The organism is Wenzhouxiangella psychrophila (genome assembly GCF_042310375.1).
Classification (GTDB): Bacteria; Pseudomonadota; Gammaproteobacteria; order Xanthomonadales; family Wenzhouxiangellaceae; genus Wenzhouxiangella.
In genome coordinates this window covers 229,141-282,800 of record NZ_JBHJMQ010000004.1, presented here as the reverse complement: position 1 = coordinate 282,800, position 53,660 = coordinate 229,141, and the positions used below count along the sequence as shown (strand labels likewise).

General features: G+C 62.7%; 49 protein-coding genes (1 of these 49 running past the window's edge). 27 read left to right on the top strand and 22 right to left on the bottom strand.

Translation table 11 applies throughout. From position 1 onward, the window contains the following. Nucleotides 1–203 precede the first annotated feature (203 nt). From hutH to ACDC66_RS07860, 3 genes are all read right to left on the bottom strand, one after another. Entirely contained in the window at nt 204–1,733 is a 1,530-nt protein-coding gene (hutH, locus tag ACDC66_RS07870) for a histidine ammonia-lyase (protein WP_376696147.1), read from the bottom strand. Between the two features lie 48 nt (nt 1,734–1,781). Beyond that, a complete protein-coding gene (hutU, locus tag ACDC66_RS07865; RefSeq protein WP_376696146.1) occupies nt 1,782–3,446 on the bottom strand; it encodes a urocanate hydratase in 1,665 nt (554 codons plus the stop codon). Between the two features lie 101 nt (nt 3,447–3,547). After that, complete coding sequence (locus ACDC66_RS07860; protein ID WP_376696145.1) at nt 3,548–3,859, bottom strand: hypothetical protein; 312 nt, start codon at nt 3,857–3,859, stop codon at nt 3,548–3,550. A 217-nt stretch (nt 3,860–4,076) separates the two neighbouring features. Here ACDC66_RS07860 and ACDC66_RS07855 point away from each other — a divergent pair, with 217 nt between their 5' ends. The 3 genes from ACDC66_RS07855 (at nt 4,077) to ACDC66_RS07845 (ending at nt 7,291) form a co-directional block, all read left to right on the top strand. After that, nucleotides 4,077–5,306, top strand: a complete 1,230-nt coding sequence (locus ACDC66_RS07855) for an esterase/lipase family protein (protein ID WP_376696144.1) — start codon at nt 4,077–4,079, stop codon at nt 5,304–5,306. Nucleotides 5,307–5,402: 96 nt separating this feature from the next. Then, nucleotides 5,403–5,924, top strand: coding sequence for a disulfide bond formation protein B (locus ACDC66_RS07850; protein WP_376696143.1), 522 nt, complete (start codon nt 5,403–5,405; stop codon nt 5,922–5,924). After that, nucleotides 5,921–7,291, top strand: a complete 1,371-nt coding sequence (locus ACDC66_RS07845; protein ID WP_376696142.1) for a class II 3-deoxy-7-phosphoheptulonate synthase — start codon at nt 5,921–5,923, stop codon at nt 7,289–7,291. The genes ACDC66_RS07850 and ACDC66_RS07845 overlap by 4 nt, the downstream gene beginning before the upstream one ends. 77 nt (nt 7,292–7,368) lie before the next feature. On the opposite strand, the gene ACDC66_RS07840 is transcribed toward ACDC66_RS07845, so the two are convergent. The 3 genes from ACDC66_RS07840 to ACDC66_RS07830 are packed head-to-tail and all read right to left on the bottom strand — an operon-like array spanning nt 7,369 to nt 11,343. Then, nucleotides 7,369–7,803: a DUF4399 domain-containing protein gene (locus ACDC66_RS07840; RefSeq protein ID WP_376696141.1), complete on the bottom strand. Its 435-nt coding sequence runs from the start codon at nt 7,801–7,803 to the stop codon at nt 7,369–7,371. 20 nt (nt 7,804–7,823) lie between these two features. Beyond that, a complete protein-coding gene (locus ACDC66_RS07835; RefSeq protein WP_376696140.1) occupies nt 7,824–8,801 on the bottom strand; it encodes a malate dehydrogenase in 978 nt (325 codons plus the stop codon). Nucleotides 8,802–8,838: 37 nt separating this feature from the next. Then, entirely contained in the window at nt 8,839–11,343 is a 2,505-nt protein-coding gene (locus tag ACDC66_RS07830) for an SUMF1/EgtB/PvdO family nonheme iron enzyme (protein WP_376696139.1), read from the bottom strand. Nucleotides 11,344–11,382: 39 nt separating this feature from the next. Here ACDC66_RS07830 and ACDC66_RS07825 point away from each other — a divergent pair, with 39 nt between their 5' ends. Continuing rightward, a complete protein-coding gene (locus ACDC66_RS07825) occupies nt 11,383–11,946 on the top strand; it encodes a hypothetical protein (protein ID WP_376696138.1) in 564 nt (187 codons plus the stop codon). Between the two features lie 7 nt (nt 11,947–11,953). Continuing rightward, on the top strand, nt 11,954–12,835 hold the full coding sequence (locus tag ACDC66_RS07820) for an acyl-CoA thioesterase (RefSeq protein ID WP_376696137.1): 882 nt from the start codon (nt 11,954–11,956) through the stop codon (nt 12,833–12,835). Nucleotides 12,836–12,876: 41 nt separating this feature from the next. Here ACDC66_RS07820 and ACDC66_RS07815 read toward each other — a convergent pair whose 3' ends face one another. The 3 genes from ACDC66_RS07815 to ACDC66_RS07805 form a co-directional block, all read right to left on the bottom strand. Continuing rightward, nucleotides 12,877–13,188, bottom strand: coding sequence for a hypothetical protein (locus tag ACDC66_RS07815; RefSeq protein ID WP_376696136.1), 312 nt, complete (start codon nt 13,186–13,188; stop codon nt 12,877–12,879). An 80-nt stretch (nt 13,189–13,268) separates the two neighbouring features. Next, nucleotides 13,269–14,312 carry a succinylglutamate desuccinylase/aspartoacylase family protein gene (locus ACDC66_RS07810; RefSeq protein ID WP_376696135.1) on the bottom strand — a complete coding sequence of 348 codons (1,044 nt, stop codon included), beginning with the start codon at nt 14,310–14,312 and terminating at the stop codon, nt 13,269–13,271. Beyond that, nucleotides 14,309–15,592: an MgtC/SapB family protein gene (locus tag ACDC66_RS07805; protein ID WP_376696134.1), complete on the bottom strand. Its 1,284-nt coding sequence runs from the start codon at nt 15,590–15,592 to the stop codon at nt 14,309–14,311. The genes ACDC66_RS07810 and ACDC66_RS07805 overlap by 4 nt, the downstream gene beginning before the upstream one ends. A gap of 195 nt (nt 15,593–15,787) precedes the next feature. Between ACDC66_RS07805 and typA the strand changes: the two genes are divergently transcribed. From typA to ACDC66_RS07790, 3 genes are all read left to right on the top strand, one after another. Next, nucleotides 15,788–17,599: a translational GTPase TypA gene (typA, locus tag ACDC66_RS07800; RefSeq protein WP_376696133.1), complete on the top strand. Its 1,812-nt coding sequence runs from the start codon at nt 15,788–15,790 to the stop codon at nt 17,597–17,599. 20 nt (nt 17,600–17,619) lie between these two features. Beyond that, nucleotides 17,620–18,729: a CapA family protein gene (locus tag ACDC66_RS07795; RefSeq protein WP_376696132.1), complete on the top strand. Its 1,110-nt coding sequence runs from the start codon at nt 17,620–17,622 to the stop codon at nt 18,727–18,729. Between the two features lie 199 nt (nt 18,730–18,928). Next, nucleotides 18,929–20,140 carry an acyl-CoA dehydrogenase family protein gene (locus ACDC66_RS07790; RefSeq protein WP_376696131.1) on the top strand — a complete coding sequence of 404 codons (1,212 nt, stop codon included), beginning with the start codon at nt 18,929–18,931 and terminating at the stop codon, nt 20,138–20,140. Between the two features lie 98 nt (nt 20,141–20,238). Here ACDC66_RS07790 and ACDC66_RS07785 read toward each other — a convergent pair whose 3' ends face one another. Then, on the bottom strand, nt 20,239–22,359 hold the full coding sequence (locus ACDC66_RS07785; protein WP_376696130.1) for a carboxypeptidase regulatory-like domain-containing protein: 2,121 nt from the start codon (nt 22,357–22,359) through the stop codon (nt 20,239–20,241). Between the two features lie 264 nt (nt 22,360–22,623). Here ACDC66_RS07785 and ACDC66_RS07780 point away from each other — a divergent pair, with 264 nt between their 5' ends. After that, complete coding sequence (locus tag ACDC66_RS07780; protein ID WP_376696129.1) at nt 22,624–25,305, top strand: tetratricopeptide repeat protein; 2,682 nt, start codon at nt 22,624–22,626, stop codon at nt 25,303–25,305. Between the two features lie 64 nt (nt 25,306–25,369). Continuing rightward, nucleotides 25,370–25,975, top strand: coding sequence for an ECF-type sigma factor (locus ACDC66_RS07775; RefSeq protein WP_376696128.1), 606 nt, complete (start codon nt 25,370–25,372; stop codon nt 25,973–25,975). A gap of 3 nt (nt 25,976–25,978) precedes the next feature. On the opposite strand, the gene ACDC66_RS07770 is transcribed toward ACDC66_RS07775, so the two are convergent. The 3 genes from ACDC66_RS07770 to ACDC66_RS07760 form a co-directional block, all read right to left on the bottom strand. Next, nucleotides 25,979–26,206: a hypothetical protein gene (locus tag ACDC66_RS07770; protein WP_376696127.1), complete on the bottom strand. Its 228-nt coding sequence runs from the start codon at nt 26,204–26,206 to the stop codon at nt 25,979–25,981. Nucleotides 26,207–26,499: 293 nt separating this feature from the next. Next, on the bottom strand, nt 26,500–28,221 hold the full coding sequence (locus ACDC66_RS07765) for a tail fiber domain-containing protein (protein WP_376696126.1): 1,722 nt from the start codon (nt 28,219–28,221) through the stop codon (nt 26,500–26,502). Nucleotides 28,222–28,356: 135 nt separating this feature from the next. Beyond that, the gene (locus tag ACDC66_RS07760) at nt 28,357–30,663 is read right to left on the bottom strand and encodes a right-handed parallel beta-helix repeat-containing protein (protein WP_376696125.1); all 2,307 of its coding nucleotides are present in this window, start codon (nt 30,661–30,663) and stop codon (nt 28,357–28,359) included. A 129-nt stretch (nt 30,664–30,792) separates the two neighbouring features. Here ACDC66_RS07760 and ACDC66_RS07755 point away from each other — a divergent pair, with 129 nt between their 5' ends. The 5 genes from ACDC66_RS07755 to prpC all read left to right on the top strand — a co-directional run bounded on the left by ACDC66_RS07755 (nt 30,793) and on the right by prpC (nt 36,250). Next, entirely contained in the window at nt 30,793–31,863 is a 1,071-nt protein-coding gene (locus ACDC66_RS07755; protein ID WP_376696124.1) for a phosphotransferase family protein, read from the top strand. 205 nt (nt 31,864–32,068) lie between these two features. Beyond that, nucleotides 32,069–32,656, top strand: coding sequence for a PH domain-containing protein (locus ACDC66_RS07750; protein ID WP_376696123.1), 588 nt, complete (start codon nt 32,069–32,071; stop codon nt 32,654–32,656). Then, on the top strand, nt 32,643–34,166 hold the full coding sequence (locus ACDC66_RS07745) for a PH domain-containing protein (protein WP_376696122.1): 1,524 nt from the start codon (nt 32,643–32,645) through the stop codon (nt 34,164–34,166). Before ACDC66_RS07750 ends, ACDC66_RS07745 begins: the two co-directional genes overlap by 14 nt. 81 nt (nt 34,167–34,247) lie before the next feature. After that, a complete protein-coding gene (gene prpB / locus ACDC66_RS07740; RefSeq protein ID WP_376696121.1) occupies nt 34,248–35,132 on the top strand; it encodes a methylisocitrate lyase in 885 nt (294 codons plus the stop codon). After that, complete coding sequence (prpC, locus tag ACDC66_RS07735; RefSeq protein WP_376696120.1) at nt 35,129–36,250, top strand: bifunctional 2-methylcitrate synthase/citrate synthase; 1,122 nt, start codon at nt 35,129–35,131, stop codon at nt 36,248–36,250. Before prpB ends, prpC begins: the two co-directional genes overlap by 4 nt. Before the next feature lie 39 nt (nt 36,251–36,289). Here prpC and ACDC66_RS07730 read toward each other — a convergent pair whose 3' ends face one another. Beyond that, nucleotides 36,290–36,907 (bottom strand): DUF502 domain-containing protein, encoded by a 618-nt coding sequence (locus tag ACDC66_RS07730; protein ID WP_376696119.1) that lies wholly within the window; start codon nt 36,905–36,907, stop codon nt 36,290–36,292. 229 nt (nt 36,908–37,136) lie between these two features. Continuing rightward, nucleotides 37,137–38,201: a M14 family metallopeptidase gene (locus ACDC66_RS07725; RefSeq protein WP_376696118.1), complete on the bottom strand. Its 1,065-nt coding sequence runs from the start codon at nt 38,199–38,201 to the stop codon at nt 37,137–37,139. Between the two features lie 178 nt (nt 38,202–38,379). Between ACDC66_RS07725 and ACDC66_RS07720 the strand changes: the two genes are divergently transcribed. The 4 genes from ACDC66_RS07720 to ACDC66_RS07705 are packed head-to-tail and all read left to right on the top strand — an operon-like array spanning nt 38,380 to nt 42,955. After that, nucleotides 38,380–39,300, top strand: a complete 921-nt coding sequence (locus ACDC66_RS07720) for an ABC transporter ATP-binding protein (RefSeq protein ID WP_376696117.1) — start codon at nt 38,380–38,382, stop codon at nt 39,298–39,300. After that, nucleotides 39,297–40,037: an ABC transporter permease subunit gene (locus ACDC66_RS07715; RefSeq protein ID WP_376696116.1), complete on the top strand. Its 741-nt coding sequence runs from the start codon at nt 39,297–39,299 to the stop codon at nt 40,035–40,037. Before ACDC66_RS07720 ends, ACDC66_RS07715 begins: the two co-directional genes overlap by 4 nt. 3 nt (nt 40,038–40,040) lie before the next feature. Then, nucleotides 40,041–41,888, top strand: coding sequence for a GldG family protein (locus ACDC66_RS07710; RefSeq protein WP_376696115.1), 1,848 nt, complete (start codon nt 40,041–40,043; stop codon nt 41,886–41,888). Beyond that, nucleotides 41,885–42,955, top strand: coding sequence for a DUF4340 domain-containing protein (locus ACDC66_RS07705; RefSeq protein ID WP_376696114.1), 1,071 nt, complete (start codon nt 41,885–41,887; stop codon nt 42,953–42,955). Before ACDC66_RS07710 ends, ACDC66_RS07705 begins: the two co-directional genes overlap by 4 nt. 6 nt (nt 42,956–42,961) lie before the next feature. Here the strand turns inward: ACDC66_RS07705 and ACDC66_RS07700 are convergent, their stop codons facing one another. Beyond that, complete coding sequence (locus tag ACDC66_RS07700; protein WP_376696113.1) at nt 42,962–43,885, bottom strand: LysR substrate-binding domain-containing protein; 924 nt, start codon at nt 43,883–43,885, stop codon at nt 42,962–42,964. Between the two features lie 84 nt (nt 43,886–43,969). Between ACDC66_RS07700 and ACDC66_RS07695 the strand changes: the two genes are divergently transcribed. Further along, a complete protein-coding gene (locus ACDC66_RS07695; protein WP_376696112.1) occupies nt 43,970–44,374 on the top strand; it encodes an acyl-CoA thioesterase in 405 nt (134 codons plus the stop codon). 6 nt (nt 44,375–44,380) lie between these two features. Here the strand turns inward: ACDC66_RS07695 and ACDC66_RS07690 are convergent, their stop codons facing one another. After that, nucleotides 44,381–45,484 carry a RuBisCO large subunit C-terminal-like domain-containing protein gene (locus ACDC66_RS07690; RefSeq protein ID WP_376696111.1) on the bottom strand — a complete coding sequence of 368 codons (1,104 nt, stop codon included), beginning with the start codon at nt 45,482–45,484 and terminating at the stop codon, nt 44,381–44,383. A 69-nt stretch (nt 45,485–45,553) separates the two neighbouring features. Between ACDC66_RS07690 and ACDC66_RS07685 the strand changes: the two genes are divergently transcribed. Genes ACDC66_RS07685 through ACDC66_RS07655 form a run of 7 tightly spaced genes read left to right on the top strand, consistent with a single transcriptional unit; the run spans nt 45,554 to nt 49,522 of the window. Next, nucleotides 45,554–46,564 carry a tryptophan--tRNA ligase gene (locus ACDC66_RS07685; protein WP_376696110.1) on the top strand — a complete coding sequence of 337 codons (1,011 nt, stop codon included), beginning with the start codon at nt 45,554–45,556 and terminating at the stop codon, nt 46,562–46,564. After that, entirely contained in the window at nt 46,561–47,247 is a 687-nt protein-coding gene (locus ACDC66_RS07680) for a fumarylacetoacetate hydrolase family protein (RefSeq protein ID WP_376696109.1), read from the top strand. The genes ACDC66_RS07685 and ACDC66_RS07680 overlap by 4 nt, the downstream gene beginning before the upstream one ends. Before the next feature lie 2 nt (nt 47,248–47,249). After that, nucleotides 47,250–47,627, top strand: a complete 378-nt coding sequence (locus ACDC66_RS07675; protein ID WP_376696108.1) for a fluoride efflux transporter FluC — start codon at nt 47,250–47,252, stop codon at nt 47,625–47,627. After that, complete coding sequence (locus ACDC66_RS07670; protein WP_376696107.1) at nt 47,624–48,031, top strand: fluoride efflux transporter FluC; 408 nt, start codon at nt 47,624–47,626, stop codon at nt 48,029–48,031. The genes ACDC66_RS07675 and ACDC66_RS07670 overlap by 4 nt, the downstream gene beginning before the upstream one ends. A 21-nt stretch (nt 48,032–48,052) precedes the next feature. Then, on the top strand, nt 48,053–48,340 hold the full coding sequence (locus ACDC66_RS07665; protein ID WP_376696106.1) for a hypothetical protein: 288 nt from the start codon (nt 48,053–48,055) through the stop codon (nt 48,338–48,340). A gap of 34 nt (nt 48,341–48,374) precedes the next feature. Continuing rightward, nucleotides 48,375–48,935 carry a hypothetical protein gene (locus ACDC66_RS07660; protein WP_376696105.1) on the top strand — a complete coding sequence of 187 codons (561 nt, stop codon included), beginning with the start codon at nt 48,375–48,377 and terminating at the stop codon, nt 48,933–48,935. Beyond that, nucleotides 48,932–49,522 (top strand): hypothetical protein, encoded by a 591-nt coding sequence (locus tag ACDC66_RS07655; protein ID WP_376696104.1) that lies wholly within the window; start codon nt 48,932–48,934, stop codon nt 49,520–49,522. The genes ACDC66_RS07660 and ACDC66_RS07655 overlap by 4 nt, the downstream gene beginning before the upstream one ends. 97 nt (nt 49,523–49,619) lie before the next feature. Here the strand turns inward: ACDC66_RS07655 and rimK are convergent, their stop codons facing one another. The 5 genes from rimK to pdhA all read right to left on the bottom strand — a co-directional run. Beyond that, a complete protein-coding gene (gene rimK / locus ACDC66_RS07650; RefSeq protein WP_376696103.1) occupies nt 49,620–50,525 on the bottom strand; it encodes a 30S ribosomal protein S6--L-glutamate ligase in 906 nt (301 codons plus the stop codon). A gap of 32 nt (nt 50,526–50,557) precedes the next feature. Continuing rightward, nucleotides 50,558–51,007: an ATP-dependent zinc protease family protein gene (locus ACDC66_RS07645; protein ID WP_376696102.1), complete on the bottom strand. Its 450-nt coding sequence runs from the start codon at nt 51,005–51,007 to the stop codon at nt 50,558–50,560. Nucleotides 51,008–51,131: 124 nt separating this feature from the next. Continuing rightward, entirely contained in the window at nt 51,132–52,475 is a 1,344-nt protein-coding gene (locus ACDC66_RS07640) for a dihydrolipoamide acetyltransferase family protein (RefSeq protein ID WP_376696101.1), read from the bottom strand. Further along, nucleotides 52,472–53,452 (bottom strand): alpha-ketoacid dehydrogenase subunit beta, encoded by a 981-nt coding sequence (locus ACDC66_RS07635; protein ID WP_376696100.1) that lies wholly within the window; start codon nt 53,450–53,452, stop codon nt 52,472–52,474. Before ACDC66_RS07635 ends, ACDC66_RS07640 begins: the two co-directional genes overlap by 4 nt. Beyond that, nucleotides 53,452–53,660, bottom strand: the end of a protein-coding gene (pdhA, locus tag ACDC66_RS07630) for a pyruvate dehydrogenase (acetyl-transferring) E1 component subunit alpha (protein WP_376696099.1). The gene runs 892 nt beyond the window's last position; only the last 209 of its 1,101 coding nucleotides appear in the window; its start codon lies beyond the right edge, outside the window — the gene reads right to left on this strand; its stop codon occupies nt 53,452–53,454. The genes ACDC66_RS07635 and pdhA overlap by 1 nt, the downstream gene beginning before the upstream one ends.

Genomic DNA, 53,660 nt, shown 5'->3' with positions numbered 1-53,660 from the left:
GCTCCTTCAGCTTTTTCTCATCCACTACTGCGTCCATTGATAAACTCCTGATTTACAGTACGTATCAATGGGCAGTTACACAAATCTCAGGACAGCCCCGCAACGCCGGTGTCGGCTGCATCCACACACTCATTGAAGGGTATTGGTGTTCTTTTCCATCTGTGTTTATCTGTGTTCATCTGTGGACAATTAAAAAGCTGAAGTCATCGAAGCCCCGAAATTTCTGCCTGCACGGAGCCCACCAGGTCGCCCGAGCGCAGCAGGCGGGTGCAGGTGTCGATGTCGGCGCCGACTTCGTAGTCTTCTTCGGCATGGTTGACGTGATTGCGAACGAATTGATGGGCAGCCAGTACGCCACGGCCGGGTTTGAGTGGCTTGCGGAAGTCCAGCGCCTGGGCGGCGGTGAGCATTTCCACGGCCAGGACGCGTTCGACGTTGTGCAACACGCTGAGCAATTTGAGCGCGCTGATCGAGCCCATCGAAACATGGTCTTCCTGACCGAGGCTGGTCGGGATCGAGTCGACGCTGGCTGGGTGGCAAAGCACCTTGTTTTCGCTGACAAGGGCGGCGGCGGTGTACTGCGGGATCATGAAGCCCGAATTGATTCCGGTGTCGCTCATCAGCAGCTTGGGCAATCCGTCATGGCCTTCGAGCAGCAGGTAAGTGCGCCGCTCGGAGATGCTGGCCAACTCCGACAGGGCCATGGCGGCGTAGTCGAGCGACAGCGCCAGCGGCTGGCCGTGGAAGTTGCCGGCGGAGATGATGTCGCCATTCCCGGATCCTTGTCCGGGACAGGCGTCGAATACCAGCGGGTTGTCGGTAACCGAGTTGATCTCGCGTTCGACCACTTCGATGGCATGGCCGAGCGCATCGCGGCTCGCGCCGTGAACCTGGGGAATGCAGCGCAGGCAGTAGGGATCCTGCACCTTGCCGCAATGGCGGTGCGATTCGAGAATTTCGGAATCGGTCAGTAAACGCCGAACGTTGGCTGCAACCGTTACCTGGCCGGGATGCGGGCGAATGCTGTGCACGCGGTCGTCGAAAGGACGTGCGGAACCCTGAAGCGCCTCCAGGCTCATCGTGCCCAAAACGTCGGCAGCGGTCATCAGGTGCACGGCGCGATTGAGAATGAATGCTCCATAGGCCGACATCAGCTGCGTGCCGTTGATCAGGCCGATGCCGTCCTTGGCCGCGGGTTCGACCGGTTCGACCCCGTGGCGCGCGAGCGTTTCGCGCGCGGGTTCCGGACCCGATCGTTCCTGGTTCCAGCACTGCCCGAGTCCGATCAGCGGCAGGCTCATGTGCGCCAGCGGCGCCAGGTCACCCGACGCTCCCACGCTGCCGCGGCTGGGGATCCAGGGCAGGATGTCGAGTTCGCAGAACTTGAGAAGCTGCCTGAAGATCGGCAGAGAAATGCCTGAATTTCCTAAACCAAGCGCGTGGGCCTTGAGCTGCATCATCAGCCGGGTAATTTCGATCGGCACCGGGTCGCCCGTACCGCAGGCGTGCGACAGCAGCAGGTTGCGCTGCAGCTTGCCGAGTTGATCGTCATCGATGCGCTTGCTTGCCAGGGCGCCGAATCCCGTATTGACGCCGTAAATCGCCTCATCGCCTTCGAGTGCTCGCTCGACGATCTGGCGTGAGCGTTGTACGGCGCTGTCATCGGAGCGCAAGGCATCCAGTCGCCGGTCCAGGTCGGTAAAAAGATTCTCTATGGTGACAGTCGAGTTCATTGGAATTCGCGCCCATTGCGCTCTTCGCGGTTAATGAGGTTTTCTCTCTCAGGTATCCAGCATCGGGATATCGACACCGCGCTCGCGGGCGGTCTCGACGGCTTCCTCGTAGCCGGCGTCGGCATGGCGCATGACGCCCAGGCCCGGGTCGGCGGTGAGTACGCGCTGGAGACGTTCGTAGCCTGATTTCGTGCCGTCGGCCAGTGACACCATGCCGGCGTGCAGGGAATAGCCGATACCGACCCCGCCGCCGTGGTGGAACGATACCCACGAAGCGCCACAGGCAGTGTTCGCCAGGGCATTGAGGATGGGCCAGTCGGCGATGGCGTCCGAGCCGTCTTTCATCGCTTCGGTCTCGCGATTGGGCGAGGCCACCGAGCCACAGTCGAGATGATCACGGCCAATAACGATCGGCGCCTCGACCTTGCCTTTCTCGACCAGCCAGTTGAACTTCTCGCCGGCCTCGGCACGCTCGCCGTATTCCAGCCAGCAGATGCGCGCTGGCAGTCCCTGGAAGTGGATCTTTTCCTGTGCCTTCTCGATCCAGCGCCTGAGATGCGCCTTTTCCGGGAACAGCTCGAGGAGCGCTTCGTCGGTCGCGGCGATATCCGCCGGATTGCCCGACAGGGCGGCCCAGCGGAACGGGCCGGCGCCGCGGCAGAACAGCGGCCGGATGAAGGCCGGTACAAAGCCGGGAAAGTCGAAGGCGTTGCTCATGCCGCGCAGGTCGGCCACCTGGCCTCTGAGGTTGTTGCCGTAATCGAAAGTCACGGCGCCGCGCTCCTGCATCTTCAGCATGGTCTCGACGTGGATTTCCATCGAGTCGAGCACCTTCTCGTCGTAGCCTTTGGGATCATCCCGCCGCATGGCTTCGGCTTCGTCCAGGGATAGTCCGGCCGGGATGTAGCCTTGCCTGAGGTCGTGGGCCGAGGTCTGGTCGGTCAATGCATCGGGAATGATGCCGCGCTCGAGCATTTCGGGCAGCACTTCGGCGATATTGCCCAGCAGGCCGATGGAAACGGGTTCCGCGGCTTGTTCGATGATCTTCAAGGCCTCATCCAGGCTGGTTGCCTTTCGATCGCAGTAGCCGGTTTCCACGCGCCGGTCGATACGCGTCTCATCGACTTCCACGGCCAGGCAATGACCCTCGTTCATGGTCACCGCCAGGGGCTGGGCCCCGCCCATGCCGCCGAGACCGGCGGTGACCGTGAGTTTGCCCTTCATCGATCCGCCGAAGTGCTGGCGGGCCAGTTCGGCGAAAGTCTCGTAGGTGCCCTGGACGATGCCCTGGGAACCGATGTAAATCCAGGAGCCGGCCGTCATCTGGCCGTACATGGTCAGGCCGCGGTCTTCGAGGTCGCGAAACACGTCCCAGTTCGCCCAGCGCCCGACCAGGTTGGAATTGGCGATCAGTACCCTGGGGGCCTGGTCGTGGGTGCGGATCACTCCGACCGGCTTGCCCGACTGCACCAGCAGCGTTTCGTCGTCCTTGAGCCGCTTGAGGGTCGAAATGATGGCGTGGTAGCAGTCCCAGCTGCGGGCGGCCCGGCCCGTTCCGCCGTAGACGATCAGCTTGTCCGGGTGCTCGGCCACGGCCGGGTCGAGATTGTTCATGAGCATGCGCATGGCCGCTTCCTGGTGCCAGCCACGGCAACTGATGGATGGGCCGTGCGGGGCGCGAACAACCGGCGGCGACGGATCCTGCTGGGTCATCGTTTTAATATCTGTCTGGGGATTTGCGCAGTATAGCAATCCCGCAGGGAGCCTCTGAGCAACCCTGCTCGGGCGCGACGTTGTTCAGAGGCTCCCTTGCTTCAGCGGTTGCGCAGGTTGCGCCAGACGATATCGGCGAGGAGATAGGGGATCAGGCCGAGGACGATATTCATGCCAGTGCCCAGCCAGCCGGTCATTCCGGGCATGAGCTGCTGCGCCCACCCGCTCGTGAGATTGAAGCCAACCCCGAGAACCTGCCACATCCACTCGAAAAAACCCGGCGAGCCGACGTCGGATTCCAGCGCGGCCAGTGATAGTCCGGAAAGAAAGGCCGCGAACAGAAAAGGATTATCGCGGATCAATTCGGTGATGCTGCGGGAACTCTGCTTACGCGAACGCAGCATGGCGATCATCTCCGGGTGTGAACTTCGGGTGCCATTTCAACCCATTATGCCGCCTGTATACTACTTTAGCCGGCTCGCGACAAGCGCGGCCGGCCTCGCAAATCCGACGACTAGCCGGGGGAAGACAAGCGTGAACAGGCGAACATCCGGAATGATGCGGGCGCCATGGGGCGGCCGCTGGCTCGCTGCAATCACTCTCGTGGGTGCTCTGCTCTCGAGCGGATGCATGCTGAGGGACTTGAATGAACAAGTGCGCATGATGGATCGGGCGTGCGTTATCGAGGGCCGGGTTCAGCAAGGCGAAGATAGCGGTCAGGCCGTGGTGGTCGTGCTGGCCATGGGGGAGCCGGAAAGCGAAGCGCCCCCCAGGCCGATCGATTTCACTTTGCCCGATCCGGCGGGCGGGTTCAGTTTTGCCGTCGCACCCGGGCAGTATCGTCTGTTGGCATTCGAAGACACCGACGGCGACCTGGAGCTCGATGACGATGAGCCGGCCAGTCGTGCCGACAGTGAAGGTACGCTTGCCTGCGGCGCCGGCGGCCGGCTGCGGGGGAATCCAATCAGCCTGAAATCTGGCGACCGCCTGGAGGGAGGCCGCACGTTTTTCATTCAGGAAGGTCGCAACCTGGTCGCCGGCGCAATGGATTCAGCCGCCAGCCTGGGGCAATTGACGGTGTTCGGCGACGTGGTTCCGCTCAGTGATCCGCGCTTCGATCTCGATCGCGCTCGCGACAGCCTGTGGCGACCGCTGGATTTCATTCGCCAGGGCCATGTAGGCGTCTACCTGAACGAACCCCTCGATCCTGAACGCACGCCGGTGTTGTTCATCCACGGCATCAACGGTTCCCCCAGAGTGCTCGAGCCCCTCATCCAGCACCTCGACGGTGAGCGGTTCCAGCCCATGTACTTTTACTACGCTTCCGGACTGCGAATCGGGCAGATTGCCTGGCACCTCGACCGGATCATGCGTGAGCTGGAGCATCGGCGGGATATCGATCGTTATCACGTCGTCGCGCACAGCATGGGCGGCCTGGTCGCGCGCGCCTGGCTGCTGGAGCGTTCCAGGCAGGGCCCGGGTGCTGAGATCGCTTCATTCGTGAGTGTTTCCACGCCGTGGTCGGGCTACCCCTCGGCGCGCCAGGGCGTCGATCACTCGCCGGTCGTCGTACCGGTATGGCGCGATATGGCGACCGGCAGTGAGTTCCTGAACGGACTTTTCGGGCATGATGATCCGCCCGAAGACCTGCCGCCGCACCACCTGCTGTTCAGTTTTCGCCAGTCGGGCTGGCTGGCCGGATCCTCGGGCGACGACGTAGCCGCGCTTGCGAGCATGCTGCCGCCGCAGGTCCAGAGGCAGGCCGCGTCATTGTTCGGAGTGGACTCCGGGCATGTCGAAATTCTCTCGGACGAATCCGCCCAGGAGCGCGTGGCGTCACTGCTGATGCGGGCGGAATAGTCGGCCGGGGGGAATTCCGACCCTTCGGTGAACCGTGCGAAAACAATGGTGTCGGTTTATCTGTGTGCCTTCAGCTGATTGACTACAATTGATCCCATGATGAATCCAATCCGGGGACGAACTCCCTTTGTGCTGGTCTTCGCGGCCAGCGCCGGCCTGCTGGCCTACGCCTACTACGCCCAGTTCCAGCTCGGGCTGGAGCCGTGCCCGCTGTGCATCCTGCAGCGGCTGGGTTTCATGATCATGGGTGGTTTTGCACTGCTCGGCGCCATCCACGGACCGACATCGTGGGGGCGCTGGGTCTACGGTGTGCCGATCCTGGCCGGAGCCGGATGGGGCATTACGACGGCCTCGCGGCACGTCTGGCTGCAGAACCTGCCGGCCGACCAGGTCCCGGACTGCGGGCCGGGTATGTATTTCATGCTCGAGTACGACTTTCCCATGATGGAAATTCTGCGCGAGGCCTTTACCGGCGCCGGCGAGTGCGCCGAGGTGGACTGGCATTTTCTGGGTCTGTCGATGCCCATGTGGACCCTGATCTGGTATGTTGCACTTGCAGCGTTCACTCTGTGGGCACTGCTGGTGAACAAGCCCGGGTCGAGGACACAGGAGCAATGAGCGAGAAGTTCAGGACAATCACGCCCGCCAAGGGCTGGCGCCCGGATTCATGGCAGCAGCATGAAGCGGGTCAGCAAGCGACTTATCCCGACGATATCGCGTTCCACCACGCGCTGGGGCGTCTTTCGTCCATGCCGCCGTTGGTGACCTCCTGGGAAATCCTTTCACTGAAGGAGCAGATCGCCGAGGCCCAGGCGGGCAAGCGATTCGTGCTGCAGGGCGGTGACTGCGCCGAGTTGTTCGACGACTGCGAGCCGACGATCATCGCCAACCGCCTCAAGGTACTGCTGCAGATGTCGCTGGTCATGCTGCACGGCATGGAAAAGCCCGTGGTACGTATCGGTCGCTTCGCCGGTCAGTACGCCAAGCCGCGTTCGGCCGACACCGAGACGCGCGACGGCGTGACCTTGCCGAGCTACCGCGGCGACCTGGTCAACGCACCCGAATTCAACGAGACAGCGCGCACGCCCGACCCTGAGCGCATGCTTCGCGCCCACGCCAGCTCGGCAATGACCATGAATTTCGTGCGCGCCCTGGTCGATGGCGGCTTCGCCGACCTGCATCACCCCGAGTACTGGAACCTCGGCTGGCTCGAGCATTCCCCGCTGGCGGCAGAGTTCGAGCGGATCGCCGACAGCATCGGCCACTCGGTCCGCTTCATGGAAACCATTACCGGCCAGCAGCCGGGAAGTCTTCGACGAGTTGACTTCTTCACCTCCCATGAAGCGTTGCACCTGAACTACGAGCAGGCTCTGACACGGCGGGTTCCACGCCAGTGGGGCTGGTTCAACCTGTCCACTCACTTCCCTTGGATCGGCATGCGCACGGCTGATCTCGGAGGCGCGCACGTGGAACTGTTCCGCGGCGTGCGCAATCCCATGGGCATCAAGGTCGGCCCGGGCATGTCTGCCGATTGGCTCAAGGGCCTGATCCAGACGCTCAACCCGGACAACGAACCCGGTCGCCTGGTGCTGATTCATCGCATGGGAGCCGACCAGGTCGCCGACAAGCTGCCGCCGCTGATCGAAGCAGCGCGCTCGACGGGCTCGCCAGTCCTCTGGATTTGCGATCCGATGCACGGCAATACCGAGAAGACCGAGAACGGCTACAAGACCCGGCGTTTCGCCAACATCGTCTCGGAAGTCGAGCAGAGTTTCGACATCCACGCCGCCTGCGGTTCCAGGCTCGGCGGCGTACATCTGGAGTTGACGGGCGAGAACGTAACCGAGTGCATCGGTGGCGCCCGAGACCTTGCCGAGCATGATCTATCGCGCGCCTACAAGACCACTGTCGATCCGAGACTCAACTACGAGCAGGCGCTGGAACTGTCGATGCGGATCGTCGGCAAGCACCGCAGCCTCGCCTGAGCAGCTCCTGAGTACGACTGGACATGAAAAAGCCCGGCGCGTGCCGGGCTTTTTCTTTTCCATCTTCTGAAGCTGGATTACTCGACCGTGATGGTGATCTTCTCCGACTTGACGGCCGGGTCGTGCGGCACGTGACGGTGGTCGCCGAGCAGTAGCTGCAGCGTGTGCTCGCCGGGTTCCAGATCGATGCTGACCTCGGTCTGACCGCCGCCGAAGTGAACGACGTGATCGGTGGTCGGAAGGGGTCTGTCCATGGCCGGCATGTTCGACTCGTCGACATCGATCAGCAGATGATGGTGTCCCGTCTGGTCCTGGTCGATGCCGGCCGGCGCCACCCCCATGCCATCCAGGCCGAAGCGAACCGTCACCGGGCTGCTTACCGTTTCGCCGTCGTCGGGCGTTATGAAATAGACCCGAGCCTCTTCGGGAGCGCTCGTGCGGTCGAGCCCGTCTGCCAGCGAAAGCGCCGGCAGGAGCAACAGGGGCAGGGCGAGGAGCTTGAATGCTTTCATGGCGACCTCCTGGAGTCGATTCAGAGCAGTGATTCCACGGCCTGGCGTTCTTCGCGGAGTTCCTTGTCGGTCGCGTCGAGACGCGCCTGCGAAAACTCGTTGATCTTCAGACCCTGGACGATCTTCCACTCCCCATTCTCACACGTGCAGGGGAAAGAAAAGATCACGCCCGGCTCGATGCCGTAACTGCCGTCGGCGGGAACGGCCATCGAGACCCAGTCGTCGCCGTCGCTGCCCCGCACCCAGTCGCGGATATGGTCGATAGCGCTCGAAGCCGCCGATGCCGCGCTGGAAGCGCCGCGGGCCTTGATGATCGCCGCGCCGCGTTGCTGAACGGTGGGGATGAAATCGTTTTCGTACCAGTCCTTGCCCACGAGATCCGTGGCCGTCTTGCCGTCGACATTGACGTGGTGCAGGTCGGGATACTGGGTCGCGGAGTGATTGCCCCAGATGGTCATCTGCTTGATGCGGGTGTGATGCACGCCGGTCTTGCCGGCGAGCTGCGCCAGGGCGCGATTGTGGTCGAGGCGCGTCATGGCGGTGAAATTCTCCGCCGGCAGGTCGGGGGCGTTGGCCTGCGCGATGAGGGCATTGGTGTTGGCCGGATTGCCGACGACCAGTACCTTGACGTCCCGGCTGGCGACGGCATTTAGGCTCTTGCCCTGCGGCCCGAAGATCTTGCCGTTCTCGGCCAGCAGGTCGGCCCGCTCCATACCTTCGCCGCGCGGTTTGGCGCCGACCAGCAGGGCGATGTCGGTGTCCTTGAACCCTTCGTCGAGCTCGGTGGTGGTGATGATGCCGTGCAGCAGGGGCAGGGCGGCGTCCTCGAGTTCCATGGCCACGCCCTTGAGCGCGTCGAGGGCCGGCGGAATTTCGATCAACTGAAGAATGACGGGCTGATTGGGGCCCAGCATGTCGCCAGCGGCGATGCGGAAGCAGAGTTGATAGCCAATCTGGCCGGCGGCGCCGGTAATCGCGACGCGAACGGGTTCTTTCATGGAGTGCTCCTGAAATTCAGTGGTTCGGGGACGAGGCTTATTCTAACGCAACGCCGTCCGTCGCTTGTCGGGAAGTGCTTTTGAGCCAACGCTCCGTCCAGTCGATGTAGGCACGGATGACGTCGGTGTAGTGCGGTGGCAGGTGGCCCCAGTCGAGTATGACGTGACGTTTGTCTTCCGGTGCCGTCCCCAGCAGGTCAAAGAGTGGTTTCTGCGAGGTTTCGTGCGGGAAATTGAAGTCGTTGCGGCCGTTGATCAGCAGCACCGGAATGTCAACACGCGGCAGGTAGTCCTGCAGCTGGACTTCGGGCGGTATGTTGTCGACGGGAATGACGCCGGCTGATACCAGTATGGCGGTGCGAAAGCGCCGATCCACGGCCAGCGCGTAGGGCGCCCGGTAGCCGCCGTAGCTGACGGCATGCAGGGCCAGGCGTTGGAGGTCGATGTCATCACGAGTTTCGAGGTAGTCGACGGTCCGCCGCAGGTCGCGCACCTGATCGATCAGAAGCATGCGCCAGGTATTCGGCCCGGACGGCGAGCCGACGTTGCGTTCGAAAGTCCCCTTGTAGACCGGATAGACAACGGCATGGCCCGAGCGCAGGAAGGGCTCGACGTGGTGCAACCCCGCCTTTTCGCTGGAATCGAGCATCAACGCATCCCCGCCGGGGAAATGCACCACGGTCGGGTAGGGCGGGCGAGCGTTCCGGGGCAGGTAAACCCAGGCGGTGACGCGCTCTCCCGGGTAGGCGGTGGTGAAGCTCACGCGCTCCCGGTACCAGTCCGAATGCGAACTGTCACCGGTTTCAACTCGGGCATCGAGTGGCAGCGGATCGTAATCGAACTGCCGGGCGTAGATGGCGAAAGTGTCGTCGTCGACCGGCTCGGGAACGGTGAAGCTGCTGGCGTCGACATCGGTGGCCAGTGTCTCGTCGAGCGGCTCGTCCTGGCGCATCAGGCGGAAACCGGTGCCCGGGCCGCGCGCATAGGGATCACGGGCTTCGGGGTCGCGAAAGCGGTAGCCCTGCTCCATCCACGACCCGCCGGCCAGGTGCCGCAGCGATTCCGCGGGATTCAGGCACCATTCGGCCACGTTGCCCGCCATGTCGAGCGTGCCATAGGGGCCGAGGCCGTCGAGCTCGCCGCTGGCCACCGTGCCCCTGCCATTGAAGTTGCTCGAGAGCAGGATGTCGGAAAAGTTGGAGATCTGTGCGGTACCCAGCCCGGCCGCACGCCGCCAGTGAAAGATCGTGGGCAGTTGCTTGCCGGCCCAGCGGGCGTAGGCCATGGCCTCGAACCAGCTCACGCCCTCGACCGGGTGATTGGCCTTGCCGTCAGGCCAGGTGCCCATGGCCCAGGTGGCCGGGCCCGGCATGCCCGTGCTATCGACGAAATCCGCAACCTGCTGCACGAAAGGTGATTGGTGTTCGCCGGCTTCCATCAGCTCCGTCCAAAGGTCCTGATCCCGGTAGCCGCCGGCTTCGATGAACTCGCGGTAGGCGCGATTGGTGACCTCGTGCCGGTCGATCCAGAAGGACGGCAGGGATACGCGCTGGTCCCGGTAAGTCAGCTGCCCGGCAGGAACATGCACCATGTCCTCGGGCGCTTCGTCGATCCGGTGCAGGTGGAAGGGCTCAGCGGCAGGAAGCACGCTGGGCGCGACCTCGATGGTCCGATGCCCCGGAAGACTGATGCGATATCGCATCTGGGCCAGCGGCAGATAGACGTCCTCGAGCGGCGTCGTGCCGAGCTCGATCCAGTCGCTGCTGGATGCTCCGTAGCCGCGCACGCTGATGGTTGCGCCCTCGGGTACGCTGGTGAGCGAGACCGGCAGGCTGATATCGCGCCATAACTGGTCGAGCTGGATATCGTTCGGGGCATGGGCGCGGGCTTCACGAGCCAGCATCCAGGCCGCCGCCAGGTCGGTTTTCAGGAGTTCCCGTATCTCGGGTACCACGGTGCCGTGGAGCCAGTCGCGTTGGGTGGACTGATGCCACCACATCAACGACAGGCCGATCAGGGCGACAACGCTCAACCCCAGCGCAATCTTGGTCGAGCGGGCCGGTCCGTCCTGCGCAGGGAAGATGTGCCCGTCCACTGTGATCGCATCGTTACCGGGCTCCGGAACCGGCCTGGCAGCGATGTCGGCTTCGCAATCGTCGACGCGTTGCACCGTGCAGGCGAGGCGGTAGCCCCGGCGATGGAGTGTTTCGATGTAGCGCGGTTCTTTCGCGTTGTCGCCCAGCGCCTGGCGCAGCTCGCTGACGGCCTGCGGCAGCACATTGGGCGAGAGTGCCGTACGGCCCCAGGCCTCGTCGAGCAGGGTGTCGCGGTCGAGCAGTTCGGGCGCGTGCTCGAGCAGTACTTCAAGCAGGCGGAAGGTCTGCCGACGCAGGGTCACCGGCCCGTCCGGACCGACCACCGTTCCGGTCAGGGAATCGAGAACGAAGCTGCCAAAGCGATAACGCATGATCAATATATATAGCGAACTGCGCAGCACCGGGCAAGCGAGCGGCTCGCGGTGCCGCACATCGAAGCCCGGCATTGCTATAGTGCTTGCTGATCATGCCCAATGGAAACCATCATGAAGAAACGCTTTTTGATCCTGGCCGGCGCGCTCCTGCCGCTTCTCGTCCAGGCCGGTCCCGTCGACGAATACTGGTCCAGCCTCGAGGATCTGTGCGGTCAGGCATTCGAAGGCCGCCTGGTCGAATCGCCGGAGGGCGAGGATGGTTTTGTGGGGCAGCGCCTGGTCATGCATGTACGCGAGTGCAGTGACGAGGTTATCCGGATTCCCTTCATGGTCGGCGAGGATCGCTCGCGCACCTGGGTGCTGACCCGAAAGGGTGATCGCATCGAACTCAAGCACGATCATCGCCATGAAGACGGGTCGGAAGACGAGGTGACGATGTACGGGGGCAGCGCGACCAATGCCGGCCGAGCCACTGAACAGTATTTTCCGGCCGACGAGGCGACGCGCCAGACCATCGAAGAAGCATTTTCCAACGTCTGGGTCATGCGCGTTCATCCCGGCGAGACCTTCACCTATGGCCTCTGGCGCCTGGGTACGCCCCGGGTGTTCCGGATCGACTTCGACCTGAGCGAGCCCGTCGAGCCGCCGCCGGCGCCGTGGGGCTGGGAGGACTGACAGGCCCATGAACGAAGCGCTCTCGGAAGTCATCGGCCTGCTCGACCTCGAGCGGCTCGAGGACAACCTGTTCCGCGGTGAAAGCCGCGACATCGGCGCGCCGCAAGTCTTCGGCGGGCAGATCCTGGGCCAGGCGCTGTCGGCGGCACACTGCACTGTCGAGGGCCGCTCGCCGCATTCGTTGCACGCTTATTTCCTGCGGCCGGGCGATTTCAATCAGCCGGTGGTCTACCAGGTCGAGCGTTCGCGCGACGGCGGCAGCTATTCCAATCGTCGCGTCGTGGCGGTTCAGCACGGACGGCCGATTCTCAACCTGGCCGCCTCGTTTCACGCCGACGAGGAGGGCTTCGATCACCAGGTCGATATGCCCGAAGTGGCCGGTCCGGAAGGGCTTTCAAAAAGTATCGATATCCACGACTCGATCATCGACAAGGTGCCCGAGAAAATGCGCCGGCTGCTGGCGCACCGGCCACCGCTGGAGTTCCGCCCGGTTGAGCCGCCCAAGTTCATCGACCCGCAGCCGCGGCCGCCGCGCAAGCACGTCTGGATGCGCGCCTGGGATCCATTGCCGGACGATCCGGAGCTGCACCGCAACCTGCTGACCTACGTGTCGGACTACGAACTGCTGGGCACGGCCACGCTGCCGCACGACCTGGACTTCAGTACCCGGCCGGTGCAGATGGCCAGCATCGACCACGCGCTGTGGTTCCATCGTGCTTTCCGTGTCGACGAGTGGCTTCTGTACGCCTGCGACAGCCCGACCAGCCACGGCGGGCGCGGCTTTACGCGCGGCCAGTTCTTCAGCCAGTCGGGCGAGTTGGTGGCCTCGACCGCCCAGGAGGGCGTAATCCGCCCGTGGGATCCGTCAAAGCGTCGGAAGGGGGGATGATCCGGGCGGCGAAAGTGTCTGCGCCGCCCACAGCCCCGGATTCAGGAGGATTCTTCCTCGAATCGATCCCGGAACAGAAAGTCGCTCAGTTCCTGCAGGGTATCGGCCCAGAAGCCGCCGGTGAGTTTCCACTGACCGCCGCTGAGTTCCCGCGGCTCGGTGGCCTCCCACTGGCCGATGGTGCCTTTCAGTTTCCATTCGGGGCTGTCATTGCAGTCATTGCCGCTGCAGCTTTCCATCGTGCCGCCGGAAGCAATGGTCCACTTGCTAATGCAGTAGCCAGTATCGCAATCCTGTGCGACTGCTGGTGCAGCCAGAGCGGCCAGAATCAGGATCATCGCAAGCTGTTTCATCGTATTGGCTCCGCGCGTGTTCATTTATCTCTATACCCTACTACGAAAGTCCGGCCCTTTTCGCGTCAAAAATTTCGTTTTCAGGTCTGCTCTCCGTAGGGGAAATCGTCGGCCTCGAGTGTCTCGGTGTAGTCGCCGACGCGCTCGTGGGCGATGTCGGTTCTGTAAAAGCGGGCGATATGGCAGATGGCGTCACCTTCGTTCACCAGCGGCAGGTTGAGGCGGCCGATCACGATGCCGCTGAACGGCGCGACGATTTCCTGCTCTTCCTCGCCGAAAGGATCCGAAACCGCGCCGAGGACGGTTTCGTCCTTGACCACCCGGTCTCCCAGTCTCACCCAGGCGCGGAAGAGACCGCTCTGTGGCGCGCGTACCCAACTGCTCGAGCGCGCGACAACTGGCGTCGGTGGCGGCTTCTTGCGCGTTCTCGGTAACATCCCGAGTTCCCGCATGACCCGCAGCACGCCTTCGACGCCGCCCCGAATGGCAACCTCGTCGAAACGCAGGGCTTCGCCGGCTTCGTAGACCAGAATGGGGATGTCGTGGTCCATGCCCGCCATGCGGAGCGAGCCGTCACGAAGGGCCGAATTGAGGATCACCGGGGTACCGAAGGCCTGCGCCAGGCGCAGCGTTTCCTCGTCGTCCAGGTTGGCCCGGATTTGCGGCAGGTTGCCGCGATTGATCGCGCCGGTGTGCAGGTCGATGCCGTGAGTAGTCTGGCTGACAATCTCGGTCATGAACAGGTTGGCAACCCGTCCGGCCAGTGAGCCCTTTTCAGAACCCGGGAAACTGCGATTGAGGTCGCGCCGGTCGGGAAAATAGCGCGACAGATTGATGAAGCCGTGCAGGTTGACGATAGGCACCGCAATCAGTGTGCCCCGCAGGCGCTTCAGTGCCGGTACCTTCATCAGCCGGCGAATGATTTCGACGCCGTTGAGTTCATCGCCGTGAATAGCGGCCGAGACGAACAGTACCGGCCCGGCCTTGCGGCCGCAGACGACCTGCACGGGCATGGTCGTGGGCGAATGCGTGTAGAGCCGGCCGACTTCCAGATCGATACTGCGACGCTCGCCGGGCTCGACGGTGATGTTGTCGATGGTCAGGGACTGGTTTCGTTTGCTCATGCGCTGCTCCCGGTCAGGTACAGGATGCCCGCCGCAAGAATTGCAAGGAGCGAGCCCGTCGCCAGGGGTAGGAGGACGCGCAAGCCGAGCGCGCGCCCTCCGATGCTCAGAGCCATGCCGCCCTTCAGCAGAGAGTTCGCGCCGGCGGCGATAACAATGCCCACGGTCGCTACCTGCAGGCCGATTTCCCGCTCGCTCATCTGCGCCAGAGACAGCGTGATGGCGTCGACGTCGGCCAACCCGGATGCCGCAGCCAGCACCCATAGCCCGGCATCGCCGGCCCACTCTGACAACGCCTTCCCCAGCAGCATGATGATGGCCAGGAGGGCGCCGAACAGCAGGGCGGATTTCAGTTCCATGGGGTTTCTCAACAGCGTCTGCTCGCCTTCCGTGGGGTGGTCCGGTTTGCTGTGGGCGAGCAGGAAGGGCACGGGCGCCAGGGTACACCCGAGCAGTATCGAGGCCGGCAACCAGAGCGTCGAGAAAAGCGGGGCGTGGATGAGTGTGGCCAGCAGCATCATGCGCCCGATCATGGCCCCGCAGGCCAGCAGAATACCTGCTGCGAGCACGGACGCCAGTGCCGACTCGCGAGCGCCGATGCGCGAAAAGGCCAGGGTGGTGGCCGTCGAAGAGGCCATGCCGCCGAACAATCCGCCGAAAACGATGCCGCGGCTTGGGCCGAACACGCGGATCGCGATGTAGCCGAAGAACGAGATGGCGGCGATCAGCACCACCATCAGCCAGATCACGTAGGGGTTCAGGGCGTCCCACGGGCCGTAGCCCTGGTTGGGGAGCATGGGGAGCAGCACGACGGAAATGAGCAACAGCTTCAGTCCGGCGGTCAGCTCCTGCCGCCGCAGTACGTCCAGCAGGCCGTGCAGGCTCTCCTTGTACCCGAGCAGCAGGGCCATGACGATGGCCGCCGCAGAGGCCAGGGCGATCTCGCCCACACCGGCCAGGACGGCCAGCAGGTAGGTGGCCAGGGCCGCCGTTTCGCTGGTGATGCCAAAATCGTGCCCGGCCCGGGTCGTGACCAGATAGGCAGTGGCCGAGGCGACGGCCAGGCCGATGAAAACCAGCCCGATCAGGAGATAGCCGCCGTCCTGGCTCATGATGCCGACCACGCCCCCGAGCAGCCCGATCAGGCTGTAGGTGCGCAGACCGGCAACCCGCTGGCCTTCCTCGGTTTCACGCCGCTGCCAGCCGCGCTCGATACCAACCAGCAGACCGATGGCCAGGGCGACGGCCAGGCGGATGAACGGTTCGAGTTCGGGGCTCATTCTCCTATCTTAGCCTTATGCGTTGCGGCATCAGATTGCGCAGATTAACGCAGATTCGACTGAGTGAATTCAACAGGCGCCCATTGCCGAACCGTGCCGGTCGACGGGGTCAGCACATCGCAGGCGGTAAAAGAGCGTCGAGGACGCGATCAGCGTTATAATGGTCGGCTAACTTTTCCAACTACGGCCCGCCCAATGAAGCTGCGTAACATCGCCATCATCGCCCACGTCGACCACGGCAAGACCACGCTGGTTGACCAGCTGCTGCGCCAGTCCGGCGAATTTGCCGCGCACGAGCGCCTCGAAGAGCGGATGATGGATTCCGAGGACCAGGAGCGCGAGCGCGGCATCACGATCCTCTCGAAGAATACCGCCATCGACTGGCAGGGCTGGCGTATCAACATCGTCGACACTCCGGGTCACGCCGATTTCGGTGGCGAGGTCGAGCGGGTGCTGTCCATGGTCGATTCCGTGCTGCTGCTGGTCGATGCCGTCGACGGGCCGATGCCGCAGACGCGATTCGTGACCCAGAAGGCGTTCGACATGGGGTTCCGGCCGATTGTGGTGGTCAACAAGGTCGACCGCCCCGGGGCACGACCCGACTGGGTGATCAACCAGACCTTTGATCTGTTCGACAAGCTGGGCGCGACCGACGAGCAGCTCGATTTCCCGATCGTCTACGCCTCGGCGCTCAACGGCTACGCCTCGCTGGAATCCGACGTCACCGAGGGCGACCTCACACCCCTGTACAAAACGCTGATCGAACACGTTCCGGCGCCCGCGGTCGATCCGGAAGGGCCGTTCCAGATGCAGATCTCGAGCCTGTCGTACTCGTCCTACGTCGGCCTGATCGGCGTCGGTCGCATCAAGCGAGGCCGGGTTCGCCCCAACCAGGCAGTGACCGTTATCGACCGCGAGGGCAAGAAGCGCTCGGGGCGTGTACTCCAGGTGCTGGGCTTCAAGGGCCTCAAGCGCGAGGAGGTCGAGGAGGCTTCCGCGGGCGACATCATCGCCGTCTCCGGCGTCGACCACATCGCGATTTCCGACACGCTCTGCGATCCGGCCAATGTCGAGGCCATGCCGGCTCTGACCGTCGACGAGCCGACCATCCACATGACCTTCCAGGTCAACAGCTCGCCCTTCGCCGGACGCGAGGGCAAGTACCTGACGAGCCGTCAGCTCCGGGCCCGTCTGCACCAGGAGGCAACCCACAACGTGGCGCTCCAGGTCGCCGATACCAGTGATCCCGAGCAGTTCGACGTTGCCGGCCGCGGCGAACTGCACCTGGCCGTGCTGATCGAGACCATGCGCCGCGAGGGCTACGAACTGGCCGTGTCGCGACCGCGCGTGCGCAAGCGCGAAGCCGAAAACGGCGATATCCAGGAACCCTGGGAGCAGGTCGTGCTCGACATGGAGGAGGCCTACCAGGGTGCGGTCATGCAGGCCATGGGTGAACGCAAGGGTCAGCTGGAGAACATGCAGCCCGACGGAAGAGGACGGGTCCGTCTCGACTACATGGCGCCGGCGCGCGGCCTGATCGGCTTCCAGAGCGCCTACCGAACGATGACTTCGGGTACCGGCCTGTTTTTCCGCGTCTTCGACCACTGGGGTCCGGCCACCGAGCGCGTGGCCGAGCGCCAGAACGGCACCATGATCAGCATGGAAAACGGCACGACCGTGGCCTTCGCACTCTTCAATCTGCAGGATCGCGGCAAGTTGTTCGTCGGCCCCGGGGAAGATGTTTACGAAGGCCAGATCATCGGCCTGCATGCACGTGAGAACGACCTGGTCGTCAATCCCATGAAGGGCAAGAAGCTCACCAACGTCCGCGCCGCCGGCAAGGACGACGCCGTGCAGCTGACCCCGCACGTGCGCATGACGCTCGAGCAGGCGATGGAATTCATCAATGACGACGAACTCGTCGAGGTCACGCCCGAGCACATCCGCCTGCGAAAGCGTCACCTGAAGGAACACGAGCGCAAGCGGGCGGAGCGCACGGCCGGGTAGCACAAGCAGTCGACCGGGCCATGCTATCTCGCGGCATTGGTGTTGGAGTCATCCTCGGGGCGCTGGTGCTCGTTGCTGCTCTCTGGTTTCTACACTCTTCCGCAGATGACCCGGTGCTCATCGCCGCCGTCGGTGACACCAGCGGTTACCGGGTTCTCGACGAGGCCGGCGCTCCAGCCGACCCGCTGGAAGCAGTCCGGCCGTTGCTCAATGAATCCGATGTGTTCGTGTTCAACTACGAGGGCGTAATCCTGTCGGAGTTGCCGGAGCCCGGCGATTGCCCGGCCCGTCCCGACCAGTCGACCTTCCACACATCTACGCCGATCGCCGATCATCTGCGGCTTGCTCCGGTGGCCGTGGCGACGCTGGCCAACAACCACGTACTCGATTGCGGTGAGCGTGGCATCGGCGACACCTTGCGTGAATTCGACGCCAGCGGGATCCATGCGGTGGGTGCAGGCGCTTCAATCGAATTAGCCTGTCGGCCACTGGTTTTGGAACAGGGAGGGCGGAAACTTGCTTTCCTTGCATACCTTGCCTGGCCAGGCAATGAGATGTGCGCCTCTGGCGATTCTGCCGGTGCGGCATGTTTCGAGACGTGCAGCGGTGAACAGCGGATTGCCAGCTTGGCAGAGAGCGGTCACAGCGTCATCGTTTCATTGCACCTGCACCTGGCCGAAAGCTGGACCCAGCGCGCTCACGAGCTTCACATTGGACTGGTTCGGGATGTGCTGGAGGCCGGTGCGGACATCGTTATCGGCCACGGCCCACACATGCCCCAGGGGGTATTCGAGCATGAGCATGGAATCGGGCTTCCAAGCCTCGGCAATTTCCTGTTCAGTACCGACTATCAAATGCCGCGTTCGGCCCACAGGAGTGTTGTTGCCCAAGTGGCAATTGGGGACGGCTTCCAGAGTATGAGCCTATACCCGATCGAAATCGGCGGAGACGGTATCCCCTATCCGGCTCCGCCTCATGCCGCCGCAGGTATCCTCAACAATATCATTTGGCTTTCCGAGCCATTCGAGACCCGATTCAGAATCATCCGGACGGACGAGAGCGTGCGTGCCGAACTCAGGCGGCAGGATGGGGTGTATTCCTCGCCGATGACGAGATACCCGAAACCCTGATTCCGCGTCTTAGACGCCCGGCCGCCGAGCAAGTGCCCGTGCTGATCGACACTGCCTGCCGGTTGGCGCATTGGCCTTCGGAGAATCCGGACACGGCGAAAGAATCGGTTCGTAGTGGCGGAATAACGGACCGGAAAAGCCGCGTTGTACGGGGGATCGGGTAGGATTGTGGGCTGGTTCTGCTGCACAGGGCATTTCGATGGATTTCACGGTATCCGACAAGGCAAGGGATATTGGCCGCCGTCTTGATCGCTTCATGCGCGACGAAGTCGAGCCGGTCGAGGCGGATTTTCATCGGCAGATGGCCGCGCTCGACAATCCCTGGCAGGTGCTGCCGGTCATCGAGGAATTGAAAGCGAAGGCGAAAGAGCAGGGACTGTGGAACCTGTTTCTGCCGGACGAAAAGATGGGGCAGGGGCTTTCCAATCTCGACTACGCGCCGCTGGCCGAGTGCATGGGGCGTTCGCTGATCGCCCCGGAGATCTTCAACTGCAATGCACCCGATACCGGCAATATGGAGGTGCTCTACCACTACGGCTCCGACGAGCAGAAAGAGCAGTGGCTGAAGCCGCTTCTGGCCGGCGAGATTCGCTCGGCTTTTTGCATGACCGAGCCGGAGGTGGCCTCCTCGGATGCCACCAATATGGAAGCGACCGCCGTCGTCGAGGGCGATGATGTGGTGCTCAACGGCCGCAAGTGGTGGTCGACCGGGTTGGGTCACCCCAATTGCCGGGTGGTGATCTTCATGGGGCTGACCGATCCCGAAGCGGAGCGCCACTATCGGCATTCCATGGTGCTGGTTCCGCTCGATACGCCGGGCGTCCGAATCGAGCGCATGCTCAACGCCATGGGGTTTCACGATGCGCCGTTGGGCCATGGCGAGGTCAGTTTCACCGACGTGCGCCTGCCGAAGTCGGCCATTATTGCGGGGCCCGGCAAGGGTTTCGAGATTGCCCAGGGCCGGCTCGGGCCGGGCCGTATTCATCACTGCATGCGCCTGATCGGACTTTCCGAGCATGCCCTGGAACTGGCCTGCAAGCGGGCCGTGTCTCGTGAGGCCTTCGGCCGGCCGCTGGCCAAGCTGGGCGGTAACGCCGAGCGCATCGCCGATGCCCGGATTGCCATCGAGCAGGCCCGCCTGTTGGTGCTCAAGGCCGCCTGGAGCCTGGATCAACGGGGCATCGCGCGCTCGATGAGTGAGGTCAGCCAGATCAAGGTCGCGGTGCCTTCAATGGCACAGCGGGTCATCGATATGGCCATGCAACTCCACGGCGGTGCCGGAATGAGCGATGAGCTTCCGCTGGCGGCCGCATGGACAGGTGCGCGCGCGCTGCGCATTGCCGACGGGCCCGATGAGGTGCATCGCGCCTTGGTCGCCCGGTTGGAATTGGCGAAATACAAGCCGGGCTGAACTTTCACGCATGTTGCTGCCGCTGCGCACCCAGGGCGCCTTCGATCGAGCGTACGATCAGCAACAGGCTCAGGCTATGGTGTCGGTGAAATGCTTGATTACTCTGCTCCAGAGAATGCGTCATTGAATAGTCGGTCGATAGCCTGGTCGATGACTTGCAAGTTGGCCTCCACGCTCTCCTCTCCCATGGTCACCGTGATGCCGTCTCTCGTCGGGGTCTGACCTCGCAGCGTGGTCGAGGTGCCGCCGGTCGAGACATCGCTGAAGACTGGCGACACCCGGGGGACCAGTTTGTAGTCGCCGGGGGGCAGGGCCGTGGTCTGGTAGCGGGCCTGGACACTATCGAGCTTGTAGCTGCCCACGAACTTGCCGATGTCGGTATAGACCTCGACCTGACCGCGGGTTATGGGGAAACCGGTTTCCACGTTGATGATTAATCCCGAGATGACGGGCCCGACGGAAACCTCGAAGTCGCCCAGATCAACATCGGCGCTGCCGTCGAGCGACACGGACGTGCCGTTGGCCGGGTTGCACAACGACTCGGAGCAATGCTCGGAAGCGCCGTGCATTGTATCGAAGTAGTCGTGCTGGACACCGACATGCCCGGGGCCCACATGGCCGCTCATGCTGGTCCGGACGTAGTAGTCCCCGGCGGGAAAGGCGCCCAGCAGGTAGTCGCCGTCGATATCAGTCAGCGCTCGGGCTACGGTATTGCCCGCGGCATCCAGTACGCGGACAATGGTTCGTTCCATCGGGGAACCCGTAGCTTCATCGACCACCCGGCCGCTGATGCTGCTGCCGATCTCGATCTGGATCTCGATACTGGTCACGCTGCCGACGGTGACCGAGACCGGTTCGGCCGCCGCAAGGTCACAATCGACTCCCGTGCAGGCCACATCCGGAAAGATCGCGTCCATGTAGCCTTCGATGGCTTGACCGGACCCCATGGACACATAACCGATTCCATCGGACTGGAAGTGGTTGTGGGTGCGAACGAAGTAGTCACCGGCGGGAACCGCCGTGGACGTCTGCATGACGATGCTGCCGTCGACCTCCCGGATGGCCCCGCCGCCAGCCACCGCACCGTCGGCATCGACAATGTCGTACTGGCCCAGTCGCGCATCGGCCGGCACTCCGGCGGGCGGCAGGCCGGTTGCGCCATTGACGATTGTGCCCTCGATCTGGCCGCCTTCGTCAAGGGTAAACGGCGAAAGGGAGAGGCTGGAGCCGGCCGGGAGGCTCAGCGGCGTTCCGCGCGCTCGTTCGCAACCGGACCAGGGACACAGAAGCCCGTTGTGCAGGACACGAATGTGGTTGCTGGAGGCGAAATACGGCCCGAGTTGGATGTAGTAGCTGCCGCCGGCCAGGCCTTCGAATGACCACTCGCTGCCCGGGGGATCTTCCCAGGCGAATAGTTTGACCTCCAGCAGTCGGCCCGCCCCGTTGAAAAGATAGACCATCTTGTCGATATCCTCGGGGAGCAATTCGCCGCTCAGGGTGGCACCGGGTTGGAGTGCAAAGTCGAAGCCGGCAGCGACGGCGCCGGCCGTGACCGTGACGGGATCCGAATTGACGATCGGGCACTCGGCCAGTTCGCAGGGGAAGCCGCCCCAGGCTTGGCTGACGTAGTTGGCGCCATTGTCACCGTGGCCGCCTCGCAGGTAGTAGGTGTCAGCTGCAACGGCCAGGCCGCTGGTGTAGCTGCCGTCCGGTTGTGCGATGCCGCCAAAATCGGGTGAATAGTCCGCCACTGAATTGTTCTGTGCATCAAATGCAACGAGTGTGGCCGTGGCGTCGGCTAGCGGATCGCCGGTTGCGGCGTCCGTGATCATGCCGGAAATACGGCCACCCGCGTCCAGTGCGATATCGATCTCGCTCACTGTGGTGCCCTCATCGACGTCGATCTCTCCACCCCAGCCGCAGCCGAAGAAGCACCGCAGGGTAAGTGAATAGCCGTAGCGAGCCGGTGCATGTTCCGGGCCGGCGGCTTCTACGGTCACGGGCCGTGTTTCACCGGTCGCCACGGGGATGCTGATCGAATACTGGCCCGACGCGTTGGTCGTGCCCGTGGCCAGTAGATCATGCTGCACGCCGCCTGGAGAAGAGATGGCCACGGTCGCACCGCCGATCGGCGTGCCGCCGGCACTTTCGGTGATCGTGCCCTCGATGGTGGCCGACTGCGCCAGCGCCATGCCCGAGTAACCGGCAAGAACTGCCATGACGGCAAACGGATACGAAAGTGAAATCAAACGTGGCAAATGCATGAAACCTCCAAAGAAGGAATGGGTGCGAGGAGCTTGGGAAATTAGGTGCCTGTATTGGGTACTACGCGAAGACCGCCGCAAGCGAGACACGGCGAAGCCGATGGCGGGATGCCGGCCTGGCTGGAAATCAGGCAATCGGGCGCCTATACTTGCTCGATATCGGGGAATGATGTTCACAAGGGGGACGAGTTTCCTCCTTTAATTCGGAGGGCCATGCGGGTGCCAATCGATTCCGAATGGTCACGTCTGACTTTGGCCCGCCGCCGGCTTCTTGATCGACTCCTGGACCGGTTACTCGAGTGCGATGAGCTCCAGCGTGCGCACGAGCTTTCCTCCATTGCCATGCGGGCGCCACGGGTTCACCGGTGGCTGGTCGAATTGTTGGCAGCCAGCACGGAGCCGACTAATTTCCTTGACACCATGTTCGAGCGCGTCGGGCAGGCCGCCAGGCAGGAGGTTCTGGTCCGTGACGAAGTGAAGCTTTCAAGGGGCACTTGTCTGGGTCCGTGGCGAATCGAGGAAGCCGTTGGCAGCGGCGGTATGGGTACGGTATACAGGGCGCTTCGGGCCGATGGCGCTTTCGAGATGGAGGCCGCGGTCAAGCTCATCCGGATTCGCCGGGAGGGCCTGAATCAGCGTCTCACCATCGAACGGCAGTTGCTGGCCCGGCTCAGTCACCGCAATATTGCGCGCCTGATCGATGGCGGCACGACCGAGGACGGTCATGCCTATCTGGTCATGGAGTGGATTTCCGGGCGCGATCTCGACGAGTTTCTTCGCGATGAAACGCCGAATCTGGCGACGCGTCTGGATTTGTTCGAGCAGATGGCGACCGCTGCCGCACATGCACATCAGTGCCGGGTCGTGCACAGCGACCTCAAACCCAGCAATGTCCGCGTCAATGATGAAGGTTCGGTTCGGCTGGTCGATTTCGGCGTCGCCCAGCTCCTTGAAGAACGTGATGGCGAAGACGCGCCGCTCAGGGCGCTGACGCCGGCATTCGCAGCGCCGGAATTGCTGGCCGGTGAGCCTGTCTCGACACAATCGGATGTCTGGTCGCTGGGTGCGATGCTTTACTGGCTGCTGACGGACACGCTGCTGGAACGGCGCCCCGGTGGGGATGATGGGAGCCGGCTGCCCGACGCCATTCCCCGCCGCGAGGATTTGGCGGCAGTTATCGACCAGGCCACTGCCGACGAGCCTCGGGATCGATACGGCTCCGTTTCTGCCCTGGTCGAAGATCTTCAGCGTTATCGGGCGCGTTTCCCCGTCAATGCGCGTGCACCTGCGCGGATGTACCTCGCCACGCGCTTTATGCAGCGGCATCGGTTCGCTGTCGGCATTGCCGGCGCGGTGTCGATCACACTGTGTCTGGCGCTGGCCGGTGCCGTCTGGCAGGCTCATCGGGCGACCCTCGAGCGCGATCGTGCCGAGGCACAGACCGAGCGCGCCCTGCAGGCCGAAGCGGAAAGCACGCAACTGGCTGGTGAACTGGAGCAGGTGGTGGAGTTCCAGGCCGAACAACTCTCTTCGATTGACGCTCTGCACATGGGGTCCAGCTTGCGCGAGTCCATTGTTGATCGGCACAGGGTATCGCTGGAGCGAAGCGGTCTCGCTGGCGAGGCGTTGCGCCGCCGGGTTACGGATGCGCAGGACATTCTCGCCCAGGTCAACTTCACCGATCTGGCGCGCGACACGCTTCGAGAGAATATCTTCGACAATGCGCTCGATGCGATGGAAGAACAATTTGGGGGACAACCGCTCGTTCGTGCCCGATTGATGCAATCGGTGGCGGTTACGATGCGAGCTCTTGGGCTGAATCGGCAAGCTGCTTTCCCGCAGGGAGAGGCACTGGCCATCAGGCGTGAGTGGTTGGGCAACGAGCATCCCGACACACTCGATTCGGTCAATCGAATGGGCCGGCAGTTGGCCGCTGAGGGCAAGCGCGAGGCTTCTCTCGCATACTATCGCGAGGCCATGACGGGCTTCGAAGCGCTGCACGGACCGCAGCATCCAGCGACGCTGACAGCGCTGGCCAATGCAGGTACCGCACTGGAGGCGATGGGGCGATATATCGAAGCCGAACCCTATTTCCGCGAGGCATTGCAGGGGCGACGAGCCGTGCTCGGTGAGGATCACCCGGATACGCTGATTTCGGTATCCAACATGGCTGGTTTACTCGGCAGGCTGGATCGGCCCGATGAGGCCTTGCCGCTCTATCGCGAGGCTCTTGGTAAGCGCCGGCAGGCGCTGGGAGACGACCATCCCGATACGCTGCGATCGATCAACAATCTGGGTGTCTTCCTGGCCGAAGAGGAACGATTCGACGAGGCTGAGCCCTATTATCTCGAAGCGCTCGAGCGGCGCCGGCAGGTACTCGGGCGTGAGCATCCGCAAACCTTGATCTCAGCCAACAACATGGGCTACCTGATGAACACTACTGGTCGCCTGGAAGAATCCGAGAGACATTATCGAGAGGCGTTGTCCATTTCCCGGAAGGTACGTGGTGATTCCCACCCCATGAGCCTGATCGCCATGAGTAATCTTGCTGCCTTGTTGCACGAGTTGGATCGTTACGAGGATGCCGAGGCGCTTGCGGCCGAGGCGGTGGACAGAGGCAGGCGGTCACTGGATGAGGGCCACTGGTATCTGGGTGTCTTCATGAACCGACACGGCAGGGAATTGGCGGCACTCGAGCTTTATGACCAAGCGGTGGCGGTCCTGCTGGAATCACATCAGATCTTCGTCGACGCGCTTGGTGCCGAGGATGACAATACGAAAGTCGTGGTCCAGTCTCTGGCCGAAGTCTACGCTCGATGGCATGAATTCGAACCCGAAGCGGGTCATGATCGAAGTTCAGCTCAATGGCAGAGACGGCTAAATGAAGGGGAGTCTCGGTGAATATCCATGTCGTGATTGACACCTCCTCCGTGGGCGTCTCGTTCGAGTGTGCAGGAGGACAATCTTGAGCAGCGATGCCTTCCGTGAGGTTCCCGAGCATGCGGTCACGCAATTGCTGGAGGAAATCCGCGAAGAGCCGGAGTTGTTCGAACGGCTGATGCCCCTGGTTTACGACGACATGAAACGCATCGGTCGTGCGCAGCGCCGGCGCCTGGGTGGGGGCGCAACGCTGCAGACGACGGCCCTGGTGCACGAGGCATTTCTGAAAATGCGGCGGAGCGACAAAGGTGAGATCGAGAACCGGCTGCATTTCCAGCGCCTGGCCGCCTGCGTGATGCGCCAGCTGATACTCGATTACGCCCGCAAGAACCTGGCCGCCAAGCGCGGCGGCGATCAGATCAGGGAGACCTTTCACGAAGCCGATTACAGCATGGAAACCGAGGACCTCGCGCGGGTCATCGCCGTGGACGAGGCGCTCGAGCGCATGGCCGAGAACGATCGTCGTATGACCGAAGCACTGGCCGCGCAGCTTTATGCCGGCGTGACCGTAGAGGAGATCGGGGAAATGCTCGGCCTGTCCAGCCGCACGGTGATCCGCGACCTGCGCCGCGCCCGCGCCTGGCTCAGGGTCGAGCTGGCCGATTTCGATCCCGGTCTTGAATCCCCATAACCACTAATTCATGCGACGTTCTGTCAGCATGATCGACAGCATGACCGGCAGGTGACTGGAATCAGTCGATCCGCGATCGAGGTCGCCCTGATTGTCATTGAGATACAGGATGGCATGTTCGAATCCATGGCCGTGGAAGCGCCACCGCAGTCCGCTACGATCTTCGCGGAACTCGACTGATTGGAACTTGCTTTGAAGGGCCGTCTGATAGGTTTCCGCCCATTCCTCCACGCTGCCCGGCAGGGCGATGTTCAGCGCGATCTCCCGACCGGTGGGCTCCCAATTTCCCGAGCTGTTACGGACGATCAGTTAGTCATCGGGCAGGGGAATCTGTTCCGGAAAGTCGTTGGGCAGCGTGAAGCCCGTTGATGCCGGGTTCGATGCTGGCGAACCCGGTGGATCCTGTGGCGAACTGTCGCTCGGATCGCCGGACGAGCACGCTGCGAACGATATGATGGCTGCGATCGCGAAGATCCAGGTTCCGATATGGTCGGCAGGTCGGCCGCTTGCATAAGATTTATTGTTCATGGCGTCGTGGCGCTCTTGGCATGATTGCTCATTCTTGTTTCTCCGATCAAAAGGGCTTCCAGTACGAGGAGGCGCTGTGCCAACTCATCGTTTCGCTCGACGACGGCCTGAATCTCCTCATCCCCGATGGGGCGTTCCGCAAGTCGCTGGCGCAGGGTCTCGTTTTCGGCTTGCAGTTCGGTCATTCGATCCCGGTCGTCCTTCATGGCAGCGTGCAGTTCAATGATGGCCGCCGTGTTCAGGGCCGTGATCTGGTTGTAGCGAATACCCAACGTGTCATCGGAGTCGGACACGGCCGAGGGGATTACATCGCGTACCTGCTGCGCGATCAGACCGAGGGAAAGTTCGCCGTCGCTCGCGCCCGATTGCATGCGGTACTGCGCGGGCTGCAAGCTCAATACCCGGTGGAGCGGATTCTCGATGGGCCCGATGTCCGTCTTGAAGCGGGCGTCGGAGAGTGTAGTGAACTGGCCGCTGGTGTCGATGCGCGCGACCAGGGTGTCGTTGTAGCGAAAGCCCAGGTTGTCGGAAGTGGCGATGTAAAATGCCCAGTTGTTGGTGCTGGCGCCACTGCGTTCAATCTGCAGTCCGATACTGCCGTTATCGGTGCTGCGCTGTTTGATATGCAGATCACGATTGGGGTTGCTGGACCCAATGCCGACGCCGCCGGCGGCGCGAATCAGAAATTGATTGTCGCCGGTGGATTCTAGGTTTTCATCGGTATTGTCTGCCCAGACAAAGGTCCCGTCATGACTGGCCGTGGCGCGCCGACCGGCAGCCATGCTGAAGTTTCCAGCAGCCGTGTTTTCGAGGCCGCCAGCGACGAAGCTCAGAAATCCGCTTGCTTCATTCTTAGACCCGCCCCCGATGAAACTACCGTCGCCAGCGGCAATGTTACTGTCCCCGGCGCCGATGAAGCTGCCAGCACTCGTGATCTGGTTGTGGGCTCCCCCACCCACAAAGCTAAGTGCACCGTCCACCGTATTCACAGCCCCACCACCAATGAAGCTGTTCAGTGCACTTGCTTCATTCTGATACCCACCTCCTACAAAGCTTCCTTGACCGCTGGACGAATTTTCCATCCCACCACCAACAAAGCTTCCATAGTTCGAGGCGGTATTGTCATAGCCACCTCCGACGAAGGAGGCCACCCCGTAAGTGACATTGTTGCTCAGGACCCCCTGCAACGTACGGCCGCCGCTGACGAAACCATTCATTCCGTATGCTTTGTTCCCTGGTTCTCCCGAGACCACGTTGCCCGCAACCTGCAGTTCGGCACTAGGGCTATCCAACCCAATACCGACATTTCCTGTATCGAAGTAGAGGTCACCATCGACGCGCTGCCAGTTGGAGCCGGCTCCGGCCGGAACGTTCAGCGCCATGGGTACGGCGGTGATGCGCTGTCTCGGCGTCAGGGGCGTGCCGTCGACGCTTGCTTCCAGCCACAGCGGCTGGCCGGTGAAGACCTCGCCGAAATCCAGTTCGACCGAGAACAGGCCGTCGCTGACCGCAACCTGTGTGAGCGGGATCGTGGGGCCTATCGGCAAGTCGTCGGTGGTGTGCTCATGCAGGGTGAAGCTCATGTCTGCCGCGCCGACAAACGGTTCTCCGCCGTCCTGGAGCTGGCCCTGGTAGGTGATAGTGGTATCGGCGATGGCCGGTGTGGCGGCCAGCACCAGGAGAAAGGCGAGCGTGATGGGTGTAGTTTGTCTGCGCATGATCGGCTTCCGTTTCTGGAATGATGAAGGACTCAAGGGTGGCTACGCAATCGAGCCGCATGCGAGGACACGGCTTTAGAAAACCGCCACCCGATCGGTCGGTGCGACCAGGCGGCGACGCGGGATGCCGTCGCGTCACGGTTCCTCGAAGCGATCAGAGAAGAGTGCGTCGGAAACGATCAGCGGAATGGGCTGGTGCGTGAACTGGCTGGTGCTGCCGGAGGCGTCCGTTGCAGTGGCGACCAGGTGGGTGGACGAGTCGACGGGTTGGGTCAGAGTCAGGGAGCCCGTGCGGAACTCGAACGAGGCCGACTCGGGATAGGTTTCGGAGCCGATGTAAGTCAGCCCCTGTGGCCTGTTACCGTCGGCCAGGTACAGATCGATGGTCAGCGGGTAGTCGGCGTTGGTCGGTACGGTCTGGACCCGGTAACGGTACTCGAGCTCCCCGGTGGCCTGATCCCAGCTCGTGGCGTTGGGATCGAAATCGGGATAGTTAAGCAGCGTATTCGGGCCGGTGCCGCTTCCGCCCACATCTAGCGCTGTCATGCCCAGGTCGATTCCCGGTGTCGTCGCGGTTCCGTTGGCGTGGATTCGGTTGCCACGCAGTACGTTTCCGATGGACCCGATGTTAGCGCCCAACTCGAAGGAGATGCCGGCACCGTTGTGGGCGATCACGTTGCCGCTGTCGGCTCCGGGCTGCCAGGTTCCGGAATCGATCGTATCGTCCGCAGCGTAGCCGATCCGGTTACCGACGGCGCCGGAGTCCAGTCGAATGGCCGTGGCGTTGCCCATGGGTGTGCCGTCGGGATGGACGCCGATGTGATTGCCCAGGACAAGGGTCTCGTGGGCGCCGTCGAGCAGGATCCCCACGGTAGAGCTGTTGACGATGGTGTTGCCTGTGTTGTCGGATTGGCCGATCCAGACACGGTTAAACTCTGAACCGACCACGATACCGACGTCGTTGCCCATCGGCGTACCGTCGGCATCGGTGCCGATTAGGTTGTTGCGGATCGCGACCAGGGCGGTTGAGTTGGCGTACCCGTTGACCATTACCCCGACCGAGTTGTGGCCGATGATGTTGGCGTCGTTCGGATCGAGCGATCCGAGCTGCCCAGGGCCAAGGAAGGTCACGCCGCTGCCCGCATTGTGGGTGATCGTATTGCCCCGCATGAAGAGCACGCCCTCGCTTAGGGTACCTATGCCTTCGAAATTGTTGGAGACCAGGTTGTTCCTCAGTAGGTTGTCTGTACCGCTGAATACCCCTATGCCGAGTTGCGTGCCCATGCCAAGATTCTCGCCTTCGGCGTTGGTGCCGATGTAGTTCCAGGCAATCACGTTATTATCGGCTGCGATGGCATTGTCGTCGCCGATGACAATGCCGGATGACTGGGAATAGCCGATTGTGTTGCGACCTCCCCCGGAGGTGCCGATCTGGTTGTCCGAACTGGTGATCTCAACGCCGTTCACCCCGTTGCCGTATTCCAGTGGAGGGTAACTGGTATCTGCCTCGCCGTCGTGGGGTATGCCGATCGCATTTCCCAGGACCACTTGCCCGTCGGCCTCTATCAATATGCCGGAGCCGTCGTTGTTGGAAATCGTGTTGCCTTCAAACAGGCCGATACCGTTGGCGGTTCCGGCGCTAGAAGCAATGTGAATGCCGTGCCCTGAGTTTCCCGAAATCGGCGCGAAGGGGCCGAGAGTAATATCGGGTCTTCGAAGCCCGACTACGTTGCCTTGCAGAACGTTGTTGGCCGATCCGTTGCGGATTCTCACGCCGTTGGCATCGTTGGCGTGGATCACGTTGTTTCTGATCTGGCTGCCATTGGCATTGCTGATGTCAAGGCCCTGGCCGCGATTGCCCGGGGCATTCCATGCCGTACCACCCCAGAACCCGCCGAGGACGTTGTTCTCGATAGTGTAGTTTTCGCCGCCCGATATCAGGATGCCGCTGTTGGCGAATTTCGAAATGCCGATGCCTCTCACCACCGACCCGCTGGCTCCCGAGCCTAATCTCAGCCCGCTGAAGCTGCCGGTTTCCGGGCCTTTAAGAGCAAGATGCGTTCGATTGTCATCGTCGTGTTCGGGGTGCGTATCGCCGGCGATGGTGACCTGGTTCGAGATATAAGGCAGGGCGGAGGCGATGTCGATGACCGATACGTCACCGATGGTGGTTTCGATCCCGCTGGAGATCTCGATCACGACCGGCCCGTCGATCTCGTTGGCTGTTTCGATTGCAGCACGCAGCGTGCATTCGAGGATGAGTGGCGGCGGGTCTCCGAGGACATTACCGGTAGAGCAGGTGCCGGTTTCGGGATCCAGACCCGGATCATCGCCCAGGCTGTTAATCGTCAGTGTCGTCTGTGCCGACACAGCGCTAACGGCAAGGACCATGCTGAGCGCCGTTGCCGTCCGGAGCAGGCCATGTTGAATCGTCCGTCTCATGCTGCAGTCTCATAGGGGCTTGCAGAGGGTTACGCGTTTGAGGACCAAACGAAGACACGAATCCTATAATCGGCACCCGGGAGGCACTGATCGGGCCGTGTATCATGGCGTTTTGCTTCGGGGAAAACCATGCCGGAGAATGATCTGATCGATCGGCCGAAGGACCTGCGCGAGGAGGATCGCTTCGACGTTTGCGCCGTCGATGCCTGGCTCAAGGAGCGGCTTGACGGACTCGAGGGCCGGCCCGAGGTCCGACAGTTCTCGAGGGGCGCTTCGAACCTGACGTACCTGCTGCGCTACGCCAACCGCGATCTAATCCTGCGCCGGCCGCCGCCGGGGACCAAGGCAAAGTCGGCGCACAATATGGTGCGCGAGCATGACCTGCAGGACGCGCTCAAGCCCGTCTATCAGTATGTGCCGGAAATGCTGGCATTGTGCACCGATCATGCAGTGATCGGTTGTGATTTCTACGTCATGGAGCGTATTTCCGGGATTATCCTGAGGCGCAATCTGCCCGTTGGCCTCGAGCTGGACGAGTCGCAGGTTCGCCAGCTTTGCCTGAACGCCGTCGATCGGCTGATCGAACTGCACTCGGTGGACGTCAAGGCAGCCCGGCTGGATGGCCTGGCCAAGGGCGGAGGTTACAACCGCCGCCAGATCGAAGGCTGGTCGAACCGCTTCCGCAAGGCGAAGACCTGGAATGTTGGATCCGGCCGTTATGTCATGGACTGGCTGGCCGAACATATTCCCGACGAGGTCGCGATCCGCATCATCCACGGCGACTTTCGCTTCGATAACCTGGTGCTCGATGGTGACGATCCGATGCGCATCATCGGGGTGCTGGACTGGGAGCTGGCCACCCTGGGCGACCCCTTGATGGACCTCGGTAACTCGCTCGCCTACTGGGTGCAGGCCGATGACGACTTCTACTTCCGCGGCTTCCGCCGCCAGCCCACGCATCTGCCGGGGATGATGACGCGTCGCGAGGTGGTCGACTATTACTGCGGCAAGACCGGCTTCGAGCCGGATAACTGGGCCTTCTACGAAGTCTACGGCCTGTTTCGCCTCGCCGTGATCGCCCAGCAGATCTATTACCGTTACCACCATCGCCAGACCAGCAACAAGGCTTTCAGGCACTTCTGGTTCGCCGTCAACTACCTGCTCTGGCGTTGCCGGCGGATCATCAAGCGCGGGCACTGATCAGTAGCCGTCTCAAGCGGGGTCCGCCAAACCCGAGCCCTGGGGTGCTGGAGCGAGTTTCAAAATTCGAATGACTGAAATTCCGATGTCCTAAACCGGGCATTGGTGCCGTTCTGGGTTAATAGCCACTGCGTGACTAAATGCACTGTTCCTAGGTGCATTTTTATACGATATTGATTGGTGTTTTCAATCGGAAGAGAGAGGGATGGAGCAGGGAGAGATTTTTACAAACGAGCAGGTCGATGCGTCGACGTTGCCCGACTTTCGGCGCGCCGAGCTCACGCCGGTGGCGGACGCCTATCTGCCCTGGGCACTGATCACGCAGACGTTGTTCTGGCTGCTGCTGGCCGCCGTTGCCGTGGTGCTGCCGCTGCTGCCCTTCGAGCTTTTCGATGTGATGGTGGAGATGGGATTTTGGTGGCTGCCGTTGCCGCCGCTGGGCGTGGCGGTGATCGCGGCGGTCCATGCCCGGCTGGATGCCCGGTATCGCGCCTGGGCGCTGCGCGAGCATGATCTGATCTATCGCTACGGCGTCGTGTGGCGCAAAACGGTAATCGTGCCGTTTGCCCGAATCCAGCATGTCGAGGCCGTGCACGGGCCGCTGGAACGCTACCTGGACCTGATGCGGGTCAAGTGCTTCACCGCCGGCGGCATGACCGCCGACCTCACCGTCAAGGGCCTGGATCGGAGTGACGCGCGGCGGGTGCGCCAGTACCTGCTCGAGCAGATCGCCGAGACGGCCGATCACGAGGAAGACGTTGACGGCGAGGAGCCGGCTCGTGAAGCCGATTGATCTCAATACCTGGCAGCGCCTGGCGCCGATGGCGCTGCTGTTTCTGGTCATCAACGGCGGCGCGAAATTCGTTCGCGAGAACCTCTACGCCTTCGCCGGCGCCGGCGCCGGGTTCGCCTTTCTCGATCGGCTGGGGCTGCGCGAATTCATGCTCGGCGGTCTGCTTGTACTGCTTGTCGGGATACTGATCGCGGCGGTTTATCACCGTCGCTTCCGGTTCCGCATCGAGGGTGATGCTATTCGCCTGCGCCGGGGGATCATCGAGAACAAGGACCTGCGCATCCGCTTCGCGCGGGTGCAGAACGTGGGCCTGAGCCAGCCGTTCTACTTCAGGCCCTTCGGGCTGGTGCGCTTTACGCTAGAAACGCCCGGTGCGGAGTCGACCGAAGTGTCCCTGCCGGGGGTGAGCCGGGAACTGGCGCTGGCCTTGCGCGACCATATTGCCCGCGCCGGCGGGGCGCCGGCCGTCGAGGACGAAGCGGCGGCCGCTACGGGCGAGGAAGAGGTCGTGGCAGGCGCCGGAGAATCCGACGCGACCCTGATTCACGCCCCAGGGAATCCGAGGTTGTTCGCCCATGGACTGGTCAGCAACCAGGTCTGGCTGATCGCCGGGGTGGCTGCCTGGCTGTCGGGATCGCTCTGGGAGCGTATCGAGCAGTGGATCGACTCGATCGGCGTCAGTGTCATTGTGCAGCGGATCCTCGAATTCGGCTGGACCGGGGCGGCGGCGCTTATCCTGATGCTGGTCGTTTCGTTGTTCGTGCTGTCCGGTGTGTTGTCCCTGGTGCGCTATCACGGCTTTACCCTGCGCGATCTCGGTGATCGATTTCTCGCCGTCGGCGGCTTGCTCGACAAGCGCGAGCAGAACATCCGTCGCCAAAAGTTGACCGGCCTGACCCTCTACCAGACCGCACTGGGCCGGTTGATCGGCCAGTGGTACCTGGTCGGGAAGCAGGCGACCAGCAAGGAAGTCGAGGTGGACCGCTCGGGTCAAAACTTCCTGATACCGGGCCTGAGGAAAGACAACTTCGACATCGTCGCCCGCCTTATGGAGGGCTTTTCGGTGCCGGATGAAATGCGACCGATCAGCCGCCGTTTCAGAACCCTGTTCTGGTCACGCATCAGTGCTGTGGCGCTGGCGCTGGCCGGGCTGGCATTCTGGCAGTTGCCGGACCAGCGCCTGGCGGTCGCCGGGGCCCTGGGTTTGCTGTTGCTGGTGCTGTGGTTGATCCACCGTAGCTGGCGTTGTTGGGGCTGGCAGGTTGCCGACGGCGTTTGCTGGATACAGCAGGGGCTGTTCGGGCTGCGACGTGATGCTTTCGAGCTTTCCCAAGTGCAGCAGGCTTCGGTTGTGCGCACGCCGTACTTTCGACGTCACGGCCTGGCCTCGGTGCGACTGGTGCTTCCCCAGGGACAGGTCACGGTGCCGTTCATTGCCCTTGATGACGCGGTCGATCTGGCCAATCGGGCGATCCATGCGGCCGAGACCTCCCTGGCGCATCGCGTCTGAGCTCACCTCGATTGGCCGGGTCCGAGAGCGGCCCCGTGATAAAATGCACGGCTGTTTCCCTACACCGGAGTCCGGTTGATAATGAGCGATTACACGCCCGGCGCACGCTTTCGAAAGCTGGTGGCCGAACAGCCGCCACTGCAGGTCGTCGGCACCATCAATGCTTATTCCGCGCTGCTGGCCGAAAAGGCCGGCCATCGTGCCATCTATCTCTCCGGCGGTGGCGTGGCAAATGCTTCCTACGGCCTGCCGGATCTCGGTATCACGCAGCTGGCTGACGTGGTTGAGGACGCACGCCGCATCACCGCGGTCAGCGATCTGCCGTTGCTGGTCGATGTCGATACGGGCTGGGGGAGCGCTTTCAATATTGCGCGCACCGTTCGCGAAATGGAGCGCGCCGGCGTAGCGGCGATTCATCTCGAGGATCAGGTGGCAGCCAAGCGCTGCGGGCATCGGCCCAACAAGGCCCTGGTTACCCCCGGGGAGATGGCCGACCGGGTGCGCGCTGCTGTCGACGCCCGGCAGGACGATTCGTTCGTGTTCATGGCGCGTACCGACGCCTACGCGGGCGAGGGCATGGCCGCCGCGGTCGATCGGGCCAGTCTCTACGTCGAATCCGGGGCGGACATGATCTTCGCCGAGGCACTGCACACGCTCGAGGAGTTCGCAGAGTTCGCCCGCCAGGTCGATGTTCCGGTGCTGGCCAATATCACCGAGTTCGGCAAGACGCCGTTGTTCTCGGTCGACGAGTTGCGCGAAGCGGGCGCCGGCCTGGTGTTGTACCCCTTGTCGGCGTTTCGCGCCATGAGCAAGGCGGCCCTGGCCGTCTACGAAGCGATCGAGCGCGACGGCCACCAGAAGAACGTGGTCGATATGATGCAGACGCGCGATGAGCTTTACGAGGTGCTCGGCTACCACGAGTTCGAGCAGAAACTGGATCAGTTGTTCAGCAAGGAGTCGTCATGACCGAGAAGAAACCCTCCGCCGGCCTGCGCGGCCAGTCCGCCGGCCGAACCGAGATCTGCACCGTCGGTGCAACGGGCAACAGCCTGCGTTATCGCGGCTATGCCGTCGACGATCTGGCCGAAAAGGCCTCGTTCAACGAGGTTGCGCACCTGATTCTCAAGGGCCATCTGCCCAATCGTGAAGAGCTGGACGCGTACACGAAACGACTGAAGTCGCTGCGCGGTCTTCCGGACGCGCTCAAGGAAGTGCTCGAGCGCATTCCTGCGTCGGCGCACCCCATGGATGTGCTGCGCACCGGCTGTTCGTTCCTGGGCAACCTGGAAACCGAAGAGAATTTCGACGCACAGGAGGACGTGGCCGATCGCCTGCTGGCCAGTTTCCCGTCGATGATCACCTACTGGTATCGTTTCAGCCACGACGGCAAACGCATCGACGTCGAGACCGACGACGACAGTATCGGGGGGCATTTCCTGCACCTGCTGCACGGCAAGTCGCCGAGCGAACTGCATGCGCGGGTGATGGACGTCTCGCTGATTCTCTACGCCGAGCACGAGTTCAATGCCTCGACCTTCACCGCACGCGTATGCGCCTCGACCCTGTCGGACATGCATTCCTGCGTGACCGGCGCCATCGGTTCACTCCGGGGCCCGCTGCACGGTGGCGCCAACGAAATGGCCATGGCCATGCTCGAGCAATATCACACACCGGAGCAGGCGCGTGATGACGTGCTGCGCAAGCTCGAGGTCAAGGAAAAGATCATGGGCTTCGGCCACGCGGTCTATCGTGAGAAAGACCCGCGCAACGCCATCATCAGAGAGTGGTCACGCAAGCTTTCCGAGGACGTTGGCGACGACACCTTGTTCCCCGTCTCGGAAATCGTCGAGAAGACGATGTGGGACGAGAAGAAGCTGTTCGCCAATGCCGATTTCTATCACGCCTCGGCCTATCACTTCATGGGTATCCCGACGGGACTGTTCACACCGATTTTCGTGATGTCGCGCGTGACCGGCTGGTGCGCCCACATCATGGAGCAGCGCGCCGACAACCGCATCATCCGTCCGGGCGCCGACTACATCGGGCCTGATGATCGGGCAGTGCCTTCAATCGACGAACGATAACGGAGCAATAGGGCCGGGCACAGCCCGGCTCTCTTAATCTTATCCTCCTCGTCGTGACATTCCGGCGGTAAGAATCAACCGCAGGGCGTCCTCGAACTGAAGATCGACTGGCTCGCACCATGCCTTCGGCACGAACAGCGTGTAGCCGCCGATCTGGTAGCTCATCGGCAGGTAGACGGCGACCTCTCCCTCCTCGCCGAAGGGCAGTTCGGAAAACTCCTCACGGGTAATGAAGCCCAGCAGGCCGGCTTTCAGCTCCGGGTGGCGAACCATGACGACCTGGCTGAAGCGCCGGGTCTCGTCACTGGAAAAATACTCCACGAAATCCTTGGTGGCCCGGAAGACCGACTTGATCACCGGCATGCGGTCGAGAATGGCTTCACCCAGGTCGATGAACTTGCGAAACAGCCATATCTGGCTGAGTATGCCGATCGCGACGACCAGCACAATGCCGCCCACCAAGCCCATTCCCGTTATGTAGAGGTCTTCCGGCAGGACCAGCTTGATCAGTGTCCCGATGCCTTTCTCGGCGATGCCGGCAAGCCAGATGACGATGGCCAGCGTCAATGCGATCGGGATGATCGCGGCCAAACCCTTCAGGAACAGGCCGACGAGTCGAGTGACCAGGGATTCAGACTGTTCGGTTTCAGAGGTCATCGATCTTTTTCCTCAGTTTCTCTCGCTGATCGGTGACGATGCGCTCGAGCGTCTCAATGCGCTCGCGCAACTCGGTTTCCACGCGTTCGAAATGTTCCCGTTCAACGGACCGGCCCTGCTTCGACTGGAACCAATATCAGGATACGGCGACGATACCCATGATCGCGGCTATGGCAACCATGGCAGAAAACAAATTCATGTTCTAAGCCTCCTGCGAGGATCAGATGTGTCAGGGCCGGCTTTCGGGCAGTTCATGCCAGGCTTCGGAATCTTGCGCCGGCCGCCCTACCGGAATACGCTCCATGAGGTGACAGAGACAGTCCTGCCGAATGACGCGCTCGTCGGTCGTGAGCATGGCCGGCATCATGGGTCTGCTGGTGAGGATATCGCCATTGTCGGTATGGAACCAGACCGCCGAGGCGTCAATGTCGTCATGGCCGCGAACCAGCAGGGCGCGCTCGATCGGCGAATTGACGTGGCCCAGCCGGGTTCCCGGGGGCAGCTCCCGGAAATTGAGTTGGTCGAGGTCGGGACGCAAAATGATGTCCGACCCGTCAGGCGTAAAGCTGAAGGAGTTTGCCGGCGGCAGATTCACCGTGGCAACCATCTGGAACAGTTCGATATCTTCGGGCGAAGGCGGTCTGTTTTCGAGCGCTTCGGCGTTGATGATCGACGACAGGTAGGACATGGCGTGATCGGCCCCGTCCAGACGCGAGGGCGGACCGCACTCCAGTGTCACCGACGGGCAGAATTCGCCGAAGGCCATGGACTGGACCCCACAGGGCTGGGTGAAGTAAAGCACCGTACGCGAGAACAGCGAGGCGAGGCGCAGGTGTGCCGGCTCGATGCGATTGATGGCCGAGTAATGCGGGTTTTCCCCGGTGTTGTTGTGGATGTCGATGCTGGCCAGAGGTTTCTGCGCACGTACATGCGCCGTGATGCGCTCGAACAGGCGGTGGATGGGGCCGGTCTCGCTGTCGGAGCCGGGCCAGCAGCGATTGAAGTCGGGCTGGTCGGACAAATAGCGCCGATTGCGTGAGGCGGCGCGGACGTTGGCGATCAGCAGGATCAGGCTGCGCGGCAGGGGGTCGCGGGCGTACCGGCCCTTGAGCAGGCGCCTGACCGCTTCCCAGCCCGAAATCTCATTGCCGTGCTGGAGGACGCTGACGAACAGCGGCTGCGGGCGTCGCCCCGGCAGGTGGATGAGCGTGGGGCCGTCGAGCACTTCGTGCAGGCGGCTGGCCGGCCGGTCGAGCAGGCCGTCGGGGAGGTGGTCGAGGATAACGGGTTCCATGAGGAGGGATAACGTAACCGCTTCTCGTCCCGGTGGAAAGACCTGTTATGGTGCTCCGAGCTCGATCAGGGGAACTCGTCGCGCGAAAGCGCGGTCTTGATAAACCGCGAGCCTGCCCCTGGAGCAGGGTTGGCGAACGGTTCTTGTACAACAACCAGTCAACAAAGAGTACGGACGGATGCTTGCAGCCAGGAATCTGACCCGTCGCTTCGGCAGCCTGCTGGCCGTCGACGACATCTCCTTCGAGGTGGAACCCGGAACCGTCCTAGGTTTCCTCGGGCCCAACGGGGCCGGCAAGTCCACCACCATGAAAATGCTGACCGGTTTCCTTTTGCCGTCGTCCGGTACGGCCGAAATCTTCGGCCATGATATCCGCAGCGACTCGGTGGCCGCGCGGCGAATGATCGGGTACCTGCCTGAGGGCGCGCCGCTTTACGGTGAGCTGACGGTTTCTCAGCTACTGCACTTCATTGCCGATGCCCGGGGCTTTTCCGGCAGCGAGCGCGATCGCCGGGTTGCCGAATCGGCCGCTCGCCTCGAGCTTGGGGGTGTCATGCAGCAGACGGTCGAGACCCTCTCCAAGGGCTTCAAGCGGCGCGTGGGCCTGGCGCAGGCCATTCTGCACGATCCGCCGGTGCTCATTCTCGACGAGCCGACCGACGGCCTGGATCCAAACCAGAAGCAGCAGGTTCGTCACCTGATCCGGGAGATGGCGCCGGACAAGATCATCGTCATTTCCACGCACATCCTCGAGGAGGTCGATGCCCTGTGTGGCCGAGCGATGATCATCGCCCGCGGGCGCTTGCTGGCAGACGATACGCCGGCGGGCCTGCTGACGAGATCGCGGTATCACAATGCCGTGACCCTGCGTGTCGACGATCCCGAGCGGGCCGCATCCCGCCTGGGCCAGCTCGAGGAGGCGCGCGAGGTGGAAGTGCGCAATGCGCGCGTTACGGTCTTTCCTTCCGAGCACGGCAATCTTTTCCAGGCGGTCAGCCGGGTGATGGAGGAAGAAAACTGGACCGTCCAGCAGCTACAGTACGAGCCGGGCCGACTCGACGAGGTGTTCCGCAGCATCACGCGTGAGGAGGCGGCATGAATCTTCGAAATATCGGCACGGTCATGCGGCGCGAGCTGATCGGCTATTTCGCCACCCCGGTCGCCTACGTGTTCATCGTCATCTTCCTCGTGATGTCGGCGGCGTTCACGTTCTATATGGGCGGCTTCTACGAGCGCGAAATCGCCGACCTGGAACCCTTCTTCCGCTTCCATCCCTGGTTGTACCTGTTCCTGGTGCCGGCCGTGGGAATGCGGCTGTGGGCGGAGGAACGCAAGTCCGGCACGGTCGAGCTGTTGTTGACGCTACCTTTGACCATTGCCGAAGCAGTGGTCGGAAAGTTCATTGCGGCCTGGCTGTTCATCGGCCTGGCGCTGGCGCTGACCTTCCCGATCTGGATCACCGTCAACGTGCTGGGTAACCCGGACAACGGCGTCATCGTGGCCGCCTACGTGGGTAGCTGGCTGATGGCCGGCGGCATGCTCGCCATCAGCGAGGCGCTCTCGGCGGTCACACGCAACCAGGTGGTGGCTTTCATCATTTCGGTGGTGGTCTGTTTCGGCTTCCTGTTGTCGGGGCTGCCGATGGTGCTCGATCTGTTCCGGGGCTGGATGCCGCAGGTGCTGCTCGACGGCGTGGCCAACCTGAGCTTCCTGGTGCATTTCAACTCGATTTCCCGCGGCGTCATCGACCTGCGCGATCTGGTGTATTTCGCCCTGGTCATCGGTTTCTGGCTGACGGCCAACCGCATCGTGCTCGAACTGAAAAAGGCGGACTGAGTCATGAAGAACGTCTACAGTGCAACCGGGCTGGTGCTGCTCGCACTCCTGTTTCTTGCCCTCACCATTCTCGGTGGAACGGCCCTGCGCGGCATGCGCATCGACCTGACCGAGCAAGGTCTTTACACGCTCAGCCCGGGATCGATCAATATCCTCGAAGACCTGGAAGAGCCGGTGACGCTCGAGTTCTACTTCAGCGAGGAGGCCAGCGCCGACCTGCCAATGGTGCGCAACTTTGCCCGCCGGGTGCAGGAACTCCTCGAGGAGATGGCTGAACATTCCGATGGCAATCTCAAGGTTCGCCGCGTCGATCCCGAGCCTTTCAGTGAGGCCGAGGACCAGGCCGGCAGCTACGGCCTGGAGGCCGTGCCGACAGGCAGTGGTGGCGATAGCCTCTACCTGGGCATTGTCGGCACCAACACGATCGACGGCCTGGAAGTCCTGCCGTTCATCTCGCCCTCGCGCGAACAATTCCTCGAGTACGAGCTCGCGCGCATGGTCTACCTGCTCAGTCGGCCCGACAAACCGCGCGTGGGTTTGCTCAGCGGTATCGACATGGATGGCGGCATGGACATGCAGACCGGCCAGCAGCAAGATCCCTGGGCCATCCAGGAGCAGATCAGCGACATGTTCGAAGTCGAGAGAGTGAATTCCGAGGATGAGTCTCTGCCCGAGGACATCGATGTGCTGGCGCTCGTCCACCCGCAGGAGCTTTCTGACGCCTTACTCGCCGATATCGAGGCATTTCTTTCAGAGGGCGGAAGATTGCTGGCCTTTGTCGACCCCTGGGCCGAGAACGCCACGCCGGCCAACCCGAACGATCCCATGGCCGCCATGAACATGGATCGTGGCTCCAATCTGGCGACACTGTTCGATGCCTGGGGTGTGGATTTCAGTGCCGAGCGCTTCGTTGCCGATGCCGGTCTGGCGCTGCAGGTGAATACTGCCGAAAGTCAGCGGCCGGTTCGCCACGTCGGAATCCTGGGCGTTACCGCCGACAACATGAACGCCGATGATGTGATCACCGGCGAACTCGACGCGGTGAATCTGGCGAGTACCGGAAGGCTGGCGCTGGCTGAGGACAGTCCGCTCGAGATGGAAGCGCTGATGCGCTCGAGCGAGCAGGCGGGTCTTATGGACGCCGAACGGCTTCAGATGCTGTCGGATCCTTCGGGCCTGATCGACGAGATGGGCGCGACCGGTGAGCAGTACACGCTGGCGGCCAGGCTCACAGGCGAGGTGCCGAGGGTTCTCGGCGAAAGCGACGGTCAATATCCGCTCAATGCCATCGTCGTGGCCGATGTCGACATGCTCGCCGATCGCTACTGGGTGCAGCGCCAGCGCTTCTTCGGGACGAGCATGCTCGAGCCTTTTGCGGGTAACGGCGATTTCGTGATCAATGCCATCGACAACCTGATTGGCAACGCCGATCTCATCAGCGTGCGTTCCCGGGCGACTTCGAACCGGCCCTTCACGCTGGTGGAATCGCTGCGGCGCGAGGCCGAGGAGAATCTCCGCGCCACCGAGCAGCGTCTCGAAGGAGAGCTGGCCGAGACCGAACAGCGGCTCACTCAGCTCCAGCAGGCCCGCGGAGATTCGGATCTCGACATTCTCACCAAGGAGCAGGAAGCCGAGCTTGATCGCTTCATGGAGCAGCGCGTGGAGATTCGGCGCCAGCTGCGCCAGGTGCGTCGCGAACTTGACGAGGATATCGAGGCGCTGGGCACGCGCATCAAGGCGGTGAATATTGCCCTGATGCCGGCGATTGTCACCCTGTTCGCGCTGGTCATGGCCTGGCGCAAGCGGCGCCTGCGCTACCGGAGCGACGAGGTGGGAGGTGACGGACAATGAATACCAGGATGCTGTTGGCCCTGGGGCTGGCAACGGTCGCGGCCGTAGCCCTGGCACTGATATTCGTGGATCGTTCGGATGAAACCCGCTCAGAAGGCGACGAGCAACTTCTCCTGCCCGGGCTGGCCGACCGGGTCAATTCCATCGATGCCCTGGATATCGTCGGGCCCGATGGTCAGACAGTGGCAACCCTGCGCCGCGAGCGAGAGCGCTGGCGAATGCGCGAAAAGCACGATTACGAAGCGGATTTTGCCCGCATTCACGACCTCTTGCGGGATCTGGCCCGGGCCGAGCGTCTTGAAGGGAAAACCGGCAAGCCCGAGTGGTACGGACGCCTCGGCGTAGCCGCCCCGGGTGAAGGCGAGGGCAGCGGTACGGCGGTGCGCTTTCCGGATGCGGAATTACCGGTGATGATTGTCGGTCGGACGGATCCGGCGGGCATCGGGCGCTACGTTCGCCGTGGAGACGAACCGCAGGCCTGGCTGACCGACCGGAACCTGGACTTGCCGGTCGAGAGGATGGAATGGCTCGAACGCGCGATCATGAGCATCCCGGCCGCCGACATTCGTGAGGTGAGCGTGCGCCATCCGGACGGTGACGAAGTCGAGCTGAGACCCGGCGATGAGGAGGGCAGCGTCTGGGTGATGCTCGATCCGCCGGCGGACCGAGAGGTCAAGCAGGCCTGGGAGCTCCAGCGGGCGGCCAATGCGCTTGCCGCGCTGAATATGGAGGACGTGCGGCCCCACGAATCCGCTCCGGTACCCGACGACGCCGTCGAGACGGTTTACCGAACCCGTGACGGCATTATCTTTACCGCAAGGAGCTGGTCGGACGAGGAAGGCAATTGGGTTCACTTTCGGGTAAGCGAAGACGAGTCCCGTGATTCGTCCGAGGATTCCGGCACCAACTCCCCCGGAACCGGGGCTATGGACCGCGAGATCGATATCGTCGCGGTGGACGGGCGCTTGGCACCGTGGCAGTTTGCCGTCTCCGAAGAACGCTTCGACCTTTTCAGGCCCACTACAGAGGATCTGCTGGTCGCGCCGGAAGAAGCGTCGGAAGGCTGAAGCGCCTCAGCTTTCGGTATCGCTTTCCGGCGGCGTGAGCAGGGCCGGGTCGATGTCGGCAAACACTTCCGCAAGTTCTTCGAGAAAGTCGGCCAGCGCCGAGGACTTGCGCCAGACCATCGCGATCGTTCGCTTGGGGCCGGGGTTCTTGAATGGGCGGGTGACGAGGTTTTCTGTGCTGGCCAGAGGCGGTTTGATGGCCAGGGTCGGCATCAGCGTGATGCCGGCGTTCGCCGCCACCATGTGACGCAGCGTTTCCATACTGGTGGCATGAAAGTCCATCTTTTCCTGCGCGCCGGTGAGCTGACAGACTTCCAGCGCCTGCTCACGCAGGCAGTGACCATCTTCGAGCAGCAGTAGCTCCTGGTCGGCCAGATCATCCATGTCCACTTCGGGTACCGAAGCCAGGGGATGGTTGGCGGGAACCGCCAGGACAAAGGGCTCTTCGAACAGAACCCGGCTCTCCAGCCAGTCCGCAGTCAGGGGTAGCGCCAGCAGGCCGGCGTCCAGCTTTCCCTCGGCGAGCATGTTGATGACGTCCTCGGTCTTTTCCTCGTACAGCCGAAGGGTAAGCCTCGGAAATGCGTGGCGAATGTTCGGAATCACGTGCGGAAGGAAATAGGGTGCCAGGGTCGGGAAGATGCCGATGCGCACGGTTCCGCTGTGCGGATCATGGGAGCGGCGCGCTATGGCGCGAATGGCTTCCATCTCTCCGATCAGCGTGCGGGCGCGGCCGACGATCTCCTCGCCCACGGGAGTCAGCATGACCTGCCGCGGGTGGCGTTCAACGAGCTGCACCTCGAGCTCTTCCTCGAGTTTTCGGATCTGGGTGCTCAGCGTCGGCTGACTGACATGGCAGTGCTCCGCGGCCCGTGAGAAATGCCGGACGTCGGCGAGCGCGATAAGGTACTGAAGCGCGCGGAGATTCATGGCGCGAGATCATATCAAATAACTATCAAAGCTATATCCTTGGGCGATGCATGCGTTCTGTGCTGCTCGCGTATACTTGCCAGCATGGAAGATCACAACGACCGCATCGAACGATCACGCACGCGCATTACCAAGCTGGTGTTCCCGCAGGACACCAACCCCATCGGCACGCTCTACGGGGGCACAGCGCTGAAGTGGATGGACGAAGTGGCCTTCCTGACGGCCACCCGATTCTCCCGCTGCCAGATCGTGACCGTGTCCATGGATCGGGTCGACTTCAAGGTGGCCATTCCACAGGGTGCCATCGTGGAGCTTATCGGCGAGGTGACGCGAGTGGGCAATACCTCGCTGACGGTTCGCGTTCAGATCCTGCTGGAGGATTCGCGCAGCGGCGCCCAGAAACTCGCGATCGAGGGCCACCTTGCGATGGTGGCCGTCGACGACGACATGGAACCCATTCCGGTCCTTCCGGAAGCGAGACAGGCCTGATCGTTTTCAGGCGAGCTCGGCGATCGCCTGGCGGGTGGCCGCCTCCAGTTCATCCCCCTGCCTGAGCAGGTCGCCGCCCACCAGAACGGCGTAGTCCGGACCCAGGCGCCGGCCGGCATCGCCGACCTGGTCGAGCCGCTTGCCGCCGCCGGTGCAGGGCAGGGTGGCGCCAAGCGAGCCCAGGGTGGACGTCAGCGCCCGGCAGGTATCCGACTCGTCGTCGTGGCTCGAACTGATCCGTCCGCCTCGGCCCGGAAAAATGCTGATGTCCGCGCCGGCGACGCGGGCCAGTGTGCCGAGAAGGACGTCCGTTGCGATACCCCGGTCCCGGGGCTCGGTGAAGGTGCCGGCGAGCGCCGGGTGGGCCAGCCACATCAGTTCGAATTCACGTGCTGCAGTGGCCGCGGTTTCCAGGCCCATGACCCAGGGGCACAGAACCACGCCATGCAGGCCGGCCAAGGCCACGGCTTCGAGCTGTCGCTTGAGATGATCGCCGCTGCCGGCGACGTGCGGCAGATAGAGGCATGTTTTGCCAGTAATATCTCTTGACTTTTCAATGGATTGAGAGCATAAGTTAATTCGTTTCAAAAAGCTCTGAATGTCGCGTTCGACCAGGTTCTGATCATCCTTGAGCAAATCGCCCCCACCCAGCGCAAAGCGCCGGGCGATGTCGGCTAAATGCTCCGGGCTGCTGCCTCGTGGTTTGAGGGCGGTCATCAGCATGGCGCGGTCATGGACGCCGGTGATCCGCCGGATGCCGTCAATACCCCCGATGGGGCCCGGATAATCGCTGAGCAGTGATTCCGGCAGGCTCAAGCTGGTAACACGGATGCGCGGATAAAAGGACACGTTGCCGTAGAGGAGTTGAAAAAGCTGGCCCAATTGTCCGCTCGCGAGCTCGACCGGATAACCGATCCGCAGATGCCAGTGGTGGCCATCGACCCGGTCGACCCCGAGGACGTGCCCCAGCAAGCGCGCGCGGATATCGTCGGGAATCAGTTCCCGCACGATTTCGAGGCTCTGTTCGCGCGCGATGCGTCCCGCGAGCTCCTCGGGATCGAGTTCCGGGCGAGTTGCGAGGTAGGTGGCTTCGATCAGTTCACGCGTCATGATTGGATTCCGGCGGCTGTGTTCGAGCGCTTACAATAACGCCTTTTACACGACGCCAGATTCCAGCCCATGACTGCCCACAAGCGCGTTCTTACCGGAATTACCACCACCGGCACGCCGCACCTCGGCAATTACGTCGGTGCGATCAAGCCGGCCATTGCCGCCAGCCGCGATCCCGAGACCGATTCGTTCTATTTCCTGGCCGACTACCACGCCCTGGTCAAGTGCGATGAGCCGGCACGGGTACAGCAGTCCACGCTGGAGATCGCCGCGACCTGGCTGGCGCTGGGGCTGGATACTTCCCGGTCGGTCTTCTACCGCCAGTCGGATATCACCGAGATTCCGGAATTGACCTGGCTGTTGACCTGCGTGACGGCCAAGGGCCTGATGAACCGGGCGCATGCCTACAAGGCGGCGGTCGACGAGAATGTCGAGGCCGGAGACGACCCGGACTGGGGGATCACGATGGGCCTGTTCTCCTATCCGGTGCTGATGGCCGCCGACATCCTGATGTTCAACGCGCATCGCGTGCCGGTTGGCAAGGACCAGGTACAGCATCTGGAAATGGCTCGCGATATCGCCCAGCGATTCAATCATCGCTACGGTGAGCACTTCGCGCTGCCCGAAGCCGAGGTGGACGAACACGTTGCCACGCTGCCGGGCACCGACGGACGCAAGATGTCGAAAAGCTACGACAACACGATTCCGCTGTGGCTGTCCGAGAAGAAGCTGCGCAAGGCGATCATGAAGATCAAGACCAACTCCCAGGAACCCGGCGAGCCCAAGGATCCCGATTCCGCCGCGGTGTATTCGGTCTACGCGGCCTTCGCCGGCGAGCGCCAGCGCGCGGCGATGCGCCAGGCCTTCGCCGACGGGATCGCGTGGGGCGAGGTCAAGCAGCAATTGTTCGAACTGATCAATGCCGAACTCGAGGGGCCGCGGGAGCGATACGAGGCATTGATCAACAATCCGCACAAGGTCCAGAAAGAGCTCGAGCGCGGCGCCGAGCGGGCGCGTGAGCTCAGCCGGCCGTTCATCGCCGAGCTGCGCGAGGCCGTAGGCATTCGATCGCTTGGATGAGTGAAGAAGCCGTAATATGGCGTCCGCCCATGCTGCCGGTCAGCGACGGTCGGGCTTATCCGGTGCGGCATGCCTGGTGCGTGGGGCGAAACTATGCCGAGCACGCCCGCGAGATGGGCGTCGATCCCGAGCGCTCGGCGCCGGTGTTCTTTTCCAAGCCGGCCCAGGCGCTGGTGCATGTCGATCAAGTGAAGTATCCACCCGACACCGGTGAGCTGCACCACGAAGTCGAACTCGTCGTCTTTCTGGCTGGGGGTGGTCGGGATATCTCGCCGGAGGAGGCGAAGGCTGTGATCTTCGGCTATGCCGTCGGCGTCGACCTGACGCGGCGCGATGTCCAGGCCCGGGCCAAGCAGGCTGGCCAGCCCTGGGAGATGAGCAAGGGCTTCGATCAGTCGGGGCCGGTGGGCATGATCGTGCCCGCGGCCGGCTGGCAACCCGGCCCGGAAAGCGCCATCGGGCTCTCTGTCGACGGCGATCGGCGTCAGTCGGCCGAGTTGGGTCAGATGATCTGGGCCGTTCCCGAACTGCTCGCACAGTTGTCGCGGACGGTCACGCTGGCCGCCGGCGACGCAGTATTTACCGGTACGCCGGCCGGGGTCTCGGCGCTCGATCCGGGCCAGCGCGTGCGCGCGCACATCGAGGGTCTACCGGAACTCGCTTTCGAACTCGTTTCCGCCTGAAGATGGTCGAGATTGCCCTGGTCGCATTGGGCAGCGGGCTCGGTGCGGTGTCGAGATTTGCAATGGGGCAGTGGGTACTGCGCATCGACTCCCGCTTTCCCCTGCTGGCCACGCTGGGGGTCAACCTGAGCGGTTGCGGCCTGGCCGGGTTGTTTGCCGGCAGTGCCTGGCAATCGCACGAGCTCGCGGCGAGTTTCCTGGCTACGGGCTTTCTGGGCAGTTACACCACCGTGTCGTCTTTTTCGCTGGAAACGCTGGGTCTCTGGCAGTCGGGCCGTCGGGGCAGGGCGGTTGCCTACGTCCTGACTTCCATGGTCGGCGGACTGCTTCTGGCCTGGGCCGGCTGGCTACTTGCCGCGCATATGGCGGGGCTGTCGTGAGGCTGGGGCCTTCGGTTGGCGTCTATGTTGCCGTCGCTGTCGGTGGCGTTGCCGGTGGCCTGCTGCGTGCACTGGTGTTGGCCTTGTGGTCGGGGCAGTCCGGGGAGTTTTCGTTGGCTTTGCTAACGATCAATTCAGGCGGTTCATTCCTCATCGGCCTAGTGCTGGCGTTCAGCGAATCTGCCAGACGTCACCGGCTGCCACCGGCAATTGCACTGGGCCTGATGGCCGGTTTCTGCGGCGCCCTGACCACCTTCTCGACCTTTGCGCTGGAATCGCTTGCCCTGGTGGACGAGCCGGCCATTGCCGCCGGGTACGTGGCCGTGTCGCTCGCGTGCTGGCTGGCTGCCGGCGCTGCCGGCCTGTTTGCGGGCAGGCGCATGAACGCGCCGGTTGGCACCTGATGAAACAATGGATGATTGGAGATGTCGATGCTGATTGATGCCCTGATCCTGCTTCCGGTCACGCTGTTCCTGCTGTGGCTTTACGCCTACTCCGGGCCGCGGGGCTTGACGGGCCGCCGTTGGCTGGCCGACCGCCTGCCGGCGCTCCTGGCAGTGGTAGTGGCCGGAGCGGTGTTGGTCGGGCTGCACCTGACGCTGGCGTTCGACGATCTCAATCGCAATATCATCGCCGTGGTCAGCGCTTACCTGGTGCTGCTGGCCGCTCTCGGCGTCGCCTGGCTGTTGCGTTGGCTGCGGTCGAGACGTTGATATACTGCCGGCTGATCAGAGGGAGACGTCTGTAATGATGCCCGATGGTTCTTATTCGGTAGACAGACTGCTGGAGTTCCTCAAGCACGCCGGGATGGAGGGGCTGATCAATCCGGCGGTGGCGCGGGCGCGCAGGAAGGCGGTCGAACAGCTGGCGGCGGAACTGACCGAGGAAGAGCGCGCCGATTTGCGCAAGCTCGATGTCGACGAACTGGCCTCACGTTTCCACAAGCTCGAAGGTTCCAGCATTCGCAGCGAGGCCCTGTCGCTGTATGCCGAACGGGTTCGGATGGCGCAGGCGGACTTCCTGGCCTGGAACGAGAACCCGGCCGGCTTCCAGAGTGTCGGCGGCGAGCGGCGCCGCGCCATTCCACGTGGCTCGCTCAGCCCCGAGCGTGAGATGGCCGAACGCATTACCCTGGAATCGACCGAAAACCCTTCCAATATCGTTCCTATAGCGTTGCGCGAGGACGAAACGGTCTACGTGGCCAACCTGCCGCTGGATCTGACCGCGCAGGAGGCCGAACGCATCGCTCGGGTGGTGCGGGCGTTCGCCCGTGACGACGACGAAATCCCGCCGGACGCGGAGTCATGAGTCGCCTGTTCATCATCGTCCTAATGGTGATCTTCGGGCTCACGGGGGTCAGCCTGTGGCTGTATTTTGTTTACGGCACCGGTGGGGGGCAGTTTCGCGAGGAGTTGTCGCCGGAGCTGGTCGTATTCTGCATCGAGGCTTTCTTCCTGGTCGGTCTGCTCGGCCTGATCCAGCGCTACCTGGAGCATCGGCGTCGGCAGCAGATGTGGCTGAGCCTTCGCGGTTCGTTTCGTGACCTGCTGTCGCTGCTCGACATCGCCTTCCTGGAACCCAACACGGAGCCGACTTCCTCGAAGGAACTCGAGCGCGACCCCCGGGTAATCGACCGCATGCTCAGTGAACTCGAACACAAGCACCCCGACCTGGACAGCCTGGTGGCGCTCAAGCGGGAGGGCGAGGAGTCGCTGTCGATGACGCGAGACCTGGTTGCGGTGGCTGCCCAGCTTTCGGCCACGCACATGAACTGGTGGATCGCCATCGTCGACAGCATCCGGCGCCTGGCCGAAGCGACCGATCGTCGCGGAATGGAGAAGGGGGTCCACGAGATGCTGGTCAATATCCGGGAATTCGATCGCCTGGAGTTCTAAGGAACCTCTGAACATTTCTGCGCGGGCGCGATGCGGATAAAAAGGCGGGGTGGCTGTAGGCCACCCCGCAGTCTCGTTCGGGTTGTAGACCGCCGAATCAGCCCTTTCCGCGGGTACGCGTCTTGTTCTTCTGGGCGTTTTTTTCCATGAAGCTGATGATCAGGCCGGCGACATCCTTACCCGTGGCCGTCTCGATGCCTTCCAGGCCGGGCGAGGAGTTGACCTCCATCACCAGCGGGCCGTGGTTGGAGCGGAGCAGGTCAACGCCGGCGACGTTGAGGCCCATGATCTTGGCCGCGCGTACGGCCGTGGAGCGCTCCTCGGGCGTGATCTTGATCAGGCTGGCGGATCCGCCGCGATGCAGGTTCGAGCGGAATTCGCCCGGCTGGGCCTGCCGCTTGATGGCCGCGACGACCTTGCCACCGACGATGAAGCATCGGATGTCGGCACCACCGGCTTCCTTGATGTATTCCTGCACCATGATCGACACGTTCAGGCCCATGAAGGCTTCCAGCACCGACTCGGCGGCCTTCTTGGTCTCGCACAGCACCACGCCGATGCCCTGGGTGCCTTCGAGCATTTTCACGACCAGGGGTGCGCCGCCGACCATCTGGATCAGGTCGTTGATGTCCTTGGTGGCGTAGGCGAATCCGGTTACCGGAAGGCCGAGGCCCTTGCGCGACAGAAGCTGCAGCGAACGCAGCTTGTCCCGCGAGCGGGTGACCGCCACCGATTCATTGAGCGGGAAGGTGCCCATCATTTCGAACTGCCGCAGCACGGCGGTGCCGTAGAAAGTGACGGATGCGCCGATGCGCGGAATGACCGCGTCAAATGGCTCGATCGGATCGCCGCGGAAGTGGATCGTCGGCCGGTGCGAGGCAATGTTCATGTAGCAGCGCAGCGTATCGACGATTTGTACGTCGTGTCCCCGTTCCTTGGCAGCCTCGACCAGGCGGCGAGTGGAGTAAATACGGCGGCTGCGGGAGAGAATGGCGATGCGCATGGTCGGCGAACCCCTGGGTGTTCGAATGAAGCTTACAGGCGCGGCTTGCCCTGCAGGAACGTGCGTGCCGGGTACACCAGCGCATGGTTTTCCATGGCGGTGCGGCCCAGCAACATACGATAGCGCATTTTCTCACGATTGGTCAGGGTAATGTCCACATCCCAGCGCGAATGACCGACCACCAGTGGGGTTCGGATGGTCAGGCGCTCTTCCAGTTCACCGGAGGTGTTGCGCACCCGGCGAATCCGGCGCACCTCGGCTTCACAGCGCTGCCAGCGAACGGTCTCGTGGCGGCCGATAGGGACGTGGAAGATCGCCAGCTTGATGCCGTCACGTTCGATCTGCTCGATGTCGCTGGCATGCATCGCGCAGGTCTTGGCGCCGGTATCAACCCGCGCGCGCAGCTGACTGATCCCGAGATCGGGCAGGGCGACCCACTCACAGGCGCCGATAATCATGTTGGGCTGGATTTGCGACTTCATCCTCTTATGCCGGTTCCGGAAAACAATGAACCACGGAAGACACTGAAATCACGGAGGTCAAAAGGGATCTGCTGATGACATTCCGTGTTTTCAGTGATTTCCGTGGTTGCATGTTTTTCGGCCTTTAATCTGCTTTCGATAGGTCGGCGATCATGGCCCTGAGGAAGCGCGCCGCTTCGCCGCCGGTGCAGGCGCGGTGGTCGAAGGTCAGCGACAGCGGAATCATCCGGTGTACTTCCATGCCGCCGAGAACCGGGACCACGTCGTGGCGCAGCACGCCCGCGGCGACGATGGACACGCAGGGCGGATTGATGATCGGCGTGGCGTAGCGCCCGGCGAACACCCCGAAGTTGGACAGCATGATGGTGTAGTCCTTGAGGTCCTCGGGGGGAATGCTGCGGCTCTTGACGTTTTCCTTCAGGCGGTTGATCTCGCCGCGGATGTCTTCGCGCGAACCGTTGTGCACGCCCTTGAGCCGCGCCACGAACAGGCCGTCGGCGGTGTCGACCGCCATGCCGACATCCATGCCCTTGTGCACCATACGCATGTTCTGTTCGTCGTCGAACCAGGCGTTGAGCCCCGGCTCGGCTTTTGCCCCGGCTGCGAGTGCGCGCAGCAGGCGGAAAGTGACGTCCTCGCCGGCTCGCCAGGCGTGAATATCGGCATCGTCCATCAGCGTGGTCGGCACCACGCGCTTGTGCGATTCACTCATGGCACGCGCCATGGTGCGGCGGGTGCCTCGCAGCGGTTCCCACTCGCCGCTCGCAGCGGCCGCGGGTTGGCTCGAGGTGCCGGTTTCGGGTTTCTGATCGCGCTCGGCGTTGGTCGGAAAATCCGGTTCTGAACGGCTGGCTTGCTGCGACTGACGAGGCTGCGCTGGCGCACTGCCTTCCTCGGCCGCCTTGCGGACATCGGCGGCGGTGACGACGCCGTCGGCGCCGGTGGGCGTGACCTGGCTGAGATCCACCTTGTGCTTGCGTGCGAGGGCGCGCACCGCCGGAGTGACCTTGACGCCGCCGACGGTGGAGGTGCGCTCCTGCAACACTTCGCCTCCGGCTTGCATCTTGCCGACGACGGTACCGGAATCTTCGCGCTCTTCGCTCTCGGCGGGTTCGGACTCGGCCGCTTCCGGCTGCGATTCTTCGCTTGCGGGTTCGCTCGGCTGTTCCTTCTCAGCCGCGGCTTCGGTAGCCGGCGGTTCGTCCTGCGTGGAAGCGTCGGTACCAGCATCGCCCTTGACTTCGAACTCGGCCAGCGGGGCGCCGGTCTTGATCACATCGCCGGGACCGCCATGAAACTTGACCACCTTGCCGTCGAACGGGCTTGGAACCTCGACCACGGCCTTGGCCGTTTCCATCGATACCAGCGGTTGGTCGACCTCGACCTCGTCACCCTCGGAAACCAGCCATTCGACGATTTCGGCGTCAGGCAGGCCTTCACCGAGATCGGGCAGATTGAAAACGCTCATGAAACCTCCAGAATCTCTTTGGCCGCGTCGACGATCCGCCGGACGCTGGGCATGTATTTCATTTCATTTCGATACAGCGGCATGATCACATCGTAGCCGCAAACGCGCTTGACCGGCGCGTGCAGGTGCCAGATGCCGGCGTCCGCGAGGCCGGCGGCGATCTCGCTCGCCACGCCGCAGTGCCTGGGCGCCTCCTGCACGATCACGCAACGACCGGTGCGCTCGACCGACTCGATAATCGTTTCCATGTCGAGCGGGCTGACCGTGGCCACGTCGATCACTTCCACGCTCAGTCCCTGCTCTTCGAGTTGGTCGGCCGCTTCCTGGGTCTCCTTGACCATCGAACCCCAGGTGACCAGGGTGATGTCGTTGCCGTCCCGAAGGGTGTAGCAGACATCCATCGGCAGCTCTTCACCGTCGTCGACCACTTCTTCCTTCTGCCAGCGGTAGATACGCTTGGGTTCCATGACGATGACCGGATCGGGGTCGCGGATGGCCGCCAGCATCAGGCCGTAGGCACGCGAGGGCGAGGATGGAATCACGACCCGGACCCCGGGCATGTGAGCGAAAAGCGCCTCGGGGCTTTCGGAGTGATGTTCCGGTGCGTGAATGCCGCCGCCGGAGGGAAAACGCAGCACCATCGGGCAACTCATGCGGCCGCGGGTGCGATTGCGCAGGCGGCCGGCGTGGCACATGATGTGGTCGATCATCGGCATGGTGAAGCCGCAGAACTGCGCCTCGGCGACAGGCTTGATGCCCTGGGAAGCCATGCCCACGCTCATGCCGGCGATCATCACCTCAGCCAGCGGGGTATCGATGACGCGCTCGTCGCCGAACTTGTCGTGCAGACCGGCGGTGGCTCGAAAGACACCACCGTTGACGCCGACATCTTCGCCGAACATGACCACGGACGGGTCTTCCTCCATGGCCCGGGCAAGCGCCATGGTGATGCCGTCAATCAGGGTAATCGCTGCCATTAGTGCTGCCCTCCGTCCTCGGCGTAGTCTTGTGCGTAGCTGCGCTGCTCGATCAGGTCGTGCGGCAGGTCCGCAAACATGTAGTCGAACATGGCGGTTACCGGTTGCGGATCGTTTTCGATCATTTCGAGGTATTCGTCCGCAGCCTGCTGCACCCATTGCTTGCACTCGGCCAGCAATTCTTCCTCCTGCTCTTCGCTCCAGGCGC

Coding starts and splice junctions, on each gene's coding strand:
- ACDC66_RS07840 (WP_376696141.1), bottom strand. CDS start 7,803: ATGAAAGCATTCAAGCTCCTCGCCCTGCCCCTGTTGCTCCTGCCGGCG.
- ACDC66_RS07785 (WP_376696130.1), bottom strand. CDS start 22,359: ATGGCAGTTCTTGCCGGTTACTCGGGCATGGCGCTGGCGCAGTCGGCC.
- ACDC66_RS07815 (WP_376696136.1), bottom strand. CDS start 13,188: ATGAAACAGCTTGCGATGATCCTGATTCTGGCCGCTCTGGCTGCACCA.
- ACDC66_RS07730 (WP_376696119.1), bottom strand. CDS start 36,907: ATGACCTCTGAAACCGAACAGTCTGAATCCCTGGTCACTCGACTCGTC.
- ACDC66_RS07655 (WP_376696104.1), top strand. CDS start 48,932: ATGAGTCGCCTGTTCATCATCGTCCTAATGGTGATCTTCGGGCTCACG.
- ACDC66_RS07860 (WP_376696145.1), bottom strand. CDS start 3,859: ATGATCGCCATGCTGCGTTCGCGTAAGCAGAGTTCCCGCAGCATCACC.
- ACDC66_RS07825 (WP_376696138.1), top strand. CDS start 11,383: ATGAAGAAACGCTTTTTGATCCTGGCCGGCGCGCTCCTGCCGCTTCTC.
- ACDC66_RS07635 (WP_376696100.1), bottom strand. CDS start 53,452: ATGGCAGCGATTACCCTGATTGACGGCATCACCATGGCGCTTGCCCGG.
- ACDC66_RS07680 (WP_376696109.1), top strand. CDS start 46,561: ATGAGTGAAGAAGCCGTAATATGGCGTCCGCCCATGCTGCCGGTCAGC.
- ACDC66_RS07685 (WP_376696110.1), top strand. CDS start 45,554: ATGACTGCCCACAAGCGCGTTCTTACCGGAATTACCACCACCGGCACG.
- ACDC66_RS07695 (WP_376696112.1), top strand. CDS start 43,970: ATGGAAGATCACAACGACCGCATCGAACGATCACGCACGCGCATTACC.
- prpC (WP_376696120.1), top strand. CDS start 35,129: ATGACCGAGAAGAAACCCTCCGCCGGCCTGCGCGGCCAGTCCGCCGGC.
- ACDC66_RS07750 (WP_376696123.1), top strand. CDS start 32,069: ATGGAGCAGGGAGAGATTTTTACAAACGAGCAGGTCGATGCGTCGACG.
- ACDC66_RS07720 (WP_376696117.1), top strand. CDS start 38,380: ATGCTTGCAGCCAGGAATCTGACCCGTCGCTTCGGCAGCCTGCTGGCC.
- ACDC66_RS07675 (WP_376696108.1), top strand. CDS start 47,250: ATGGTCGAGATTGCCCTGGTCGCATTGGGCAGCGGGCTCGGTGCGGTG.
- ACDC66_RS07855 (WP_376696144.1), top strand. CDS start 4,077: ATGCTGAGGGACTTGAATGAACAAGTGCGCATGATGGATCGGGCGTGC.
- ACDC66_RS07765 (WP_376696126.1), bottom strand. CDS start 28,221: ATGCGCAGACAAACTACACCCATCACGCTCGCCTTTCTCCTGGTGCTG.
- rimK (WP_376696103.1), bottom strand. CDS start 50,525: ATGCGCATCGCCATTCTCTCCCGCAGCCGCCGTATTTACTCCACTCGC.
- ACDC66_RS07790 (WP_376696131.1), top strand. CDS start 18,929: ATGGATTTCACGGTATCCGACAAGGCAAGGGATATTGGCCGCCGTCTT.
- ACDC66_RS07820 (WP_376696137.1), top strand. CDS start 11,954: ATGAACGAAGCGCTCTCGGAAGTCATCGGCCTGCTCGACCTCGAGCGG.
- ACDC66_RS07700 (WP_376696113.1), bottom strand. CDS start 43,885: ATGAATCTCCGCGCGCTTCAGTACCTTATCGCGCTCGCCGACGTCCGG.
- ACDC66_RS07645 (WP_376696102.1), bottom strand. CDS start 51,007: ATGAAGTCGCAAATCCAGCCCAACATGATTATCGGCGCCTGTGAGTGG.
- ACDC66_RS07795 (WP_376696132.1), top strand. CDS start 17,620: ATGCTATCTCGCGGCATTGGTGTTGGAGTCATCCTCGGGGCGCTGGTG.
- ACDC66_RS07690 (WP_376696111.1), bottom strand. CDS start 45,484: ATGACGCGTGAACTGATCGAAGCCACCTACCTCGCAACTCGCCCGGAA.
- hutH (WP_376696147.1), bottom strand. CDS start 1,733: ATGAACTCGACTGTCACCATAGAGAATCTTTTTACCGACCTGGACCGG.
- ACDC66_RS07805 (WP_376696134.1), bottom strand. CDS start 15,592: ATGAGCCCCGAACTCGAACCGTTCATCCGCCTGGCCGTCGCCCTGGCC.
- hutU (WP_376696146.1), bottom strand. CDS start 3,446: ATGACCCAGCAGGATCCGTCGCCGCCGGTTGTTCGCGCCCCGCACGGC.
- ACDC66_RS07660 (WP_376696105.1), top strand. CDS start 48,375: ATGATGCCCGATGGTTCTTATTCGGTAGACAGACTGCTGGAGTTCCTC.
- ACDC66_RS07850 (WP_376696143.1), top strand. CDS start 5,403: ATGATGAATCCAATCCGGGGACGAACTCCCTTTGTGCTGGTCTTCGCG.
- ACDC66_RS07755 (WP_376696124.1), top strand. CDS start 30,793: ATGCCGGAGAATGATCTGATCGATCGGCCGAAGGACCTGCGCGAGGAG.
- ACDC66_RS07665 (WP_376696106.1), top strand. CDS start 48,053: ATGTCGATGCTGATTGATGCCCTGATCCTGCTTCCGGTCACGCTGTTC.
- ACDC66_RS07705 (WP_376696114.1), top strand. CDS start 41,885: ATGAATACCAGGATGCTGTTGGCCCTGGGGCTGGCAACGGTCGCGGCC.
- ACDC66_RS07830 (WP_376696139.1), bottom strand. CDS start 11,343: ATGCCGGGCTTCGATGTGCGGCACCGCGAGCCGCTCGCTTGCCCGGTG.
- ACDC66_RS07715 (WP_376696116.1), top strand. CDS start 39,297: ATGAATCTTCGAAATATCGGCACGGTCATGCGGCGCGAGCTGATCGGC.
- prpB (WP_376696121.1), top strand. CDS start 34,248: ATGAGCGATTACACGCCCGGCGCACGCTTTCGAAAGCTGGTGGCCGAA.
- ACDC66_RS07760 (WP_376696125.1), bottom strand. CDS start 30,663: ATGAGACGGACGATTCAACATGGCCTGCTCCGGACGGCAACGGCGCTC.
- ACDC66_RS07640 (WP_376696101.1), bottom strand. CDS start 52,475: ATGAGCGTTTTCAATCTGCCCGATCTCGGTGAAGGCCTGCCTGACGCC.
- typA (WP_376696133.1), top strand. CDS start 15,788: ATGAAGCTGCGTAACATCGCCATCATCGCCCACGTCGACCACGGCAAG.
- ACDC66_RS07725 (WP_376696118.1), bottom strand. CDS start 38,201: ATGGAACCCGTTATCCTCGACCACCTCCCCGACGGCCTGCTCGACCGG.
- ACDC66_RS07835 (WP_376696140.1), bottom strand. CDS start 8,801: ATGAAAGAACCCGTTCGCGTCGCGATTACCGGCGCCGCCGGCCAGATT.
- ACDC66_RS07810 (WP_376696135.1), bottom strand. CDS start 14,312: ATGAGCAAACGAAACCAGTCCCTGACCATCGACAACATCACCGTCGAG.
- ACDC66_RS07710 (WP_376696115.1), top strand. CDS start 40,041: ATGAAGAACGTCTACAGTGCAACCGGGCTGGTGCTGCTCGCACTCCTG.
- ACDC66_RS07845 (WP_376696142.1), top strand. CDS start 5,921: ATGAGCGAGAAGTTCAGGACAATCACGCCCGCCAAGGGCTGGCGCCCG.